General features: G+C 69.3%; 52 protein-coding genes and 1 pseudogene (1 of these 53 cut by a window edge). 16 read left to right on the top strand and 37 right to left on the bottom strand.

Translation table 11 applies throughout. The annotated features are described in order from the left end of the window. The 9 genes from MFF55_RS11635 to MFF55_RS11595 form a co-directional block, all read right to left on the bottom strand. Positions 1-179 carry the start of a GlcG/HbpS family heme-binding protein gene (locus tag MFF55_RS11635; protein WP_238244255.1) on the bottom strand. It extends 256 nt beyond the left edge of the window, so 179 of the gene's 435 nt are visible here — the first part of the coding sequence; its start codon is at positions 177-179; its stop codon lies off the left edge, out of view. Between the two features lie 185 nt (positions 180-364). Continuing rightward, positions 365-1,339 (bottom strand): HpcH/HpaI aldolase/citrate lyase family protein, encoded by a 975-nt coding sequence (locus MFF55_RS11630; protein ID WP_238244254.1) that lies wholly within the window; start codon positions 1,337-1,339, stop codon positions 365-367. 63 nt (positions 1,340-1,402) lie between these two features. Then, positions 1,403-4,162, bottom strand: coding sequence for a phosphoenolpyruvate carboxylase (locus MFF55_RS11625; RefSeq protein ID WP_238244253.1), 2,760 nt, complete (start codon positions 4,160-4,162; stop codon positions 1,403-1,405). A 150-nt stretch (positions 4,163-4,312) separates the two neighbouring features. Next, positions 4,313-5,206 carry a succinate--CoA ligase subunit alpha gene (gene sucD / locus MFF55_RS11620; protein ID WP_238244252.1) on the bottom strand — a complete coding sequence of 298 codons (894 nt, stop codon included), beginning with the start codon at positions 5,204-5,206 and terminating at the stop codon, positions 4,313-4,315. A gap of 15 nt (positions 5,207-5,221) precedes the next feature. Then, positions 5,222-6,400: a malate--CoA ligase subunit beta gene (locus MFF55_RS11615; protein ID WP_238244251.1), complete on the bottom strand. Its 1,179-nt coding sequence runs from the start codon at positions 6,398-6,400 to the stop codon at positions 5,222-5,224. Positions 6,401-6,545: 145 nt separating this feature from the next. After that, positions 6,546-7,172, bottom strand: coding sequence for a methenyltetrahydrofolate cyclohydrolase (gene fchA / locus MFF55_RS11610; protein ID WP_238244250.1), 627 nt, complete (start codon positions 7,170-7,172; stop codon positions 6,546-6,548). A 2-nt stretch (positions 7,173-7,174) separates the two neighbouring features. Beyond that, positions 7,175-8,038: an NADP-dependent methylenetetrahydromethanopterin/methylenetetrahydrofolate dehydrogenase gene (locus tag MFF55_RS11605; RefSeq protein ID WP_238244249.1), complete on the bottom strand. Its 864-nt coding sequence runs from the start codon at positions 8,036-8,038 to the stop codon at positions 7,175-7,177. 219 nt (positions 8,039-8,257) lie between these two features. Next, positions 8,258-9,202, bottom strand: a complete 945-nt coding sequence (locus tag MFF55_RS11600) for a D-2-hydroxyacid dehydrogenase (protein WP_238244248.1) — start codon at positions 9,200-9,202, stop codon at positions 8,258-8,260. A 102-nt stretch (positions 9,203-9,304) separates the two neighbouring features. Beyond that, positions 9,305-10,513 (bottom strand): aminotransferase class V-fold PLP-dependent enzyme, encoded by a 1,209-nt coding sequence (locus tag MFF55_RS11595; RefSeq protein ID WP_238244247.1) that lies wholly within the window; start codon positions 10,511-10,513, stop codon positions 9,305-9,307. Between the two features lie 613 nt (positions 10,514-11,126). On the opposite strand from MFF55_RS11595, the gene MFF55_RS11590 reads away from it, so the two are divergent. Next, positions 11,127-11,900: a UDP-2,3-diacylglucosamine diphosphatase gene (locus tag MFF55_RS11590; RefSeq protein ID WP_373874794.1), complete on the top strand. Its 774-nt coding sequence runs from the start codon at positions 11,127-11,129 to the stop codon at positions 11,898-11,900. Continuing rightward, entirely contained in the window at positions 11,897-12,970 is a 1,074-nt protein-coding gene (locus tag MFF55_RS11585; RefSeq protein WP_238244245.1) for a glycosyltransferase family 4 protein, read from the top strand. The genes MFF55_RS11590 and MFF55_RS11585 overlap by 4 nt, the downstream gene beginning before the upstream one ends. Before the next feature lie 29 nt (positions 12,971-12,999). Here the strand turns inward: MFF55_RS11585 and MFF55_RS11580 are convergent, their stop codons facing one another. After that, positions 13,000-14,340: a TAXI family TRAP transporter solute-binding subunit gene (locus MFF55_RS11580; protein WP_238244244.1), complete on the bottom strand. Its 1,341-nt coding sequence runs from the start codon at positions 14,338-14,340 to the stop codon at positions 13,000-13,002. 91 nt (positions 14,341-14,431) lie between these two features. On the opposite strand from MFF55_RS11580, the gene MFF55_RS11575 reads away from it, so the two are divergent. From MFF55_RS11575 to MFF55_RS11565, 3 genes are all read left to right on the top strand, one after another. Further along, entirely contained in the window at positions 14,432-15,496 is a 1,065-nt protein-coding gene (locus MFF55_RS11575) for an SDR family oxidoreductase (protein WP_238244243.1), read from the top strand. A 457-nt stretch (positions 15,497-15,953) separates the two neighbouring features. Beyond that, complete coding sequence (locus tag MFF55_RS11570; RefSeq protein WP_238244242.1) at positions 15,954-16,586, top strand: hypothetical protein; 633 nt, start codon at positions 15,954-15,956, stop codon at positions 16,584-16,586. 122 nt (positions 16,587-16,708) lie between these two features. Next, positions 16,709-17,569 carry a DMT family transporter gene (locus MFF55_RS11565; RefSeq protein ID WP_238244241.1) on the top strand — a complete coding sequence of 287 codons (861 nt, stop codon included), beginning with the start codon at positions 16,709-16,711 and terminating at the stop codon, positions 17,567-17,569. Between the two features lie 105 nt (positions 17,570-17,674). Here MFF55_RS11565 and MFF55_RS11560 read toward each other — a convergent pair whose 3' ends face one another. Beyond that, complete coding sequence (locus tag MFF55_RS11560) at positions 17,675-18,079, bottom strand: hypothetical protein (protein ID WP_238244240.1); 405 nt, start codon at positions 18,077-18,079, stop codon at positions 17,675-17,677. A gap of 267 nt (positions 18,080-18,346) precedes the next feature. On the opposite strand from MFF55_RS11560, the gene MFF55_RS11555 reads away from it, so the two are divergent. Then, positions 18,347-19,090, top strand: coding sequence for an SDR family oxidoreductase (locus MFF55_RS11555; RefSeq protein WP_238244239.1), 744 nt, complete (start codon positions 18,347-18,349; stop codon positions 19,088-19,090). A gap of 6 nt (positions 19,091-19,096) precedes the next feature. Then, on the top strand, positions 19,097-19,750 hold the full coding sequence (gene rnhB / locus MFF55_RS11550) for a ribonuclease HII (protein ID WP_238244238.1): 654 nt from the start codon (positions 19,097-19,099) through the stop codon (positions 19,748-19,750). Here the strand turns inward: rnhB and MFF55_RS11545 are convergent. Then, entirely contained in the window at positions 19,730-20,854 is a 1,125-nt protein-coding gene (locus MFF55_RS11545) for a PA0069 family radical SAM protein (RefSeq protein WP_238244237.1), read from the bottom strand. The two genes, rnhB and MFF55_RS11545, sit on opposite strands and share 21 nt — an antisense overlap. Before the next feature lie 164 nt (positions 20,855-21,018). Here MFF55_RS11545 and MFF55_RS11540 point away from each other — a divergent pair, with 164 nt between their 5' ends. Next, entirely contained in the window at positions 21,019-21,540 is a 522-nt protein-coding gene (locus MFF55_RS11540; protein ID WP_238244236.1) for a hypothetical protein, read from the top strand. On the opposite strand, the gene moaB is transcribed toward MFF55_RS11540, so the two are convergent. Continuing rightward, complete coding sequence (gene moaB / locus MFF55_RS11535; RefSeq protein WP_238244235.1) at positions 21,541-22,092, bottom strand: molybdenum cofactor biosynthesis protein B; 552 nt, start codon at positions 22,090-22,092, stop codon at positions 21,541-21,543. 365 nt (positions 22,093-22,457) lie between these two features. Here moaB and MFF55_RS27140 point away from each other — a divergent pair, with 365 nt between their 5' ends. Continuing rightward, the gene (locus MFF55_RS27140; protein WP_238244234.1) at positions 22,458-22,742 is read left to right on the top strand and encodes a cellulose biosynthesis protein BcsS; all 285 of its coding nucleotides are present in this window, start codon (positions 22,458-22,460) and stop codon (positions 22,740-22,742) included. A gap of 3 nt (positions 22,743-22,745) precedes the next feature. Continuing rightward, positions 22,746-23,147 (top strand): cellulose biosynthesis protein BcsS, encoded by a 402-nt coding sequence (gene bcsS, locus MFF55_RS27135; protein WP_238244233.1) that lies wholly within the window; start codon positions 22,746-22,748, stop codon positions 23,145-23,147. A gap of 158 nt (positions 23,148-23,305) precedes the next feature. Here bcsS and MFF55_RS11520 read toward each other — a convergent pair whose 3' ends face one another. Beyond that, entirely contained in the window at positions 23,306-24,892 is a 1,587-nt protein-coding gene (locus MFF55_RS11520) for a cryptochrome/photolyase family protein (protein WP_238244232.1), read from the bottom strand. Further along, complete coding sequence (locus MFF55_RS11515) at positions 24,889-25,623, bottom strand: SDR family NAD(P)-dependent oxidoreductase (RefSeq protein ID WP_238244231.1); 735 nt, start codon at positions 25,621-25,623, stop codon at positions 24,889-24,891. Before MFF55_RS11515 ends, MFF55_RS11520 begins: the two co-directional genes overlap by 4 nt. 137 nt (positions 25,624-25,760) lie before the next feature. On the opposite strand from MFF55_RS11515, the gene MFF55_RS11510 reads away from it, so the two are divergent. Then, entirely contained in the window at positions 25,761-26,624 is an 864-nt protein-coding gene (locus MFF55_RS11510) for a formyltransferase family protein (protein WP_238244230.1), read from the top strand. 12 nt (positions 26,625-26,636) lie between these two features. Here MFF55_RS11510 and MFF55_RS11505 read toward each other — a convergent pair whose 3' ends face one another. Then, positions 26,637-26,939, bottom strand: coding sequence for a type II toxin-antitoxin system RelE/ParE family toxin (locus tag MFF55_RS11505; RefSeq protein WP_238244229.1), 303 nt, complete (start codon positions 26,937-26,939; stop codon positions 26,637-26,639). Continuing rightward, positions 26,920-27,186, bottom strand: a complete 267-nt coding sequence (locus tag MFF55_RS11500) for a type II toxin-antitoxin system ParD family antitoxin (protein ID WP_238244228.1) — start codon at positions 27,184-27,186, stop codon at positions 26,920-26,922. Before MFF55_RS11500 ends, MFF55_RS11505 begins: the two co-directional genes overlap by 20 nt. Positions 27,187-27,272: 86 nt before the next feature. Here MFF55_RS11500 and MFF55_RS11495 point away from each other — a divergent pair, with 86 nt between their 5' ends. After that, a complete protein-coding gene (locus MFF55_RS11495; protein ID WP_238244227.1) occupies positions 27,273-27,443 on the top strand; it encodes a DUF2256 domain-containing protein in 171 nt (56 codons plus the stop codon). Positions 27,444-27,452: 9 nt separating this feature from the next. Here the strand turns inward: MFF55_RS11495 and MFF55_RS11490 are convergent, their stop codons facing one another. The 4 genes from MFF55_RS11490 to MFF55_RS11475 are packed head-to-tail and all read right to left on the bottom strand — an operon-like array spanning position 27,453 to position 30,077. Then, the gene (locus tag MFF55_RS11490; protein ID WP_238244226.1) at positions 27,453-28,046 is read right to left on the bottom strand and encodes a nucleotidyltransferase family protein; all 594 of its coding nucleotides are present in this window, start codon (positions 28,044-28,046) and stop codon (positions 27,453-27,455) included. Further along, on the bottom strand, positions 28,039-29,058 hold the full coding sequence (locus MFF55_RS11485; RefSeq protein ID WP_238244225.1) for a molybdopterin-binding protein: 1,020 nt from the start codon (positions 29,056-29,058) through the stop codon (positions 28,039-28,041). The genes MFF55_RS11490 and MFF55_RS11485 overlap by 8 nt, the downstream gene beginning before the upstream one ends. Further along, positions 29,055-29,750 carry an XdhC family protein gene (locus tag MFF55_RS11480; protein ID WP_238244224.1) on the bottom strand — a complete coding sequence of 232 codons (696 nt, stop codon included), beginning with the start codon at positions 29,748-29,750 and terminating at the stop codon, positions 29,055-29,057. The genes MFF55_RS11485 and MFF55_RS11480 overlap by 4 nt, the downstream gene beginning before the upstream one ends. Positions 29,751-29,753: 3 nt before the next feature. Next, entirely contained in the window at positions 29,754-30,077 is a 324-nt protein-coding gene (locus tag MFF55_RS11475) for an XdhC family protein (RefSeq protein WP_238244354.1), read from the bottom strand. A gap of 178 nt (positions 30,078-30,255) precedes the next feature. Between MFF55_RS11475 and MFF55_RS11470 the strand changes: the two genes are divergently transcribed. Next, positions 30,256-31,365, top strand: a complete 1,110-nt coding sequence (locus MFF55_RS11470) for a branched-chain amino acid ABC transporter substrate-binding protein (protein WP_238244223.1) — start codon at positions 30,256-30,258, stop codon at positions 31,363-31,365. A 341-nt stretch (positions 31,366-31,706) separates the two neighbouring features. After that, positions 31,707-31,979 (top strand): translation initiation factor IF-1, encoded by a 273-nt coding sequence (gene infA, locus MFF55_RS11465; protein WP_055879197.1) that lies wholly within the window; start codon positions 31,707-31,709, stop codon positions 31,977-31,979. 182 nt (positions 31,980-32,161) lie between these two features. Here the strand turns inward: infA and parC are convergent, their stop codons facing one another. Together parC and recO are read right to left on the bottom strand one after the other, a co-directional pair. Then, positions 32,162-34,411: a DNA topoisomerase IV subunit A gene (gene parC, locus MFF55_RS11460; protein ID WP_238244222.1), complete on the bottom strand. Its 2,250-nt coding sequence runs from the start codon at positions 34,409-34,411 to the stop codon at positions 32,162-32,164. 60 nt (positions 34,412-34,471) lie between these two features. Then, on the bottom strand, positions 34,472-35,197 hold the full coding sequence (gene recO, locus MFF55_RS11455; protein ID WP_238244221.1) for a DNA repair protein RecO: 726 nt from the start codon (positions 35,195-35,197) through the stop codon (positions 34,472-34,474). Between the two features lie 259 nt (positions 35,198-35,456). On the opposite strand from recO, the gene MFF55_RS11450 reads away from it, so the two are divergent. Together MFF55_RS11450 and MFF55_RS11445 are read left to right on the top strand one after the other, a co-directional pair. Next, entirely contained in the window at positions 35,457-35,873 is a 417-nt protein-coding gene (locus MFF55_RS11450) for a hypothetical protein (RefSeq protein WP_238244220.1), read from the top strand. A 56-nt stretch (positions 35,874-35,929) separates the two neighbouring features. Then, entirely contained in the window at positions 35,930-36,625 is a 696-nt protein-coding gene (locus MFF55_RS11445) for a gamma-glutamylcyclotransferase (RefSeq protein ID WP_238244219.1), read from the top strand. 53 nt (positions 36,626-36,678) lie between these two features. Here MFF55_RS11445 and dnaE read toward each other — a convergent pair whose 3' ends face one another. The 14 genes and pseudogenes from dnaE to MFF55_RS11375 form a co-directional block, all read right to left on the bottom strand. Next, on the bottom strand, positions 36,679-40,191 hold the full coding sequence (dnaE, locus tag MFF55_RS11440; protein ID WP_238244218.1) for a DNA polymerase III subunit alpha: 3,513 nt from the start codon (positions 40,189-40,191) through the stop codon (positions 36,679-36,681). 517 nt (positions 40,192-40,708) lie between these two features. After that, positions 40,709-41,422 (bottom strand): ABC transporter ATP-binding protein, encoded by a 714-nt coding sequence (locus MFF55_RS11435; RefSeq protein ID WP_238244217.1) that lies wholly within the window; start codon positions 41,420-41,422, stop codon positions 40,709-40,711. 21 nt (positions 41,423-41,443) lie between these two features. Continuing rightward, on the bottom strand, positions 41,444-42,748 hold the full coding sequence (locus MFF55_RS11430; RefSeq protein ID WP_238244216.1) for a lipoprotein-releasing ABC transporter permease subunit: 1,305 nt from the start codon (positions 42,746-42,748) through the stop codon (positions 41,444-41,446). A gap of 7 nt (positions 42,749-42,755) precedes the next feature. Further along, positions 42,756-44,081: a proline--tRNA ligase gene (gene proS / locus MFF55_RS11425; RefSeq protein WP_238244215.1), complete on the bottom strand. Its 1,326-nt coding sequence runs from the start codon at positions 44,079-44,081 to the stop codon at positions 42,756-42,758. Between the two features lie 412 nt (positions 44,082-44,493). After that, the gene (locus MFF55_RS11420) at positions 44,494-45,825 is read right to left on the bottom strand and encodes a sugar MFS transporter (RefSeq protein ID WP_238244214.1); all 1,332 of its coding nucleotides are present in this window, start codon (positions 45,823-45,825) and stop codon (positions 44,494-44,496) included. Between the two features lie 126 nt (positions 45,826-45,951). Next, positions 45,952-46,287 (bottom strand): DUF1467 family protein, encoded by a 336-nt coding sequence (locus MFF55_RS11415; protein ID WP_373874791.1) that lies wholly within the window; start codon positions 46,285-46,287, stop codon positions 45,952-45,954. Between the two features lies 1 nt (position 46,288). Then, positions 46,289-46,693, bottom strand: a complete 405-nt coding sequence (mce, locus tag MFF55_RS11410; RefSeq protein WP_238244213.1) for a methylmalonyl-CoA epimerase — start codon at positions 46,691-46,693, stop codon at positions 46,289-46,291. A 210-nt stretch (positions 46,694-46,903) separates the two neighbouring features. Then, on the bottom strand, positions 46,904-48,577 hold the full coding sequence (locus tag MFF55_RS11405) for a ribonuclease J (protein ID WP_238244212.1): 1,674 nt from the start codon (positions 48,575-48,577) through the stop codon (positions 46,904-46,906). Between the two features lie 12 nt (positions 48,578-48,589). Further along, positions 48,590-49,564: a biotin--[acetyl-CoA-carboxylase] ligase gene (locus MFF55_RS11400; RefSeq protein WP_238244211.1), complete on the bottom strand. Its 975-nt coding sequence runs from the start codon at positions 49,562-49,564 to the stop codon at positions 48,590-48,592. Between the two features lie 7 nt (positions 49,565-49,571). After that, positions 49,572-51,014, bottom strand: coding sequence for an NADH-quinone oxidoreductase subunit NuoN (gene nuoN / locus MFF55_RS11395; protein WP_238244210.1), 1,443 nt, complete (start codon positions 51,012-51,014; stop codon positions 49,572-49,574). A 13-nt stretch (positions 51,015-51,027) separates the two neighbouring features. After that, positions 51,028-52,548 (bottom strand): NADH-quinone oxidoreductase subunit M, encoded by a 1,521-nt coding sequence (locus MFF55_RS11390; protein WP_238244209.1) that lies wholly within the window; start codon positions 52,546-52,548, stop codon positions 51,028-51,030. 32 nt (positions 52,549-52,580) lie between these two features. Then, positions 52,581-54,704: an NADH-quinone oxidoreductase subunit L gene (gene nuoL, locus MFF55_RS11385; RefSeq protein WP_238244208.1), complete on the bottom strand. Its 2,124-nt coding sequence runs from the start codon at positions 54,702-54,704 to the stop codon at positions 52,581-52,583. A 62-nt stretch (positions 54,705-54,766) separates the two neighbouring features. Then, a complete protein-coding gene (gene nuoK, locus MFF55_RS11380; protein ID WP_238244352.1) occupies positions 54,767-55,075 on the bottom strand; it encodes an NADH-quinone oxidoreductase subunit NuoK in 309 nt (102 codons plus the stop codon). Then, positions 55,072-55,288 (bottom strand): annotated as a pseudogene (locus MFF55_RS11375) (NADH-quinone oxidoreductase subunit J); the annotation flags it as partial. The pseudogene MFF55_RS11375 and the gene nuoK, both read right to left, overlap by 4 nt.

The following is a 55,288-nucleotide window of genomic DNA, read 5'->3' as shown; positions in this document are numbered from 1 at the left end:
GTCTTCGCCTTCTTCTGCGCGATGTCGATGGAGCCGACCCAGGCGTCGTCCATCCGGTCGAAAGCCTTCAGGTTCGCGCCCGAGTCCACGATGGCGATGCACATCTGCGTGCCGAGTTCCTTCGCCTTGGCGCGTGCCGCCGCGATGGCCTTGTGCGCGTCCTCGATCGTCACGTGCATGGATGTTTTCCCTCTTCAGCCAGAGCCATGCCAGACGGCACGACATCGGCCCTCTTCAACGACCGAGAGTCGCTCGCGTGCCCGCGGGCGACGGATGTCCGCATGCGCGTGTCCGGATCGAGGGCTGCCCGATCCGGACCAGCGGGGCGTGACCGGCGACGGAGCGCCGGCCGACGGCGCCCGGCTTACTTCGCCGCCATGGCGTTGGCCTTCTCGATCAGCGCCTCGGCCATGCGGATCGAGGCGATGTCGATGAGGCGGCCGTCGAGGGAGACGGCGCCCTTGCCGGCCTTGGCGGCCTCTTCCATGGCCTCAAGGATGCGGCGGGCCTTCTTCACCTCGGCCTCGGAGGGCGTGAAGACCTCGTTGGCGAGCTCGATCTGCGAGGGGTGGATCGCCCACTTGCCCTCGAAGCCGAGCGCGGCGCAGCGCCGGGCCGCCGAGCGGTAGCCGTCCGGATCGGAGAAATCGCCGAAGGGGCCGTCGATGGGCCGGAGGCCGTAGGCGCGGCAGGCCACCAGCATGCGGTTCTGGGCGAACAGCCAGGGATCCTGCCAATGGGTCTGGCGGTTGCCGGCCTCGTCCTTGTCGGTGAGCACGCTGAAATCGACGTTGACGCCGCCGATGACCGTGGAGCGGGCCCGGGTCGAGGCCGCGTAATCGGCCACGCCGAAGGACATCGCCTCGAGACGCGGCGAGGAGGTCGCGATCGCCTCCACATTGGCCATGCCGAGCGCCGTCTCGATCAGCACCTCGAAGCCGATCTTCTTCTCCCGCTTCTTGGCCTGCTCGATCTGCGTGACGAGCACGTCGATGGCGTAGACGTCGGCCGGCACGCCGACCTTGGGGATCAGGATCATGTCGAGGCGCGGGCAAGCCTCAACGATGTCGACGACGTCGCGGTACATGTAGTGGGTGTCGAGACCGTTGATGCGGATCATCATGGTCTTCGAGCCCCAGTCGATCTCGTTGAGCGCCTGGATGATGTTGGTGCGGGCCTTCTCCTTGTCGTCGGGCGCCACCGCATCCTCGAGGTCGAGGAAGATGACGTCGGCGGCGGAGGCGGCCGACTTCTCCATGAAGGTCGGGTTGGAGCCGGGAACAGCGAGTTCCGAGCGGTGCAGGCGCGGGGTGGCCTGCTGGATCAGGGTGAAGCTCATGGGTGTTTCCTTCCTTGCTTGAAGATCACGGCCGCGCGCCCCGCGCACCGCGTAAGGCGATGGTCAGCCCGTAGCGCCGAAACCGACGGCGATGCAATTGATCGACAGGAGCAGGGCGGATTTCACCGCCTCGCGCTTGTCCTCGTCCTCCTCGCTGCGGAAGCGTCGCAGCAATTCCACCTGCTCGCGGCTGACCTGGTTGATGGTCGGCAGGCGCCCGTTGAGGCGGTCGCGGAACAGGGGGAAGCGCTCGGCGAGCTCGCTGCCGCCGCTGACGCGCAGCGCCATCTCGCGGGTCAGCGCGTATTCCTGCTCGATCATCGGGAAGATCGTCGCGCGGGCGCCCTCGTCCGGCACGAGGCCGGCATAGTCGCGCGCGATCTCGAGATCGACCATCAGCAGCGTCTTCTCGACCTCGTCGAGGATCAGCCGAAACAGGCGGGATTCCGAGAAGAGTCGCCTGAGCTGCGCCTCACCCTGCGACCCGCGCACGTCGAGGAAGCTCTTCAGCCCTGAGCCGACGCCGTACCAGCCGGTGATGACGTGCCGGTTCTGGGACCAGGCGAAGACCCAGGGTATGGCGCGCAGGTCGCTCAGGGAGCGCGCGCCGAAGCGCCGGGCCGGCCGCGAGCCGATGTTGAGGAGCGCGATTTCGTCGAGCGGACTGGCCGACTGGAAATAGGTGACGAGATCCGGGTGCTGGATCAGGTTGACATAGGCCGCCCGCGAGGCGCCCGAGAGCGCCTCCATAGCATCGTCGAACTCGTTGCGAGGGAGCCGGGCCGCCTCACGCTCCGAGTTCAGCGCATGCGCGAACACACTGGAGGCCAGCAATTCCATTTGATAGGCGGCGGTGCCGCGATTGGCGTATTTGAACGAGACGACCTCGCCCTGTTCCGTGGTGCGGAAGCGCCCGTTGATCGAGCCCGGAGGCTGCGCCGCGATGGCCCGCGCGGTCGGCGCGCCGCCCCGGCTCACGGAGCCGCCGCGGCCGTGGAAGAAGGCGATGGGCACGCCCGAGGCCTTGCCGAGCTCGGTCAGCTTCGATTGCGCCTTGTAGAGCTCCCAGTTCGAGGAGACGAAGCCGCCGTCCTTGTTCGAATCCGAGTAGCCGATCATCACCTCCTGGACCCCGCCCTGCCAGCGGGTGGAGCGGCGCACCACGGGGATGGCGAGCAGCTCCTTCATGATGGTCGGGGCGGCGCGCAGGTCGTCGATGGTCTCGAACAGCGGCACGATGGGCAGGGGGCAGATCTCGGTGCCGGCAGCGTCGAGGAAGATCCCCGCCTCCTTCGCAAGCAGGTAGGCGCCGAGGATGTCGGGCACCGAGCGGGTCATCGACAGCACGAAGGCACCGAAGGCCTCGCGATCGAGCTGCTCGCGCATCTCGCCGACCAGCGCGAAGGTCTCCAGCGTCTCGCGGGCGTCGTCGGGCAGGGTCTCGAAGCTGCGGTCGCCCTGGCGTGGCCTGGCGAGCTCGGCCAGCAGCCACTTCTTCCATTCCGGCGAGTCGAGCTCCGGCGGCGTCCTGTTGGCGCCGTTGGCCTGCTGCCAGAGGGCGTGCAGGGTCTTGGTCGTGCGCGTCGTGTTCTCGCGCAGGTCCAGGCGGACGGTGGAGAAGCGGAAGATCTCGACCATGCGCCGGACCGGACGGACGAGGTCGGTGGCGAGCGAGGGGCACTTCGCGTCGGCGAGGCCCTGTTCCAGCACGCGCAGGTCGTTGATGAGCCCGTCGGCGCTCGGATAGTCGGGCCCCGTCGAGCGCGCGCCCTCGTTGCGGGCGATGGTCGCCTCGATCTTGCGCAACACGCAGGTGAGGAACTGGCGATAGGCCTCGCCGGGGTTGCGGCTGGCGATGGCGCGGCCGTCGCCGCTCTCGTAGAGCTGGTGGCTCAGCTCCTTCTTGAAGCTCGCCGGGACGGGCAGGGAGCGCTCGGTCAGCGACAGGGTCCGGCCGAGCGCGATGACGCCGTCGCGGTAGCGGCGGAGCGAGGCCAGGGCGTTGCGCTGCAGGGTCGTGCGCGTCACCGAGGCGGTGACGTAGGGGTTGCCGTCGCGGTCGCCGCCGATCCAGGAGCCGAACTGGAAGAAGGCCGGCACCTCGAACTTCTCGTCCGGGTAGTAGGCGGCCAGCGATTCCTCCAGCGAGTACAGGACCTCCGGCAGCATCTCGAACAGCGTCTCGTCGAAGAAGTGCAGGCCCCAGGCCACCTCCCGCTCGACGGTCGCCTTCTCCAGGTGCAGCTCGCCGGTCATCCACACGAGCTCGATCTGGTCGCGCAGCTCGTTCATCAGGCCGTTGCGCTCGCGCTCGGTCCAGCGCGGCAGTTCGAGCTCGCGCAGCACGAGGTAGATGCGGCGGAACTTCTCCAGCACCGTGACGCGCTTGCCCTCGGTCGGATGCGCCGTGATGGTCGGCCGGATGCGCAGGTCCTTGAGAAGGGCGTGGATCTCGCGGGCCTTGATCCCGGTCTTGACCGCCTCGGCCAGCACCGCACTGAAGCTGCCGCCGAGCTCGGCCCGGCCCTTCGTGCGCTCCACCTGCCGTCGCCGACGCATCGCCGCGTTCTGCTCGGCGATGGAAAGGAGCTGGAACCAGATGCCCTGGACCTGGAGGGCGCGGGCGAGCATCTCGGGCGTGAAGCGCGAGATATCGGCACGGCCGTGCAGCACGTCCTCGAGCTCGGGCTCGTGCCGGCGCGCGACTTCGAGGAGGGCATGGAACAGGATGTCGAGCGCCTCCTTCGAGGAGGTGCCCGTGATCACCGGGGGCGCGAAGGTGTGGTCGATGGCGCCGACCGGGGCGTGGAGAGTGTCTGTCATGGCCGAGCTTGCCTCACGCGCGACGGCAGCTCTCCTCCCCCTTGTGGGGAGGAGTTGGAGGTGGGGGTGGTTCCGCTTGGTGAGCGGCAGGGTCACTTAGCCACCCCCACCCCTACCCCTCCCCACAAGGGGGAGGGGGAAATGCACCGGTCAGGCCGCCCGCTTGGCCATCACCTGCGCCACGGTGGAGCCGAACTCGCCGGGGCTTGGCGCGACCGTGAGCCCGTAGCTCCTCATGATCTCCGCCTTCTCGGCGGCGCTGTCGCCGGTGGCGGAGATGATCGCCCCGGCGTGGCCCATGCGGCGGCCCTTCGGGGCCGTGAGGCCGGCGACGAAGCCGATCACAGGCTTCGTCATGTTCTCCTTGATCCAGGCCGAGGCCTCGGCCTCCTGCGGGCCGCCGATCTCGCCGATCATGAGGACCGCGTGCGTCTCGGGGTCCTGCTCGAACAGGGCGAGGTGATCGAGGAAGGAGGAACCGTTGATCGGGTCGCCGCCGATGCCCACCGAGGTCGAGATGCCGATGCCCTCGGCCTTCATCTGCGCGGCCGCCTCGTAGCCCAGGGTGCCGGAGCGCGAGATCACGCCGACATTGCCCTTGAGGTAGATGTGGCCGGGCATGATGCCGAGCATCGACTTGCCCGGCGAGATGATGCCCGCGCAGTTCGGCCCGACGACCATCGAGCGCTTCTCCTTGGGGTAGCGGCGCAGGTAGCGCTTCACCCGCATCATGTCCTGGGCCGGGATGCCGTCGGTGATCGAGCAGATCAGCGCGAGGCCGGCATCGGCCGCCTCCATGATCGCGTCGGCCGCGAAGGGCGGCGCCACGAAGGTGATGGAGGTGGTGGCCCCGGTCTGGCGCACCGCGTCCTTGACGGTGTTGAAGACGGGCAGGCCGAGATGGGTCTTGCCGCCCTTGCCCGGCGTGACGCCGCCGACGACGTTGGAGCCGTAATCCATCATCTCCTTGGCGTGGAAGGTGCCCTTATCGCCCGTGATGCCCTGGACGATGATCGGGGTCTTCTCGTCGATCAGAATGCTCATGCTGGTCTCCCGAACTTAATGCTTACGCTTGGCGGCGTCGCAGGCCTCGACGGCCTTGCGCGCCGCGTCCGAGAGGCTGTCGGCGGTGATGAGGTCGAGGCCGCTCTCGGCCAGGATCTTCTGGCCGGCCTCGACATTCGTGCCGGCCAGCCGCACCACGAGCGGCACGTCGATCTTCACCTCGCGCGCCGCCTGGATCACGCCCTGCGCGACCCAATCGCAGCGGTTGATGCCGGCGAAGATGTTGACGAGGATCGCCTTGACGTTGCGGTCCGAGAGGACGAGCCGGAAGGCGGTCGCGACGCGGTCCGGCGAGGCGCCGCCGCCCACGTCCAGGAAGTTCGCCGGCTCGCCGCCCGCGTGCTTGATCATGTCCATGGTCGCCATGGCGAGGCCGGCGCCGTTGACGATGCAGCCGATCTCGCCCTCGAGCCCGATATAGCTGAGATTGTGCTCGGCCGCCTGCGCCTCGCGCGGGTCGCCCTGCGAGGGATCGTGCATGTCGGCGATGTTGCCCCGGCGGAACATCGCGTTGTCGTCGAAGGACATCTTGGCGTCGAGCGCCAGCACGCGGTCGTCCTTGGTCACGACCAGCGGGTTGATCTCCAGCATGGTGCCGTCGCAGTCGCGGAACGCCCGGTAGGCGTTCATGATCGTCCTCACCGCGGCCGAGACCTGCTTGATGTTGAGCCCCAGCTGGAAGGCGATCTCGCGGGCCTGGAACTGCTGCAGGCCGACCGCCGGCTCGACCACCACCTGGATCAGCGCCTCCGGCTCCTTGGCCGCGATCTCCTCGATGTCCATGCCGCCGCGCTGCGAGGCGATGACGCGGACCCGCTCCGCCTTTCGGTCGAGCACGTAGCCGAGGTAGAGCTCGCGCTCGAAGGGATCGGCGGTCTCGACGTAGACGCGCTGGACGGGCTTGCCCTCTGGGCCGGTCTGCAGGGTGACGAGGCGCTTGCCGAGCAGATCCTTGGCCGCGTCGCGGACCTCGTTGTAGGTCCGGCAGAGCTTGATTCCGCCGGCCTTGCCGCGGGCGCCGGCATGGATCTGCGCCTTCACGACCCAGAACGAGCCGCCGAGTTCGGTCGCGGCATAGACGGCCTGGTCCGGGCTGAAGGCGACGGCCCCCTTGGGAACCGCGACGCCGAAGCTCGCGAGCAGCTCCTTCGCCTGATACTCGTGCACGTCCATGTCGAGACCTCCTGACGCTTCCTCGCGCGGACCATCCCGTAAAGTTCAATTCACGGGAAGCCCTGCGTCCTTAATAATTTTTTGCATTCTCTTTCAAGTCTGCCTTGAGGGGCAGTGGAATGCTTATTGAATTCAGTGAACCGGCTCAGTTCACCTTGGTCTTGACGATCTCATAGATGCGTTCGTTGAGCGGGCCTGCATCGCCGAGCAGTCCTTCGAGCTCCGACAGGCGCGCCTCGGCGAAGGCGCGGTCGTCGAGGCCCTTGGCGTTGACGTAGACGTTGAGCGCGGCGCTGCGCAGGCCCGCATGGGCGGAGAGCACGGCCACGCCCGCATCCGAGATGACGTTGAGATTGCCCTTCTCGGCCACGACCTGCGCGAGGTCGATCACCTGCCGGCAGACCCGGCAGCAGGCGAGCGGAACGTCGGTGGCGACCTTGAGCGCCTCCTGGATTTTTTCCGCCCGCGCGGCCTTCTCGTCGTCGGTTCCTTTCGGCAGCCCGTAGGCGGCCATGACGGCGTCAAAGGCCTCGACGTCGTCGGCGATCATGCCGGTGAGCTCGGCGCGCAGGGCCTCGGACTTCGCCAGGACCTCCCGAAGCTCGGCCTCGACCTCGACGTACTTCTTCTTGCCGATGGTTAGGTTGCACACCATGCTGAGCAGCGCGGCGCCCATGGCGCCGTGGATGGCGGCGGCACCGCCGCCGCCGGGCGTCGGGGCCGAGCTCGCCAGCCCGTCGAGGAAGCCCTGGATCGTCTCGTTGCCCGCCATGATCAGGCCATCGACTTGGCGAGGGCGTAGATCTCCTCGGCGTCGAACACCGTCTCGGTGTTCTCGAAGAGTTTGCCGACGCAGGCGCGGTGGAGCTTGAGCTTGAGGCCGCCGATGCCGAGGGCCCCGAAGACGTGCTTGCCGTGGCGTTCCTTGCCCTTGTCCATCGCCTCGATGCCGCCGAAGCCGAGCGGGGGCTGGGCGTTGTAATCGGCGATGAACGCGATGCTCGCCTCGTCCTTCCAGTCGGATTCGGCGAGCAGCTCGATGCCGATGGCGCCGGCCGCGAAGACGAGGTTGGCGCCCTTGACGACCTGGGCGCGCGACGCGGCATCCGGCGTCGCGGCGGCCGTGATGTTCACCTTGAAGCGCTTGTTGATCGCGTCGGCGGCCTCCTGGGCGCGAGCCTCCTGGCGGGCAGTCAGCACGACCTCGGCGCCCTCCCGGGCGAGCAGGGCCGCCGAGCGCATGCCCACGGGACCGGTCCCGGCCAGCACCACCGCCTTCTTGCCCTGGACGGAGCCCGCGGCCTTGACCACCAGCGCGACGCCGGCGGCGGCCGTGGTGTTGGAGCCGTTGGAATCGAGCATGCAGGAGACGCGGAAGGGCCCGAAGAAGCGCTTCTTCACCGCCTCAAACACCGCTTCGCCGGCCGCCATGTTGCCGCCGCCGACGAAGATGGCGGTGCCCTTCTTCTCGGAACCGCCGCGGGTGTAGATCGTGCCGTCGACCAGCGCTCCGACATTCTCCGTCGTGACGTTGCCGTAGCCGGTGATGTGGTCGGCGCCGCCATCGTAGCCGACCACCGTGTCGAACACGCTCGGGACCGGGTCGGTATCGAACTGGAACAGCAGTTTCTTGGTCATTTCGTTTCCTCTGCCCGCGTCACGGCGCGGTCGCTCTTTCTCAGTTGATTCAGCGTACTCGACGTAGCCGCCTTAGAGCCCTCGCCATTCCAGTGCGCCGCAGGCGAGCCCGGAACCCGGAACCGCCGGCGGTTCTCAGCCTGCCGCGTCAGCGGCTCTGGGTTCTGCTTCGCAGCCCTGGAATGACAAAGGGGGCGGTCTGTGACCCAGCCGCCTCCCTTAGGCCTCCACCACGTTCTGCGGCTTGCCCGCGACGAAGGCCTCGATGTTGTCCACGAGCTGGTCGGAAAGGATCTGCATCGCCTCCTTGCTCGCCCAGGCGACGTGGGGCGTCACGATGAGGTTGGGCAGGTCGAGGTCGCAGAGCACGTTGCCGGCCTTGGGCGGTTCGTTCACGACGACGTCGAAGCCCGCGCCGCCGATCGTGCCGGCCTTCAGCGCCTCGGCCAGTGCCTCCTCGTCGACGAGGCCGCCGCGCGCCGTGTTGATGAGGATGGCGTGCCGCTTCATCTTCGCGAGCTGCTCGCGGCCGATCATGTTCTTGGTCTCGGGTGTCAACGGCGCGTGCAGCGTGATGACGTCGGACTCGGTCAGGATCGTCTCGAAATCGACGAGGCCGTCCTGCGGGAAGACGTCGTAGGCGATGACCTTCATGCCGAGCGCCTCGGCCCGCTTGGCGATGGACTTGCCTAGCGCCCCGTAGCCGACGATGCCCAGCGTCGAGCCGGCGATGTCGTGGATCGGGTAGTCGAAGTAGCAGAACTGGGTCGACTTCGCCCAATCGCCCCGACGGACCGAGTTGGCGTAGGGCACGATGGCGCGGCGCAGCGCGAAGATGAGCGCGATGACGTGCTCGGGAACGGTGTTGAAGGCGTAGTTGCGGATGTTGACGACGGTGATGCCCCGCGCCTTGGCGGCGGCCTTGTCGACGACGTCCGTGCCGGTGGCGGCCACCGCGATCAGCTTGAGGTCGGGGAGCTGCGCCAGGGCCGCCTCGCGCATCGGCACCTTGTTGATGATCGCGATGGAGGCGCCCTGAAGGCGCGCGACGACGTCCTCCGGCGTCCAGGTCGACTCGTGCTCGATGTATTCGTGAGGAAAGCTGAAGGGCTTGACCTTCGCGTCGAGGGATTCACGGTCGAGAAAGACGATCTTGTGCGCCATTTGCACCCTCGGTCACGGTCCGCGCCCATCGGGGCGGACTTACATACGCATGGTCGGGTGAGAACCGGGGCCGGCGCGAGTGGCCGGCCCCGGTCATCGGGCTCAGGACTTCGAGAGCGGGTTCTCGCGCAGGTAGCTCGACGCGGCGGCGACGCCGGAGCCGGGCTGCACCTTCACGCCGTTGTCGAGCATCGACATCTCGGCGCCGGCGATGGCGCCGAGTAGCGAGAGCTCGTTCAGGTCGCCGACATGCCCGATGCGGAAGACCTTGCCCGCGACCTGGCTGAGGCCTGCGCCGAGCGCCAAGTTGTAGCGGGTGTAGGCGTGCTTGATGATCGCGGCGGCGTCGACGCCCTCGGGCGCCAGGATCGCGGTGACCGTGTCGGAGTTCCACTTGGGCTCCTTGGCGCAGGTCTTGAGACCCCAGGCCGCCACGGCCTGACGGGTCGCCTCACCGAGCACGTGGTGCCGGTGGTAGACGTTCTCGAGGCCTTCCTCCTTGAGGCAGGCGAGCGCCTCGCGCAGGCCGTAGAGCAGCGGCAGCGAGGGCGTGTAGGGGAAGTAGCCGCCCGGGTTCTGCTTCAGGTGGTCGGCCCAGGCGAAGTAGACGTGACCCAGGCGGTCGTTGCGGCCGGCCGAGCCCTCGGCGGTCTTGAGCGCCTTGGGGCTGACGCAGATCACGCCGAGGCCGGCGGGCAGCATCAGGCCCTTCTGCGAGCCGGCGATGGCGCAATCGACCCGCCAATCGTCCATGTAGAAGGGCAGCGACCCGATCGAGGACACGCCGTCGACGAACAGCAGGGCCGGGTGGCCGGCCGCGTCGATGGCCTTGCGCACGGCGCCGATGTCGCTGGTGACGCCCGTGGCGGTCTCGTTGTGGACGACCATGACGGCCTTGATCTCGTGGCCCTTGTCGGCGCGCAGGGCCTCTTCGATCTTCTCGGGGTGGGCGCCGGTGCCCCATTCCTCGTCCTGCACGATGACGTCGAGGCCCAGCCGCTGGGCCATGTCGATCCAGAGATGGCTGAACTGGCCGTAGCGGGCGGTAAGAACCTTGTCGCCGCGGGCCAGGGTGTTCGTCAGCGCGGACTCCCAGATGCCCGTGCCGGAGGCCGGGAACAGGATGATCGTGCCGTCGGTGGAGCCGAACACCATCTTGGTGTCCGTGAACAGGGGCTTGGTCAGGGCCGGGAAATCGACCGAGCGATGGTCCTCGGAGGGAACCAGCATCGCCCGCTGCACGCGGTCCGGGATGTTCGTCGGACCCGGCACGAACAGGTGATTGCGTCCAGGCCGTCTCGTTGCCGCCATGATGTCTCTCCGGTTTCCTTAACGTGTCGAGCCGAACGCCTGTGCGATGCTCGAAGGGATGAATGTCCGGCAACGATGCCGACGGGCCGACCGCGCACGCTCCTGCCTCGAAGCGACCCGGGCTGCGACCAAGATCATGGGAAAACCAGCGAAGGCAACGGCGATCACGGCATGCGACAGCGCTCGTGCGTCCTGAGCCTGCATCCCTGGGCCGGGTCGCGCGGTTACGCGCGCTCCGATTGCCATAGGCACCGTCCTTCCTGTCTCCGGTGATCGTTCCGGCCGCCTTGCCGGACTCCGGGCATGCGCTTTCGCGCAGTGCCCGGCGGGTCACCTTGGGCCGGACTATGCCGGGGTTCCCGCAGGAAGGAAAACGGAAAAAACTTGTCCGGACGACTCAAAAAATTGTGGGTGCGGCAACCCTCCGACGTTTCGGCGTCTCAGAGCTGGATGACTCTCGCCTTGGATAGCAGGACCAAGCCCTCCCGCACTGCGTCATCAAAGTGATACGGAAATCCGATTTGGCTCGGCGCGAGCTTCGAGAAGCCCGGAGGTGTTCGTGGCCGAAGACGCTGAGACGACGACGCGGGTGCGGACACTCTTCCTGTCCGACATGCATCTCGGCACCAAGGGCTGCCAGGCCGGGCTCCTCCTTGATTTCCTGCGCGACTACGACGCCGACGAGATCTACCTCGTGGGCGACATCGTCGACGGATGGCAGCTCAAGTCCGGCTGGTATTGGCCGCAGGCCCACAACGACGTGGTGCAGAAGCTCCTGCGCAAGGTCCGCAAGGGCTCGACCCTGGTCTACGTGCCGGGCAACCACGACGAGTTCCTGCGCGACTACATTGGCATGACCTTCGGCGGCATCGAGGTCGCCGACCACCGCCTGCACGAGGCGGCCGACGGCAAGCGCTACCTCGTGATCCACGGCGACCAGTTCGACATGGTGGTGCGCCACGCCAAGTGGCTCGCCTTCCTGGGCGACGGCGCCTACACCTTCGCGCTGTTCGTGAACACCTACGTGAACACCGTGCGCCGCCGCCTCGGCCTCGCCTATTGGTCGCTCTCGGCCTGGGCCAAGCTGAAGGTCAAGAACGCCGTCAACTTCATCGGCAAGTTCGAGGAGCTGCTCGCGGCCGAGGCCAAGCGCGTCGGCGCCGACGGGGTCATCTGCGGGCACATCCACCACGCGGCCAACCGCCAGATCGGCGGCCTGACCTACCTGAACACCGGCGACTGGGTGGAGTCCTGCACCGCCATCGTCGAGCATTACGACGGCCGCATGGAGGTCCTGCACTATCCGAGCCTGCTGCGGGCGCGCGCGGTCGATGCGGGAATCGTGGCGGCCGACGCCCCCCTCGAAGGGCGCCGGGCCGTCGCGTGAGGCTTCTCATCGCCACCGACGCCTGGCATCCGCAGGTGAACGGCGTCGTGCGCTCCCTGGAGCACATGGCGGCGGCAGGCCGCCAGCTCGGCTTCGAGACCGTGTTCCTGACGCACCAGGACTTCGCCTCGGTGCCGCTGCCGGGCTATCCGGAAATCCGCCTCTCCTACGCGACGAAGGCCAAGGTCGCGCGGCGCTGGGCGGGCCTCAACCCCACCCACGTCCATATCGCCACGGAGGGGACGGTCGGCTACGCCACCCGCCGCTACTGCCTCGCGCATGGCCGACCCTTCACGACGAGCTACCATACCCGCTTTCCCGAATACCTCGCCGCCCGCGCGCCCGTGCCGGAATCCTGGAGCTACGCCTGGCTGCGCCGGTTCCACGGGGCATCGAGCGGCACCATGGTCTCGACGCCCTCCCTCGAGCGGGATCTCTCCGCCCGCGGCTTCACCAATCTCCTGCGCTGGACGCGCGGGGTCGACACGGAGCTCTTCCGTCCGCAGGCCTCGGACGCGCTCGCCGGGCTGCCGCGGCCGATCTTCCTGTTCGTCGGGCGGCTCGCCGTCGAGAAGAACCTCGGCGCCTTCCTCGATCTCTCGCTGCCCGGGACCAAGGTCGTCGTTGGCGACGGGCCGGACCGGGCGCGTCTCGCCGGGATCGACCCGAACGCCCGCTTCCTCGGCACCCAGACCGGGGCTGAGCTCGCCGCGATCTACGCGGCCGCCGACGTCTTCGTCTTCCCGAGCCTCACGGACACCTTCGGCATCGTGCTCCTCGAGGCCCTGGCCTCGGGCCTGCCGGTCGCGGCCTACCCCGTTACCGGCCCCCTCGACGTCGTCGGCGGGACGGGTGCGGGGGTGCTCGACGCCGACCTGCGCGCCGCGGCGCTCGCCGCCCTCGAGATCCCGCGCGAGCGCTGCCGGGAGGAGGCCCTGCGCTACACCTGGGCCGAGAGCGCCCGCCAGTTCTACCGCAACATCGAAGTCGCCCATGCCAGCGGCCCGCCGCGCCAGCGCCGCGATCCTCGAGTGGCGACGGGCACCGTGGAGCCTGTCCGGCCTGCCTGAGGCGGGGCTGCGGGCCAGACCCGACGCTCTTACGCCCACTCTCCCGATGCTCGTCTCACGGTTGAGCGCGCCGTGTCGACGGCTATCGCGGCGGCCTCGATCGTGCGCAGCTCCGTCGGCCGCTCGACCGCGTGGCGGACGATCTCGGCAGCCAGATCGTCGATCTCGCTGGCGAGCGCCTCGCGTCTTGTCTGATCCACCCCGCTTCGCGCCTCGGACTGGATGTCGAGCAGGCGCTCGGTGGCCACCTCGATGCGCTCGCGCCTGAGCCGGAACACCCGCTGCCGGAGCCAGGCCAGGGCCGAGCCCACGCCGCCGCCGAGGAAGGCGACGAGGTAGATCCAGGTCTCGTAGCGCTCGATGAAGCTCTGCTGCTCGCGCTCGTAATAGTCGATGGCGCCGGGATGGATCGGCAGCCTGGCGCTGGTGGCCGCCGCCGTCGTGTCGTAGCTCGGCGCCAGGACGTAGTTGGCGGCCGGCACCTCGGTGGCCAGGCCGCTGCGCATCTCGAACAGGTGCTGGGTCACGGAGGCCGCCACGCTGCGCGAGAGGGTGGAGCGGGCCATCAGGCGGTAGGACGCGCCGAGCGTCGACAGGTCGCTCTCGGGCGTGCGCGGATCGCCGCCGAAAAGCCCCGCCGCCACCGTGACGGCCTGCAGCCGGGGAAAGCGCTCGATCAGCGCGGGACCGTCGGCGACGCCGAAGAGGTTGATCTTCCCGTCCGGGCCCGCCGCCCCGACGCTGCCGACGATCCGCTGAGCGGCCGGCGTCGTGGGCGTGGTCAGTAGGGCGACGGCGTCGATCTGCTTGTCCGCGAGCGCCTGGGCGAGCTTGTCCTCCTCGACCGGAACGAGGGCGACGCTCTTCTCCCCCGGCGCCTCGGTTGCGGGCTCCGGCAGGAGGCTCAGGCCGTAATGCTCCATGACCGTCTTGATCAGCATCTGATCGGCGCCGCGCCGCGCGATGGTCCCGAGACGCTTGCCGGCGAGGCCGGGAACGGCGTCGATCCCCGAGGCGGAGGGGGCGGCGATGATCAGGGCCTGATCGCGGAGGATCGCCAGGGTCAGGCCATTCTGAGGCAGGAACACGTCGGGTCGCACCACGGCGAGGTCGGCCTTGCCGGCCTGGAGGGCCTCGGCACTCTCGCGCACGCCGTCGAAGGGCAGGATCTTGAGGCGAACGCTCTTGCCGCGCCGCGTCAGCGCCTCCGCGTACGCCTTGATCAGCGCCGGCTCGGTGCCGCCGCTGGGCGCCACCGCGACCGTCAGGGTCGTTGCCTGTGACAGGTAGACGGCGCCCGCCGCCGCCAGCACCAGGAGGATGGTGATGGCGAGAAGAAGGAACTCCCGTCTCCGCGGATGCTTTGACATCGTCACTCACACCCTTTCGCCCAGGCCGGTCGGTGCGCAAACCCCGTCCGCGCCGCGGCTTCGGCCCGTCAACAAGCCAGCGGAGACGACGATGAACGGAGCGGCCTTGGTAGCCGGGGTGAGCGGGATTGTCGGCAACAACTTGGCCCGGCACCTCGTACAGGCCGGATGGTCGGTGGATGGGCTCGCGCGGCGCCCTCCCGCAGACATCGCGGGGGTCCGGCCGGTCGCGGCCGACCTCACGGACCCGGCCGGCCTGGCGAGTGCGGTTGGACAGCTTCGCCCGAGTCACGTCTTCATCACGACCTGGCTGCGCCAGCCGACGGAGGCGGAGAACATCCGCGTCAACGCAGCGATGGTGCGCAACCTGCTCGATGCCCTGCGCCCCGGCGGAAGCGTGACCCATGTCGGTCTCGTGACCGGGCTCAAACACTATCTCGGCCCCTTCGAGGCCTACGGACAGGGCGCCCTGCCGGCGACCCCGTTCCGGGAGGAACAGCCACGGCTCGACGTCGAGAACTTCTACTACGCGCAGGAGGACGAGGTCTTCGCCGCGGCCGAACGGGACGGCTTCGGCTGGAGCGTGCACCGGCCGCACACAATCATCGGCTACGCGCTGGGCAACGCCATGAACATGGGCGTGACCCTGGCGACCTACGCCACCCTCTGCCGGGAGACCGGCCAGCCGTTCCGCTATCCCGGCTCGGCCGCCCAGTGGAACGGCCTGACCGACATGACGGATGCGCGGCTGCTCGCCCGCCACCTCGCCTGGGCCGCCGCCACGCCGGCGGCGCGCAACCAGGCCTTCAACGTCGTGAACGGCGACGTCTTCCGCTGGAGCTGGATGTGGGTCCGCATCGCGGAGTGGTTCGGTCTGGAACCGGTTCCCTTCGACGGGACGGTCCGTCCGTTGGAGGCGCAGATGAAGGGCGATGCACCTCTCTGGGCGGATCTCGCGGCCCGGCACGGCCTCGCCGAGCCAGATCTCGGGCGTCTCGCCTCGGCTTGGCACACGGATGCGGATCTCGGCCGCCCGATCGAGGTCGTGACCGACATGAGCAAGAGTCGCCGGTTCGGCTTCCTCGATTATCAGCCCACCGACGACGCCTTCCTCGACCTGTTCGCGCGGCTGCGAGCCACGCGCATCATCCCGTAGGTCGGCGGACCCCTCTCGGTCGCGTCCCGGACCGACCCGTCGCGTTTCGCCGCCGAGCCTCGCGGGCGGGCGGAAGGGCCCGTGACGGGCTGACGAAGCACGGCATCTTGGCGGCGCTGCTCAAGTCAGGCTTCCGGCGCAAGGCCACTGCGACGCCGTAAAGGACCGCTAGGGGAAAGCCCGGTCGAAAGCCGCCGCTCGCACGACGTCACGCCGCGGGTCGCGCGATGACGAGGAGGCGAAGCTGGCATCCAGACGCGAACTCTACGGCGCGACGGCCTTCTTCGCGCTGTCGGGGCTGGCCATCGTCGCCTTATCGCGGCCACTCGACCTGACGGATTGGATCTGCCTCGCGCTCTGCGCCGGCTTCGTCGGGCTCGGCTGCGCAGCCTTGCGGAAGAGCCCGACGACGCAAGGGCCAGGAAGACCGAGCGTCGTCCGGCGAAGCGGTGGCGAGGTGGCGGCCGTCCTCCCCGTACCGCGCAGCGCCGACGATGATTTCGGCGAGCCGACATCCGAGGAACGGCACGCTCTCGCGACGACGATCGCAGCGCTCGAGAGTGCCGGGGCGCTGACCCCGGGCGAGGTGGATGCCGGGACGATGTGGGACGCCGCGCAGCACTATTTTCCTGGGGAGCCCGTCGGCTTCCTCGAGGCGCTCGCCTCGCTGGCCGCCCTTCACGACCATGGCTTCGAGCCGCGTCGTATCACTTTCATTCCCGTCCACGTGGAATACGACGGCGAGCTTCTTGCCGCGATCACCGCGTCGATCCTGACGTCGCTCGGTCACGAGGTGGGCGAGCCCGACGTCCTCGTCACCCTGCCGCGCGATGATTGGGAGGGGGAGGCCGTCGTCACGTTCCCGATCGAAGATCGCCGCGAGAGCGTGACGTGCCACTATCGCGTGAAATACCCGCCACCTGATCTCTGCACGGCGCTGGCAGCCTTCGCGCGGGCGGACGACCCGAGGGAACTCGTCTGCGCCGATCCCGGATACCAGATGCTGCTGGTGGCGGCGATCCGGCCCGACACACTCACCGAGCTGAACCGACGGTTTCCCGTCGGCTACGCGATGTTCGGTCCACCCTGACCGCGCCCTCGGCGTCCAAGTGTGCGGGCTCATCGAGCCGTACAGTTCGGTCGAACCGTGCGGCACCGTCCCTGCCCTGACCGACCCCTCCGGCCCTATCGTTCGGCGTCGAAGGGACAGCGATGCGGCGCACGACGGATGCCTGGGGCAGCGGCCTCCTCGGCGTGATCATCTTCAGCGGCTCGCTGCCGGCCACGCGCGTCGCGGTCGGCGGCTTCACGCCGGTCTTCCTGACGTCGTCCCGGGCGGTTATCGCCGCCCTGCTCGGGGCAGCGCTGCTGCTGGCGCTCAGGCAGAGACGCCCGGGCCGCGGCGACCTCGGCTCGCTCGCCATCGTGGCGCTGGGCGTCGTGATCGGCTTCCCGCTGCTGACGGCGCTGGCGCTCCAGCATATGACCTCGGCGCACTCGATCGTGTTCATCGGCCTGCTGCCGCTGGCGACCGCGCTCTTCGGCGTCCTGCGCGGCGGGGAGAGGCCGAGGCCGGCCTTCTGGCTGTTCTCCGTCGCCGGCGCCGCGCTGGTCGCGGGCTTCGCGCTCGCGCAGACCGGCAGCGCCTCGCTTGCCGGCGATCTCCTGATGGTGGCGGCGGTCCTGCTCTGCGGCCTGGGCTATGCGGAGGGCGCGACGCTGTCCCGCCGGCTCGGTGGCTGGCAGGTCATCTCCTGGGCCCTGATGCTGGCATTGCCCGTGACGGCGGTCGTCGCGCTGGCGAGCCTGCCGGAGGTGTGGGCCGGGATCACGCTGCCGGCCTGGGCCGGGCTCGCCTATGTCTCGGTGTTCAGCATGCTGGTGGGCTTCGTGTTCTGGTACCGCGGGCTGGCGCTCGGCGGCATCGCCGGCGTCGGCCAGCTCCAGTTGCTCCAGCCCTTCTTCGGACTGTCGCTCGCGGGGCTGCTCCTGGGTGAGCCGATCGCTTGGACGATGGTTTTCGTGACGGCCTTGGTGGTGCTGTGCGTGGCCGGCGCGAAACGGTTCGCGTGACCCTGCTCGGCGCTAGGCGGGACCACCCCATCCCGAACTCCTCCTCGCAAGGGAGGGCACGCGCTGACGAGTTCATCAGAGGGAGGGCCTACCAAGCGTCGGACCCTATGCCGAAGACAGGTCCCAGCGCGGCACGAAGGCGATTTCGTACCATCCGCGCAGCCCGCCGCCATCGTGCTGGTAGCGGAAATCGAGGATCAGGCCGTTCTCCTCGCCCCAGGCATCGTAATCCCTGAAGATGTGGTGGTAGGGGTGCTTCGGGTTGCTGGGGAGCTTCTCCGAAATCACGAAGGGCGGCGCATCGTCCATGGTGACCCGCTTGACCGTCCGGTTGCGGCTGACGGCATAGGTCACGGAGCTCTTGGCCCTCTCGAACAGGGCGGCGAGCTTCGCCTCGTTCTCCGTGTAGGCTTCCGGCGTCAGCGCTTCGCGCGCCCACACCGCCTCCTGGCCGGTCCGCTGGCGCTCCGCATCCTGCTCCCGCAGGCGATGACCCAGGTTCTTCGACATGTCCCGACGCGCTCCACGTTGGAGCCGGTCCCAGTAGCCAGGATCGGATGCATTGGACATCACACCAGCATCGGTTCCGGTTCCGGCCGCGTGACTGGGGACGTGACGTTGTCCACCGTGTTCGCTCGATCGTAACACTTGCGAGGTCTGTCCTCACGTCATCCTTTGGGATGAGGGTGACGCCGTCGTGAGGCGGACCGCATCATCGCCGGGGAACGGCGGATCACCGGCCTTTGCCGCTACGCGAGCGGAGGGTAGAGATCCTGCATGACGGCGATCCTCATCACCGGCGGCGCCCGGGGCATCGGGCGCGCGACCGCCATCCTGGCCGGGGCGCGCGGGTGGTCGGTCGCGATCAACTACGTCGGCAATGAGGCCGCTGCGCAGGAGACGTTGGAAGCGGTGCGCGCGGCTGGCGGGCAGGCCTTGGCCCTGCGCGGGGACGTTTCGGTCGAGCTCGACGTCCTCGCCCTGTTCGATGCCGTGCAGGCCGCCTTCGGCGGGCTCGACGGCGTCGTGGTCAATGCCGGCATCGTCGCCCCGTCCATGCCTCTGGCCGAGATGGAACTGGACCGGCTCAGGCGCATGTTCGAGGTCAACGTGCTCGGCGCCTATCTCTGCGCGCGGCAGGCGGCGCGGGTTCTGTCCCGGGATCGTGGCGGACGGGGCGGGTCGATCGTGCTCGTCTCCTCCGCTGCGGCCCGCCTTGGCTCGCCCTTCGAGTTCGTCGACTACGCCGGCTCGAAGGCGGCGCTGGACACCCTCGCGATCGGCCTGTCGAAGGAGCTCGCCGGCGGGGGCGTGCGGGTCAACGCGGTGCGGCCGGGCCTCATCGAGACCGAGCTTCACGCGAGCGGCGGCGAGCCCAGGCGCGCCCAGAGGCTTGGCGCCGGTACCCCAATGCGGCGCCCGGGTCGGCCGGAGGAGGTGGCCGAGGCCATTGTCTGGCTCCTGAGCGAGGCCGCCTCCTATACCACGGGCGCCATCCTCGATGTCGCCGGCGGGCGCTGAGCCGGCATGGACAGCGCCGTCCTCCGCCGGACCAAGGCGAGGCCGCCGCCGGCCTTCGATCCCGAGGCCGAGTATCCCGCCGTCATCGGCTGCGACGAGGTCGGACGCGGGGCGCTGTGCGGGCCGGTGATGGTCGCGGCCGTGTGGTTCGATCCGGCTCGCTTCCCCGGGGCGCTGCTCGCCCGCCTCGACGACAGCAAGCGCCTCGACCCGGCCGAGCGCGAGGCCCTGACGCCGCTGATCCGGGCCCATGCCCGCCTCGCCCTGGCGGCGGGGTCGCGGGCGCTGGTCGACCGGATCAATGTCCGGGCCGCGACGCTCGACGCGATGCGGCGCGCGGTTCTCAGGCTCGGTCTCGACGCCCCCGTGCTCGTCGACGGCCGCGACGGCGTGCCCGGCCTCGACCAGACCTGCCGCGCCATCGTCGGTGGCGACCGGCTGGTCCCGCAGATCGCCGCGGCCTCGATCGTGGCCAAGACCGTGCGCGATGCCCTGATGCACCGGCTCGCCGCCCGACACCCCGCCTATGGCTGGGAGCGCAATGCCGGCTACGGCACCCGCCTGCACCTCGACGGCCTCGCGCGCCTCGGCCGTTCGCCGCACCACCGGGTGAGCTTCACCGGCCGATACGAGGGCGTTTCAGAACAAGGCGAGCTGTGAGCTCGGGGCGAGGAACTGCGAGTCGTCCAGGGTCACGCGCGTCTCGGTGAAGCCCAGCCGGCGCTTGGCGAGGCGGAACCGCGCCGCGATCAGCTCGGCGTAGCGGCCCGCGCCGGTCATGCGCCGGCCCCACTCGGCATCGTAGGCCTTGCCGCCCCGCGCCTGCCGCACCAGCGAGAGGACGTGGCGCTGCCGCCCGGGATAGTGCTCGCCGAGCCAGTCCGAGACGAGGTCGTCGAGCTCGAGCGGTAGGCGCAGCAGCACGTAGTTCGCCTCGCCCGCGCCGGCCTCGCGGACCCGGGCCAGGAGCGCCTCAATCTCGTGATCGTTCAGCGAGGGGATGATCGGGGCCATGATCGCCATGACCGGGATGCCCGCCGCGCTCAAGGCCCGGATCGCCGCCAGGCGCTTCTCGGGATGGGGCGCCCGCGGCTCCATCCCCCGGGCCAGCACCGGGTCGAGGGTGGTCACCGAGATCGCGACCTTGACGAGGTTGCGCGCCGCCATCTCCGCCAGGATGTCGACGTCGCGCACGACGAGGTTCGACTTCGTGACGATCCCCACCGGATGACGGAAGCGCGACAGGACCTTGAGCACGCCCCGCGTGATCCGGTGCTCGCGCTCGATCGGCTGGTAGGGATCGGTGGCCGTCCCCAGCGCGATCGTGCGCGGCCGGTAGCCCCGCGCCGACAACTCCGCTTCGAGGCATTCGGCGGCGTTGAGCTTAGCGAAGAGCCGCGTCTCGAAATCGAGGCCCGGCGACAGGCCGACATAGGCGTGGTTCGGCCGGGCGAAGCAGTAGACGCAGCCGTGCTCGCAGCCTCGATACGGGTTGATCGATCGGTCGAAGGGGATGTCGGGCGAGCTGTTGCGGGTGAGGATCGTCCGCGCCTGCTCGCGCGCCACCTCCGTCCGCAGACGCGCCGGCGCCTCCTCGCGGTCCCAGCCGTCGTCGAAGGCTTCGGTCTGCGCCCGCTCGTAGCGCGCGCCCGGGTTGGCGGTGGCGCCCCGCCCGCGGCGTTCCTCCGCAGGGCGCGTCGTGCCTGCGAGGCGTCGGTCGGGGCCGTTCCCGGGCGCGAGGCGATCCGGCTGGCGGTCTGGCATCGCGGGAGAATCTCCGTGCGCGCGGGTGGCACGGAGAGAACACATAAGGAACATTCCGGAGCGCGAGTGCTCAAATTTCAGGCTTTCCGCTTTTGAGGCCGTCTGCCGGCCCGACGCGGCGGCACGTCGGGTTTTCAGGGCCGGAAAATGCGGTATGCGCGCGCATGATCTCCGCCTTGATCCACGTGGCGAAACCGGGCGATCCCGCCGCGGTCGATGCCCTCGCCGACACCCTCGCGACCCTCGTCGCCGGCGTCGCGGCCGGCGTCGTGGGCGATGCGGTCATCGTCGCGCCGGCGCAGAGCACCGCGCTGGATACCGTCGCCGAGGCGACGGGCGCCAAGTTCGTCATCCACGGTCGCGGCGCCACGGCCTGGGCAGCGGCGGCCCGGGAGGCGCGGCGGGACTGGGTGCTCTGCCTCGAGGCCGGCGACATCCTCGCCGAGGGTTGGATTCGCGTCCTCGACCGTTTCATCGGAACGGCCCGGCCGGAGGTGGTGCTCGGCCGCCTGCGCCGACCCCATGCCGGCCTGCCGAGCCGGATCGCGGCCCGTGGCGAGACGGTCATCGGCACCCGCTCGCCTCGCGTCGGCGACCTCGTCAGGCGGGAGCGCCTCCTCGCCGGGCCGGTCTTCACGCCCCGCCTGCGGCCCCGCCTTGTCCCGGCGCGGATCGACCGGGCCTGATCAGCCCGAGGCGCCGCGGCGCAGGTGCTCGTCGAGGCGCGGCATGATCTCGACGAAGTTGCAGGGGCGATGGCGGTAATCGAGCTGCGCGGCGAGGATGCCGTCCCAGGCGTCGCGGCAGGCGCCCGGCGAGCCCGGCAGCACGAAGACGTAGGTCGCGTGGATGAGGCCGGCGGTGGCCCGCGATTGCAGGGTCGAGGTCCCGATCTTGTCGAAGGAGATTCGGTGGAACACCGCCGAGAAGCCGTCCATGCGCTTCTCGAAGAGCGGCTCGATCGCCTCCGGCGTCACGTCGCGCCCGGTGAATCCCGTGCCGCCCGTGGTGATCACGACGTCGATCGCGGGATCGCGCGTCCAGGCCTCCACCTGGCCGCGGATGGCCTCGACCTCGTCCGCGACGATGGTGCGGGCGGCGAGCCGATGCCCACCATCGGTGAGGCGCTGGGCCAGGGTGTCGCCGGAGCGATCCTCTTCGAGCGTCCGCGTGTCGGACACCGTCAGCACGGCGATGGCCAGGGGGACGAAGGCGCGGGTCTTGTCGGCGGCAACCATCGGACGATGCCTCGTGGAACGGGAACGCGCCTGGCTTAGAGCAAGCGCCGGCGAAGGGGAATCGGGCGGCGGGGGCGGCGCGTGAAATCGCGGCCGAGCCTGGGACACAAGACCATGACGCCGATCGTACTTGCACCTCAGGTTAATTTATTGAACTTGAAGTATAGAAATGGTCCGTTTGGCAGGAGTCCGCGTGCCATGATGCAGTTTCGGTTGAAATTTAGCGCAGGAGAACCGTTCCAACCGTCTTCTACAATCTCCGGTTTCATCTTCTTCTTGGTGAACGTTGTCTTAACGCCGTTCGCCTCATGCCGTTCGTCTGCAACCTCGGGTGCGCTCCACGCCTTCGCGACGCCTTGGCGGGCATGGCCCTTCTTCTCTCCAGCACCGCGACCTGCCTTTCCTCGGAGAACCCTGTATCGGCGCTGATCTTCGGGAGCCTCGATGCGAGCCCCGCGGTCTTCGCGACGGCCGGAGTGAAGCTCGCCCCGGGCGGCGTCGACCGCGAGGGCTTTGCAATCCTCGCGAGCGGCGGCGCCGGCGCCCGCTCGGAGCGTGGCCCTGTCGCGGCGAACGGCGTGCCGACCACGGCGATGCGGATCACGGGGCTCGGCGCCGCGCTCGTCGGCTACCAGTGGTTTCACGATTGAGGCGTGGTCGCCGCCTATGCGGGCCCCGAAGGCTCCGTCGAGGCGCTCTCCTGCGGCTGCGGCACGCGCGCCCTTCCGGCTCGCTTCGGTCTCCGGCTGCACGGGGAGGTCTGGGCGCGGCCGAGCGAAACGACGCTCCTCAACGCGACGCTGATCCTCGGCTCCGCCCGCGGCGACGTCTGGGGCCGGCTCGCCTACGGCGACCGGATCGAGGGCATCTATCTCGGTCCCGAGATCGCCCTCTACGCCGACGGCACGGGTTACCGGAAGCTCAGCTTCGGGCTTCACGCCACCGACATCGCCTGGGGGGACGTCCGCTTCAGGATCTCGGGCGGGTACCTCATTGAGACGCAGACGGCGCGGGGCAGTCCCTACGTGGCGGTGTCGGCCTGGATGCCCTGGTGAAGGCGGTTTCAACCCACCGGATCGGTCCGGCAGCCCCTTGTCATTCCAGGCCCTGCTTCGCAGTCCCGGAATGACAAGCGTGGGTGGGAGAACGACTTTCTCGAAGAGGTCACGCCAAGAGGTCACCCTCTGACGCGCCATTGCAGCAGCGGCCGACGCTAGGCCGGCACTTCGAGCGCGAGCCGACCCTGCTCCCGTCCGTTCTCCGGCTCAGCGCTCAAGCTATCGAGAAACCGCGAGGCGTCGGCGATGATGCCGGCCCTCCGCTTCGGGTCCATGCCGGCGAGCGTCCGATAGGGCATCGCCATGCGCGGGTTGCCGCTCAGGCGCTCCTCGTTCTCGATCAGGAAGTTCCAGTAGAGATAGTTGAACGGGCAGGCCTTCGGACCGGTCTTCGCCTTCACGTCGTAGCTGCAGCCGGAGCAGTAATCGGACATCCGGTCGATATAGGCGCCCGAGGCCGCGTAGGGCTTCGAGCCCATCACGCCACCATCGGCCCAGAGCACCATGCCGTGGACGTTGGGCAACTCCACCCATTCGTAGGCGTCGGCGTAGACGACGAGGTACCATTCCTCGACCTGGGCCGGATCGATGCCGGCGAGCAGCGCGAAGTTGCCCGTCACCATCAGGCGCTGGATGTGGTGCGCGTAGGCATGGGCCCGCGTGTCGCGCACGCAATGGGCCAGGCAGTTCATCGGGGTCTCGGCGGACCAGTAGAACCAGGGCAGGTCGCGGCCGGCGCCGAGCGCGTTGGTTCGCGCATAGTCCGGCATCCGGGCCCAGTAGAGGCCGCGAACGTATTCGCGCCAGCCCAGGATCTGGCGGATGAAGCCCTCGACGCAGTGGAGGGGCGCCGTGCCTTCCTTGTAGGCCCGCTCGGCGGCGGCGCAGACCTCCTCGGCCGTCAGCAGGCCGGCATTCAGCGCCGGCGCGATGAGCGCGTGGTAGAGGAAGGGCTCTCCCTCCTTCATCGCGTCCTGGTAATCGCCGAAGGACGGAAGGCAATCCTGAAGGAAATGGCCGAGCGCGGTCAGCGCGTTCGCCCTCGTGACCGGCCAGGCGAAGCCGTCGAGATCGCCGAAATGGTCCGCGAAGCGCGCGGCCACCAGTGCCAGCACCTCCCGCGTGACCGCGTCCGGCGCGAAGCCGCGCCGCTCGGGCGGGCGATGGCCCTTGGGCAGGCGCTTGCGGTTGTCGTGATCGAAGTTCCAGCGGCCGCCGATCGGCTCCGAGCCTTCCATCAGGAGCCCGGTGCGCCGGCGCATGCCGCGGTAGAAGGTCTCCATGCGCAGGGCATGGCGCCCCTCGGCCCAGCGGACGAAGTCGCCGCGGGGGCAGAGGAAGCGGTTGTCCTCGCGGATCTCGACCGGCACGGGGAGCTCCTCGCGCCAGGCCTGCATCATCTCCCAGACCCGCCACTCGCCGGGCTCCGTCACGACGACCCGGGCGGGGCGGTGGCGGGCGACCGCCCGCTCGAGCTCCCCGGTGAAGGAGCCGGTATTGCCCGCCGCGTCGAGGCGCACGTAGTCGACCGCGATCCCCTCCGTCTCGAGCTCGGCCGCGAAGTGGCGCATCGCCGAGAACAGGAAGGCGATCTTCTGCTTGTGGTGGCGGACGTAGGTCGCCTCGGCCTGGACCTCGACGATGAGGACGACGTCGCGCTCCGGGTCGAGATCGACCAGCGACGAGACCCGCCGCGTGAGCTGGTCGCCGAGGACGAAGCGCAAGGCGCGTGGCGCGGTCATCCCTTGGTGCGCAGCATCGAGCGGCCGCCGTCGACGCCGATCACCTGCCCGGTGATCCAGCCGGCCTCCTCCGAGACCAGGAAGGCGGCGAGCCCAGCGATGTCCTCCGGCGTGCCGAGGCGCTGGAGCGCGTGCATGGCGGCGATCCCCGAGCTCAGCCCCTCGTTGGCGGTAATCGCAGCTGCGAGCGGCGTCCGCGTCAGCGAGGGCGCCACGACGTTGATCCGGACCTGCGGCGCGAGCTCGGCCGCCAGCGACACGGCGAGGCCTTCGACCGCCCCCTTGGCCATGGCGATGGAGGCGTGAGCGGGAAACCCCTGCGCGGCCGCCACCGTCGAGAACAGCACGATTCCGGCCCCCGCCTCGCCCGCGCCCGCCCTCAGGGCCCTCGCGCTCGCCTGGATGGCGAGGAAGGCGCCGAGCGCGTTGATCCGGAAGTCCGAGGTCAGGTCGTCGGCCGTCAGCTTGCCGAGCGGCCGCAGGTTGATGGTCCCGACCGCGTAGACGAGCCCAGCCAGGGAATCGCCCGCGGCCTCGGCCACCTCGGCGAAGAACCCGGGATCCGTCACGTCGCCGGCGCTCGTGGTGGTCTCGCCGAGCGAGGCGGCAGCCTCTTGGAGCTTGGCCCCATCGCGGGCCGCCAGGTGCAAGGCGAAGCCCCGGTTCCGCAGGGCGCGGGCCGTCGCGAGGCCGATGCCGCCGGTCCCGCCATAGATCACCACCCGCTTCATGGACGCTCCCATTACCCGCTCGCATCGGGCCTCGGATCGGATAGGTAAGGCAGGCGGAGCCACCGTGGAGCGGTCACGGCGGGGACATCCACGTCCCTGGCGTCGCACGCGACCATCCGCCCGAAGAGGCCAGCGTCATGAAGTTCGCCTTCGCCGGCATCGATTTCCTCGGCGGCGTGTTCGACGCCCTGGTCGAGGCGGGCTGGACGCCGATCAAGCTGTTCACGCGGCCCTGCGACGGCATCTACGACTTCAACGAGGCGGTGGTCGGCCAGGCCCGCCGGCACCGCGTGCCGATCCAGCTCTCCCGGATGAAGCCGGCTGACATCGACGCCCTGGCGGGCGACCACGGCCGCGACTGGAGCCTCGTCGTCGCCGGCTATCCCTGGCTCGTGACGGGCTGGCGCGGGCGGGCCGCGCACGCCCTCAACATCCATCCCTCGCCCCTGCCGATCGGGCGCGGCCCCTATCCCCTATTCCAGGCGATCGCCGACGGGCACGAGAGCTGGGGGGTGAGCGCCCATGTCCTCGCGGAGGGGTTCGACACGGGCGACGTCCTGGCTCGCGACCTCTTCCCGATCACCGGACACGAGACGCACGAGACCCTGCTCGCCAAGTGCCAGATGGCGGCCCGCCGGCTCGCCTCCGGCCCGATCGCGCGCGAACTGCCCGCCCGCTGGGGCAGGGCCGAGCCGCAGGGGGAGGGGTCCTATTGGCGCCGCGTCAGCGACGCCGACCGCACCCTGGATTTCCGCACCGGCGTCGAGGCCGTGCTGCGCCGGGTGCGCGCCTTCGGGGCGGTCGAGACCATCGCCAAGCTGGGGGACAGCCGGGTCTACGTCGCGGAAGCCGGCGGCTGGACCGAGGTACACCGCCACGCGCCCGGCACGGTGGTCCACCGCTACCGCCGCAACCTCCTGGTCGCGGCCCGGGACGGCTACGTGCAGATCACCCGCTGGAGCCCGGTCGCGCTGGCGGAGGCGGGGCATCTCGGGCGGTAGAAAGCGCGACCGTCACACGGTCAAGCCACGCAGGCTCCGACCGTAGAGCACGGCGACGATCAGGATGCCGTCGGCGTCCTGTTCATAGAGTACCACGTGGCTTCCGTGTTCGTGGCGACGAAGCGCCGGGGCGATCGCATGAGCGGAGCGCCCGAGGAGAGGATTCTCGGCGAGCATCCGGAAGCACTCCTCGAAGCCGGCTTGGTAGCGCTGCGCCTGCACATCGCCGAACTGCTCGAGACCGAAGAGAAAGATGTCGAGCAGATCGTTCTCCGCCCGACGTGTCAGTCGATACCTAGCCACGTGGAACGCCACGCGAGCGGATGATCGCCTTGGCCCGATCGAAGATGGCTCCGACCGACTCGTCGCTTTCGCCGCTCGCCCGGGCATCGGCAACGAGCTGCCTCAGCTCATCGAGGGTCATCGCTTGGTCGCGGCGCTCACGATCGCGTCGGATCAGGTCGCGAACGTAGTCGCTGGAGCTCGCATAGGCGCCGGTCTCGATCTGCTGCTCGACCCAATCCTTCATCGGGCCAGGAAGGGACACCGTCATCGTCGCCATGTCGTACCTCGCTTCCTGAGCGTCGACACGATAAGCGAATTTCACAAATTTTCCTATGCCGAAGCTGTGCGGACGAAAGGGCGCTGATGGCACGGATGCGCAAGAAGGGCGATCTGCCGACAAAGCTCTGCGCGCAGTGCGGGAAGCCCTTTGCCTGGCGCAAGAAGTGGGAGCGCGTCTGGGAGGAGGTCCGCTACTGCTCGGATCGATGCCGGGCCGAGGCGAAGCGCGGCGGCGAGCCTCGCGAGAACGGTTGAGCGACGACGTCAGGGTTTCGGAGCGAGCGCCGCCAGGGCTTCGAGCGTATCGACGTCCCGGGCCACCGCCTCGTCCATCTCCAGCTCGCGGATGTCGTCGCGACCCGCGAGCAGCGGCCCGGCACCGCGATCGCCCGACAGGAATGCCAGGGCCGGAGCGAGCGTCGCCCGGTTCAGGAGGACAGGGTTGCCGCGCCGCCCGCCTGCCACTGGAACGACGGCGGCGTGGTGCGGCTCGGCCCGGAACGCGTCCGCCAGCCGGTCGAGGTGGTCGGCCCGGATCAGCGGCATGTCGCCGAGCAGCACGACGGCGCCGGCGCAGCGCTCAGGCAGATGGCCGAGGCCGAGGCGCAGGGAGGTGGAGAGACCCTCCGCGTAGGCGGAATTCTCGACGAAGCCGAGGTCGAGGCCGGCGAGCGCGCCGCGAACCGCTCCGCCATGGGCGCCGAGCACCACGACGATGGGGCGCAGGCGCGAGGCGAGCGCCGCCTCCGCGGCGTGGCGCACCAGGGGCTTGCCGTCGAGCCGGACCAGCAGCTTCGGCTCGGGACCGAAGCGCGTGCCGCGTCCGGCCGCGAGCAGGACGATGCCGATATCAGGCATCCTCGTCCGCCGGGTCTCCGCCGGAGCGCGGCTGCGGCCGGGAGACGATCTCCATGAGGAGCCCCCCGACGCCGAGCGCCGTGACGTCGGATCGCGTCACGGCGAGGCCGGCGAGCAGGCGGTGGAGCACCCAATCGAACCCGTTCTCCTTGGGCGAACGGGCGCAGCCCGGCGCGCCGATCACGGGCACGTCGCCGAGCCGGCCTAGGAGGAGGAGGTTGCCCGGGTCCACCGGCATGCCGAGATGGTCGACCTGCCCGCCGGCCGCCTCGATGCCCATCGGGATCACGTCGCGCCGGTCGGCGATGGCCGAGGCGCCGAAGATCACGACGAGGTCGCAGGCGGCGCGGGCCTCCTGGAGGGCCTCCGCGACCGACGCCGCGTCATGGGCGGTCCGGAAGTCGGCGGCGATCGCGGCGCCGGTCGGCTCGAGGCGCTGCGCCAGCACCCGCAGCGTCTTGGCGACGGTGGCCTCCTTGAGGCCCGGCAGCATCGTCGAGATCACGCCGACGCGACGTCGGCGATAGGGGGCGATGGAAAGCGCCGGGTCCGGCGCGACGGACGAGGCCCGCGCCAGGCTCTCCCTCGGGACGGCGTAGGGGATGATCTTGACCGTCGCGACCATCTCGCCCGGAACGACCGGCTTGAAGGGCGGGAGCGTGGCCAGCGTGATCGCTTCGTCGACGCCGTTGATCGCATCGACGGCGCCGCGCTCCACCAGGAGCACGCCGGCCACCCCGCTATGGATGTTGCAGCGGCCCGTGAAGGGCGGTGCGCAGCGCAGGTTCGCTCCGGCGATACGCTCGGCGAGATCCGCGGCGGCCTCGTCCTCGCCGACATCGCCGGGCTCCAGCGTCGCGGCGACGAGGGCATGATGGCCGGCTTGGTCGAGGCGCAGGGCGTCCGCCGCTTCGATGCGCTGTCCCTTGCGCAGGGTGACGCCGTCCGTGCGGACGCCATGGGCGGCGATCCGGCCCGCGGCCTCGCGCGTCGCGACGCGGCCGAACTTCACCGCGCCGCGTCCCCGGAACGCCGCCGCGCGACGATCTGGGCCAGGATCGAGACCGCGATCTCGGCCGGGCTCACCGCGCCGATGTCGAGGCCGATGGGCGCGGCGATGCGCCCGATGGCGTCCGCGGAGAGCCCCGCCCCCGACAGGCGCTCCACACGAGCGGCATGGGTCTTCCGGGAGCCCAGGGCGCCGACATAGAAGCACTCCGCCCGCAGGGCCGCGACGAGCCCGGGATCGTCGATCTTCGGATCGTGGGTGAGGGCGACGAGCGCGCAGTAGCGGTCGAGCGGCGGCAGCGGGCCCGAAAAGGCCTCGTCCGGCCACGCGGCGACGAGGTCGATGCCGGGGAAGCGCTCCGGCGTCGCGAAGGCGGTCCGCGGGTCGATCACGCTCACGCCGAGGTCGAGCGCCGCCGCCATCGGGCAAAGGGCCTGGCTGATATGCACCGCCCCGATGACGACGAGGCGCACGGGCGGCACCTGCACGGTGAGGAAGACGGGACGGCCGTCGGCCTCGACGAGGCCGCTCTTGCCCGAGCGGAGCGCGCGCGCCAGGTGCTCGGCCAGGGGATCGCCGACGATCTCCGCCTCGCGCACCACGCGCCGGCCCTCGCCGCCGAGTTCGGTGACGAGGATCGCGGCGCGGCGGGCACTCCGCTCTTCGTTGAGGAGGCGCAGGTCTTCGAGCCGCATCGCTCAGTCGATCCGCTCGACGAGAACCCGGATGCGGCCGCCGCAGGAGAGGCCGACCCGCCAGGCCGTCTCGTCGGCGACGCCGAACTCGACGACGCGGGAACGCCCGTCCGCGATGGCCTCGAGCCCCTCGGTGATCACCGCGCCCTCGACGCAGCCTCCGGAGACAGAGCCGAGGAAATTGCCCTCGCCGTCGACGACGAGGTGACTGCCCACGGGCCGCGGCGCCGAGCCCCAGGTCTCGACAACGGTGGCGAGCGCGACGGGGCGGCCGCCCCGGCGCCAGGCCTCCGCGGCGGTGAGGATGTCGTCGTCGCTCGAGAGCATCGGGACCTCCGCGGCTGCCATGCGCATCATCGGCCGGGACCGCCGATTGCTTATCGCGCAGGTAGGTGCCGGGTCGGGCTGGGCAATGCGGCGGCCCGGCTTTCCGTTGCGCCGTGTGACTTCCCGCACCGGACGGGGAGGGGTATTCAGGGCGGCGTCCCGATCCGATGGAACCCGCATGAGACTGATCCTCGCGGCCGCCCTGGCGCTCGCAGCCTCCGTTGCCGAGGCGCAGGTGAAGATCGGCCTGTCGGCGCCGCTCACGGGGCCGGACGCCGCCTTCGGGCAGGGCATGCGCGCGGCCGCCGAGCAGGCGGTGGCGGACCTTAATCGCGGCGGCGGCGCGAACGGTCAGCGTCTCGTCCTCGTGGTCGCCGACGATGCCGGCGAGGGCAAGCAGAGCGTCGCGGTGGCGAGGAAATTCGCCGCCGAGCGCGTCACCCTCGTCGTCGGGCCGCTGGGCTCGGCGGCCGCGGCGCTGGCCTTTCCGGTCTACGAGGAGGCGGGCATCGTCGCGGTCACGCCCGGCGCGACCTGGGCGCCGCTGACCGGCCGCGGCCTCTGGAACGTGTTCCGCACCTGCGGCAGCGACGCCGAGCAGGGGACGATCGCGGGACGCCACCTGGCGGACCGCTACCGCGACCGCCGGATCGCACTGGTTCACGACAAGTCTGCCTTCGGGCGCGGCCTCGCCGACGGGGTGGCGCGCGTCCTGAAGGCCGCCGGTACCCCCGAGATCGCCTTCGAGCCCCTCGATCGCGGCGAGCGGGACTACGCGGCGCTTGCCGCCAAGCTGCGGCAGGCCCGGATCGAAATCGTCTATTTCGGCGGCTTCGCTCCGGAGGCCGGCCTGCTCGTCCGCGCGATGCGGGAGGCGGGCCTCGACGCGCCGCTCGTCGGCAGCGACGGCCTCCTCGACAAGGAATTCCCCCGCATCGCGGGATCGGGCGCCGAGGGCACCGCCATGACCCTGGCGCCCGAGCCGCGGCGCCTACCAGAGCCGAAGGGTGCACCCGCCAGGGCGCCGCGCCCGCCGGAGGCGGAGGCCTTCGCCGCGCAGACCTACGCCGCCGTGGAGGTGCTGGCCCGAGGCGTCGCCGGAGCCCGGTCGGCGGAGGGCCGCAAGGTCGCCGCCTTCCTCCGCGGCGGCGCGCCGGTCGCCACCGCGATCGGCGAGGTCGCCTACGACGCGAACGGCGACATGCTTCGGTCGGGCTATGCCCTCCATGTCTGGAAGCGGACCCCCGACGGCCGGATCGATTATGCCGGCAACCTCCTCCCGCCCTGACGCCGATCCGTCGGGCTCGCGGAAGGGCGAAGCGGCGACCGTCACGCATCAGGCGGCAGGACCCGCGAATATCAGCGCAAGCCTTCCTGGAACATCGGGCGACTCCGACACTCGCCGAATCCTGGCGGATCGATCGTCTCGCCCCCTGTCGTAGTCGAAGAGTCTGGATGAAAGGCGGGAAAAGCTTGCGCCGATACGTGGCGAACATTATGTCCACGGCACGCTCGCCGGCGATGCGCATCCGATCGGATCGGACCCGCACCCCCTCAGCGTTTTGCGACAACGGGCCGATTGCGGTGTCCCGGAACGCCTCGTTCAGGCGGTCCGGCTGGAGATGGTGAATGGCGAAAGAAGAGTTGATGCAGTTCGACGGTCTCGTGATCGAGATCCTGCCCGATGCGCGCTACCGCGTGCAGCTGGATCAGGGCCACGAGATCGTGGCCTACACGGCCGGCAAGATGAAGAAGAACCGCATCAAGACCTTGGCCGGCGACCGCGTCACCGTCGAGATGTCGCCCTACGACCTGGAGAAGGGCCGCCTCGTGTTCCGCCACAAGGACGAGCGCTCCGCCGGTCCCCGCCCGCCGATCCGCGGCCAGTTCCGCCGGCGCTGAGCGCGGCGTTTATTTTCGTCCGCTCACCTTTGTCATTCCGGGGCGCCGAAGGCGAGCCCGGAACCCAGAGTCGCCGACAGCGCTTAAGCTTGCCGCGCCAGCGGCTCTGGGTTCCGGGCTCTGCTCCGCAGCCCCGGAATGACAAGCCTAGCTGACACGACGAGCGCAGCGGTCCGGATGTCTCACCTCCCGAACCGCTCGAACTTCGGAAAGCTCCGGGTCATCAGCGTGCCGGCCTCGGCCCGGTGGCCCATCCACTTCTCAAGGAGCGCCGCGTTCGCCAGCCGGGACTGCCCGCCGCTGTCCCGCCACGGCAGACCTTCCGCGAGATTGAACACGTAAGCGTCCGCCAGCGTGCTCTGGCGGCAGCGCTGGAGCCGCACGCCCTTGCCGCGCACAAGTTCGGGCAGTTCCGAGACGGGGAAGACGAGGAGCAGCCGGTCGGCGCTGCACACGGCGACGTGGTCGCCCGTGCCCGGGACCAGCAGGATCGCCTGCGCGGGGGCGTCGAGGCCGATGATGCCCTTGCCCTTGCGGGTGTTGGCCACGAGCGCGTCGGCCGGCGCCAGGAAGCCGCGCCCGTCGGAACCCGCGATCAGAAGCTTGGCGCCCGGCTGATAGGGGAGGGCGGCCACGATCTCGGTGCCGTCGTCGAAATCGACCATGAGCCGGATCGGGTCGCCGAAGCCGCGCCCGCCGGGAAGCTTCGAGGCGTCGAGGGTGAAGACCTTGCCGTTCGAGGCGAGCACCAGGACCTTCGCCGTCGTCTCGCTCGGGAAACCGAGCTTGAGGCCGTCGTCGCCCTTGAAGGTGACGGTGGAGAGGTCGGCAACGTGGCCCTTGAGCGCCCGGACCCAGCCCTTGTTCGAGACGATCACCGTGATCGGCTCGCGCTCCACCATCGCGGCGGTAAAGTCGATGCCCGCGGTGTCGGGCGGGTTCTCCAGGGTGGTGCGGCGGCGGCCGAGCTTGGTCTCGGGCCCGAAGGTCTTCTTCACCGCCCGGATCTGCCCGGTGATCGACTTCCACTGCGCGGGCTCCGAGCCGAGCAGCTCCTCGATGCCCTCCTTCTCCTTGGTCAGGGCGTCGAGTTCGCGCTTCAGCTCCATCTCCTCGAGCTTGCGCAGGGAGCGCAGGCGGGTGTCGAGGATGGCGTTGGCCTGAAGCTCGGTCAGTTCGAACCGCGCCATGAGGGCGGATTTCGGCTCGTCCTCCTCGCGGATGATCCGGATGACCTCGTCGAGATCGAGATAGACGATGAGCAGCCCGCCCAGGATCTCGAGCCGCCGCTCGATCTGGCCCAGGCGGTGGCGCGAGCGGCGCTGAAGCACGACGCGACGGTGGTCGAGCCATTCACGGAGCGCTTCGGCCAGCCCGATCACGCGGGGTACCAGCCCGCCGACCAGCACGTTCATGTTGAGCGGGATGCGCGCCTCGAGCTCGGTGAGCCGGAAGAGCGACTCCATCAGGATGACCGGATCGACGCTGCGCGAGCGCGGCTCCAGCACCACGCGCACGTCCTCGGCCGATTCATCGCGGATGTCGGCCAGGAGCGGCAGCTTGCGCTCCTGGAGAAGCTCGGCGAGCTTCTCGATGAGGCGGGCCTTGGGCACACCGTAGGGGATCTCCGTGACGACGATGTTCCAGGTGCCCCGGCCCAGATCCTCCTTGGCCCAGCGGGCGCGCACGCGGAAGGCGCCGCGCCCCGTGCGGTAGGCCTCCGCGATCGCATCCGCGCCGTCGATCAGGATACCGCCGGTCGGGAAGTCGGGACCCTGCACGCAGAGCTTGCAGAGCTGTTCGGAGGTCGCGGCCGGATGGCTGATCAGGTAGAGGGCGGCGTCGCAGAGCTCGGCCGCGTTGTGCGGCGGGATCGAGGTCGCCATGCCGACCGCGATGCCCTGCGAGCCGTTGGCGAGCAGGTTCGGGAAGGCCGCCGGCAGGACGATCGGCTCCTCCTCCTGGCCGTCGTAGTTCGGCCGGAAGTCCACGGAATCGTCGTCGAGCCCCTCCAGCAGGAGGCGGGCGACCTCCGTCATCCGCGCTTCGGTGTAGCGCTGGGCGGCCGGGTTATCGCCGTCGATGTTGCCGAAATTGCCCTGGCCGTCGACGAGCGGATAGCGCTGCGAGAAGTCCTGGGCCATGCGCACCAGGGCGTCGTAGGCCGCCGTATCGCCGTGGGGATGGTACTTGCCGATCACGTCGCCGACGATGCGCGCGCATTTCTTGAAGGCCGAGGCTGGGTCGAGCTTCAGGAGCCGCATGGCGAACAGGATGCGCCGATGCACCGGCTTGAGGCCGTCCCGGGCGTCGGGAAGCGCCCGATGCATGATCGTCGAGAGGGCGTAGGCGAGATAGCGCTCTTCCAGCGCGGCCTTCAGCTCGACGCTCTCGATGTCGCCGCCATCGGGCGGATCGAAGGCTTGGCCCATCAGGACCTCCGGTGCGGGTGTTTCCGAGTGGAATGTTTCACGTGAAACATAACATGAACATCAGGGCTCCGCCGCCGAACCGAGTGCGACGAATCGTGTCCGCTCCTCGGGCGGCGCCAGCGCGCGCGGACCCCAGATGTGCTGGTCGAGGAAATACCCCGTCAAGGTAAATCCCTTCGCCACGTCGCCGGGCTCCGGGCCCCGGCCCGGTTCCCTGAGGAAGGCCGGGAGCGGCAGGAGCCGGTCGCGATAGGGTTCGCCGGCTGACGCGCTGACCGCGCGCCCGCTGCGCGGCGAAACGTAGATCAGCGAGTCGTTGGCGCCCGTGGCCGCGCAGGCGCCGAGATCGAGGCCGAAGCCGAGCTCGGACAGGATCGCCAGCTCGAACCGCACCATCAGGGCCGGTGCGATCGCCGCATCGTGCAGATGCTCCACGAGGACGCGCGCCGCCGCGTAGAGCCCGGGATGGGGGTCGCGCTCGGGCAGGAGACGCAGCAGGCCGCCCATATGCCCGATCCCGTAGAGGGCGAGCCCGGAGCCCATCAGCCGCGCGGAGACGAGGTCGAGGGGTTCGACGGCGAACGAGCCGAGACCCTCGTCGATGCGGGCCCGCCAGGTGGCGCGGACGCGGTTGCCGGGCTGGAGCATCGGCTGCATCCGGCGGGAGCGGCCGCCGTGGAGGAGGCCGAGATGCCGGCCATGGTCGGCCGTCATCAGCTCCAGGATGACCCCCGTCTCGCCGTGCCGCCGAAGGCCGAGGACCAGGCCGTCATCCGTCCATTGCATGGGGACAAGATAGCGACTCGTGGGTTGGATTTCAGCGGTGCGGGATGGGGTGCCTTGCGACTCCGTTTCGTCATTCCGGGGCTCCCCCCGGATCTGGTTTTCGGCCGGTCCGAGGACAGGCTCCGCTCACGCGGGCCCCGGAATGACGATCAAGGGCTGTCGACATTCCCTGTTGATCTGATGGCGAGGCCGACCCTCCGCCCTTCAACTGCGAGGGGCGCAACGACAGCGTGCAATCCCTACGGAGATTCGCGCGCCCATGCCTGTCCGCCGCCCGCCGATGCTGCTTCTCGGCGTTGCGCTGCTTACCCTTTCCGGCTGCATGCGGGCCGGCGTGCCGGCCACCGCGACCGCCACGCCGCCGACCACCTTCCGGGAGCGCATCGCCGCGCTCGCCCTCACGCAGGTGCAATTCGGATCGGTCTCGCTGCTGCCGGTGCGTTTCGAGCACAGCCGGATCACGCCCTTCTTCGAGGATGGCGGCCGCATCCTCTACTGCGTCACGAGCCGGATGAAGGGACGCTCGCTGTTCAAGCCGGAGCGGCCGAAGGTGGTGATCCGCGAGGAGAAGGGGACGGAGCGGCTCAGCATCGTCGCGAACGAGGACGAGGTCTGCGAAGGCCACCGCACCGAGCCGTTCCCGGAACTCAACGCATTGGGCAACCGCGCCGGCTGATGGGCCTGCCTGGGAGAGACTTGCCAGCGGCAGGCCTGCGATGATCCGATGCGGCCATGAAGTCCCACACTCTCGCGCTCAGCCTCGACCTTATCGCACGCGCCCATCCCACCCCCGTTCCCGATGATCCGACCGCCCTCGCGCTCCAACCGGATTACGTCCTGGAGCAGGGCCTCGACCGAATGCTCGCCGCGAGGGCGGAGCCTGCCCTGCCGCTCTGGGTCTTCGGCTACGGCTCGCTGATCTGGCAGCCGGAATTCGCGGTGGCCGAGCAGCGGGTCGCGACCCTGCGCGGCTACCATCGGCGGTTCTGCCTCCTGCAGCGGCGCTTCCGCGGCTCGCCCCGGCGGCCGGGCCTCGTGCTCGCTCTCGACCGCGGCGGCTCCTGCCGGGGCGTCGCCTTCCGCATCGAGGGGAGCGACGCGCGGTCCGTCCTGATGCCGGTCTGGCGCCGCGAGATGCGCGGGAGCGGCTACGAGGGCCGCTGGGTCCTGGTCTCGACGGCGGCCGGTCCGGTCCCGGCCCTGACCTTCGTCGCCAACCGGAGCAGCGACCGCTACACGGGGCGCCTGAGCGACGCCGCCACGGCGGAGATGATCGCCACCGGATGCGGGCATCTCGGGCCCAGCGCGAGCTACCTCTTCCACACCGTGGCGGCCTGCGCCGAACTCGGCATCCACGACCGCCACCTGTGGCGCCTGCAGGCGCTGGTGGCTGAATGCCTGCGCGAGGCGGCGAGCCCGCAGGGATGATCGCAACCTCCGCGAGCATCCCTCCCCCGCACAGGGGAGAGGGTTCGCGCCCCTCAGTTCACCTCGACCTGCACCACCCCCGGCACCGCCCGGATCGCGCCTGCGATCTGCGGGCTGGCCTGGTAGCGGCCCGGCAGCTTGACCTCGACCTCGCGGTCGCCGCCGTCGAGGATCAGGATCAGGGAGACCTCGCCCTCGCCGCGCACCTGCAGGCGCTGCTGCACCGAGCCGATCGGGCGCTCGTCGCGCAGGTAGACGCGCATGCCCTTCTGATGGCGGGCGACCGCCTCGTCGAGGGGTTCGGCGGTCTGGATGCGGGCCCGCACGTCCTCGCCCTCCAGGCTCGCCTGCAGCTGCAGCACGAGGGGACGGCCGGGTTCGAGGATGTCGCGGTACTGGCCGAGGCCCTCCTGGAAGATGATCGCCTCGAAGTGACCGGTCTGGTCGGAGAGGTTCACGATGCCGAGCTTGTTGCCGTTCTTGGTGCGGCGCTCGTAGCGGTCGAGCACCGAGGCCGCGACGCGACCGACCGAGGTCGTGCCGGCCCGCACCGCCCGGCAGAACTCCGACCAGGTCTGGACCCGGAGCTTGGCGAGCATGTCGCCGTACTCGTCGAGCGGATGGCCGGAGAGGAAGAAGCCGATGGCGTCGTATTCCTTGCGCAGGGTCTCGGCCATGGGCCAGGGCTCGTAGGGCGGCACTCGCAACGCGATGCCGGCCGCGACCACGCCGCCGAACATGTCGGCGATGCCGGTGCTCTCGGCCTCGGCCGCGCCTTGGGCGAGCTTCATCATGGGTTCGACCGCCGCACTCGCCCGCGCCCGGTCCGGCTCGATCGCGTCGAGGGCGCCCGCCGCGACGAGGTTCTCGAGCGTCCGCTTGTTGACCATGCGCGGGTTCAGGCGGCGGGCAAGGCAGGCGAGGTCGCCATAGGGCTTGTTCCCGCGCGCCTCGACGATCGACTCTACGGCCGCGCGACCGACACCCTTGATCGCGGCGAGCGCGTAGCCGATGCGGCCGTCATGCACCTCGAAGCTGACGCCGGAGGTGTTGATCGAGGGCGGCTCCACGGTGATCCCGAGGCGCTGGGCGTCCTGCCGGAACTCGGCGAGCTTGTCGGTGACGTCGATGTCGAGCGTCATCGCCGCGGCAAGGAACTCGACCGGATAGTTCGCCTTCAGGTAGGCGGTCTGGTAGGTCAGCAGCGCATAGGCCGCCGCGTGGCTCTTGTTGAAGCCGTAATCGGCGAACTTGGCGAGCAGGTCGAAGATCTCGTTGGCCTTGGCCTCCGACAGCTCGCGCTCGGTGCAGCCCTTCACGAAGCGGGCGCGCTGGGCGTCCATCTCGGCGCGGATCTTCTTGCCCATCGCGCGCCGGAGCATGTCGGCCTCGCCCAGCGAGTAGCCGGCGAGCAGCTTGGCGATCTCCATCACCTGCTCCTGGTAGACGATGATGCCGTAGGTCTCGGCGAGGATCAGCTCCAGCTTCGGGTGCGGGTACCAGGCGGCCTTGCCCTCCTCGTCGCGGCCGAGCTTGCGCTCGCAATAGACGGGGATGTTGGCCATCGGGCCCGGGCGGTAGAGGGCGACGAGCGCGATGATGTCCTCGAAGCGGTCGGCCTGCATCTCGACCAGCGCCTTGCGCATGCCCGCCGATTCCACCTGGAAGATGCCGACCGTCTCGCCGCGCTTCATCGGCTCGTAGGTCCTGGGATCGTCGAGAGGCAGGCTGGCGAGATCGACCTCGATGCCGCGCTGCTTGAGCAGGTCGGTGCAGCACCGGAGCATCGTGAGCGTCTTCAATCCCAAGAAATCGAACTTCACGAGGCCGGCCGCCTCGACCCACTTCATGTTGAACTGGGTCACCCGCATGCCCGTCTTCGGGTCGCGGTAGAGCGGCACCAGCTCCTCGATCGGGCGGTCGCCGATGACGACGCCGGCGGCATGGGTCGAGGCGTGGCGGTGCAGCCCCTCGAGCTTCTTGGCGATGTTCATCAGGCGGGCGACGATGGGCTCCTCGGCGATCGCGCTCTGGAGCTTCGGCTCGCCCTCGATGGCCTGGGTGAGCGAGACGGGGTTCGCCGGGTTCTGCGGCACCAGCTTGGTCAGCTTGTCGACCTGACCGTAGGGCATCTCCAGGACGCGGCCGACGTCGCGCAGCACGCCGCGGGCCTGGAGCGTGCCGAAGGTGATGATCTGCGCGACCTGCGCCTCGCCGTAGCGGCTCTGGACGTACTCGATCACGCGCTCGCGGCCCTCGACGCAGAAATCGATGTCGAAATCCGGCATCGAGACGCGCTCGGGGTTGAGGAAGCGCTCGAAGAGCAGGCCGAAGCGGAGCGGGTCGAGGTCGGTGATGAGCAGCGCGTAGGCGACGAGCGAGCCCGCGCCAGAGCCGCGGCCGGGGCCGACCGGGATGTCGTGGTCCTTGGCCCATTTGATGAAGTCGGAGACGATCAGGAAGTAGCCCGGGAACTTCATGCCGACGATGACGTCGAGCTCGAAAGCCAGGCGCTCGCGGTAGACCGCCTCCGTCATGCCCGGCGCCGGCCCGTGCTGGGCGAGCCGCAGTTCGAGCCCGGCCAGCGCCTGGCGGCGCAGCTCGCCCGGCTCGTCGGTGGCGATGGCTTCCACTACCGCGTTCGAGGCCTGGGCAATGTCGGTTGCCGCGTCGCGGGCGGCCACGACGCCGAAATTCGGCAGGATCGGCTTGCGGGTGCGCACCCGGTAGGCGCAGCGCATTGCGATCTCGACGCTGGCGCTGAGCGCGTCGGGCAGGTCGCGGAACAGGGCCGCCATCTCCGCCCGCGTCGCGAAGGCGTGGCGCGGGGTCAGCCGCCGCCGGCGCTCGTCCGAGACGAGACGGCCCTCCGCGATGGCGAGCAGCGCGTCATGGGCGTCGTAATCGCCCTTGGTCGCGAAGAACGGCTCGTTCGTCGCGACGACAGAGAGGCCGTGCCCGGCGGCCAGGCGCAGCAGCTCGGCCTCGATGACGCGCTCGTCCTCCAGGGCGTGGCGCATCACCTCGATATAGAGGTTGTTCTCGCCGAAGGCTGCCTTCAACCGCTTCAGCCGGGCGAGGGCGAGTTCGGGCCGGCCGGCCCGGAAGGCGGCGTCGAGGGGGCCCGTGGTGCCCCCCGTGAGTGCGATCAGCCCCTCGGCGGATTCCGCCAGGGCTTCCACCGTCAGGCGCGGCGGCTCCCCAAGGGGGACGTCGAAATAGGCCCGGCTCGCCAGCCGCAGCAAGTTCCGGTAGCCGGCCTCGTCCTGCGCCAGGACCACCACGTTCGCGGTTCCGACCTGCGCCGTGCGCGCCATCGGCTCCGGCGTCTCGAAGGCGACGGAGAGCTGGATGCCCGCGATCGGCTGGATGCCGAGCCCCGCGGCCTTCTCGGAGAACTCCAGCGCCCCGAACAGGTTGTTGGTGTCGGTCAGCGCCAGGGCCGGCTGTCGGTCCGCGGCGGCCGCCTCGGCGATCGCCTTGATCGTGAGGGCACCCTCCAGGAGCGAGTAGGAGGAGTGGACGTGGAGGTGGACGAAGCCGGGGTCTTTGAGGATGCGCGCCATCCCCGCAGGATCGCGAGTCGGCCTTGCCCGTCCATTAAGAAGACCTCCACAGGAACGATTGGCTGTGGAGAGTGTCCTTCACGCGACGCTAACGAAGCGGGGCTAGAGCCACCGCCCAGAGCGCGAAGGCGCTGGCGAGAATCCCGAAGGCCGTGAGTTCAACCATGCCGGTGAGAAGGACCTGCTTGAACATCCTGTGCGCCTCCTGTTGATGGAGGCAGTGTTGTTCTTGTTTTGTTCTGAGTAAAGCGGGTACGTCTCGCGGTCTTCGACCGTGGTTAAGGATCCGTAAGGGTGCGCCAATGCCAGGACTGGCGCTCGTCGGTCTCTGACCCTCCTTTGTCATCCCGGGGCTGCGTAGCAGAGCCCGGAATCCAGAGCCGCTGACGCCGCAAGCTGGAAGGCTGCCAGCGGTTATGGATTCCGGGTTCGCCTACGGCGCCCCGGAATGACAACGGTGGTTAACGATCCCGTCAGGCTTGCGAGCCTTGTCGGGTGAGCGTCCTTCAAGCGCACCTCACGCCAGCTGCTCGATCAACCCGTCCCGGATCGTCACCCGGCGATCCATCCGGCCCGCCAGCTCCATGTTGTGGGTGGCGACGAGCGCCGCGAGGCCGGAGGCGCGCACCAGCGAGAGCAGGATGCCGAAGACGTGGCCGGCCGTGTGCGGGTCAAGGTTGCCGGTGGGCTCGTCGGCCAGCAGCAGGCGCGGGCCGTTGGCGACGGCACGCGCGATGGCGACCCGCTGCTGCTCGCCGCCTGAGAGCTCGGCCGGCCGGTGGATCAGCCGATCCTTGAGGCCGAGGAAGCTCAGGAGCTCGGTCGCGCGGGACTTCGCCTCCTTGGCTCCGAGGCCGCGGATGAGCTGGGGCATCACCACGTTCTCGAGCGCCGAGAACTCCGGCAACAGGTGATGGAACTGGTAGACGAAGCCCATCTCCTCGCGGCGCAGGCGGGTGCGCTCGGAATCGGCCATCGTCGCGGTCGGCGTGCCGCCGATATAGACCTCGCCGCCGTCCGGCCGCTCAAGCAATCCGGCGAGGTGGAGGAGCGTGGACTTGCCCGCGCCCGAGGGCGCGACGAGGGCAACGAGCTCGCCAGGCCAGATCGCCAGCTCGGCGCCGCGCAGGATCTCCAGCGCGCCCGATCCTTGCGGATAGCGGCGCTCGACCTTCGAGAAGAATAGGGCCGGGACCGGCTGCGTGCCGGCCGCCTCGGCTGTCGTGCTCATGGAACTGAACCTTCCGTCCGCTCAGCCGTAGCGCAGGGCCTGCACCGGATCGAGCCGGGCGGCGCGCCAGGAGGGATAGAGCGTCGCGATGAGCGACAGGGCGAAGGAGGTCAGCACGACGACGGTGATCTCGCCCGTGTTCATCTCCGCCGGGATCTCGGCGAGGAAGCGCACGGTCGGGTCCCAGGCCGAGGGAAACAGCACCCGCTGGATGCCCTTGATGTTGAGCGTGATGACGATGCCGAGCAACAGCCCGGCGAGCGTGCCGACGAAGCCGATCAGCGCGCCGTTGATCAGGAAGACCCGCATCACCGTGCCCGGCGTGGCGCCCATGGTGCGCAGGATCGCGATGTCGCTCGACTTGTCGCGCACGAGCAGGATCAGGCCCGAGACGATGTTGAGGGTCGCCACCACCACGATCAGGCTGAGGATCAGGAACATGACGTTGCGCTCGACCTCGAGCGCCCCGAAGAAGGTCCGGTTGCGCTGGCGCCAGTCGGTGAGCAGCACCGGACGCTCGGCGGCCATCTCCAGATCGGGCCGCAACTCGGCGACCCCGTCGGCCTTGTCGAGGTAGATCTCGATGAGGCTCACGTCGCCGTCGCGGTTGAAATAGGCCTGGGACTCGGCAAGCGGCATGAAGACGAAGGTGGCGTCGAACTCGGTCATGCCGATCTCGAAGATCGCCTTGATCGTGTAGGCCTTGGTCCGGGGCGCCGTGCCGAAGGGCGTGGTCGCGCCCTTGGGCGTCGAGAGGGTGATGTTGTCGCCAGCCTGGAGGCCGAGGGCTTCCGCCAGCCGGCGGCCGACCGCGACGCCGGTGCCGTCGTCGAACCCCTCCAGCGTGCCGGCACGGATGTTCTTGGCGATGGCGCCGATCTTCTCGATATCCATGGCCCGGACGCCGCGCACCAGCACGCCGCTGCCGCCATAGGGCGAGGAGGCGAAGGCCTGACCCTCGACCAGCGGGATCGCCGCGCGGACGCCGGCAACCTTCGCGAGGCGCTCGGAGAGGTCCTCGTAATCCGTGAAGAGCTTGTCGATCGGCGTGACGAAGACGTGGCCGTTGATGCCGATGATCTTCGACAGGAGCTCGGACCGGAACCCGTTCATCACCGAAAGGACGATGATCAGCGTCGCGACGCCGAGCGCGATCCCGAGCACCGAGAAGAAGGCGACCACCGAGACGCCGCCGCCGCGGCGCCGCGCCCGCAGGTAGCGCCCTGCCAGGATCCACTCGAAGCCCGCGAAGGGCGGCGTGCCGGCGCGCAGGAACCGGGATTTCAGGTCCTTCGCCTTGTCCGCGGCCGTCGCGATACCCGCCATGCCCGCCTCAGACGCGCTTCAGGCGGGCGAGAAGGTCGATGGGATCGACGTTCTCGCGCTCGCCGCCGGCACGGCGCTTCACCTCGACCTTGCCTTCCGCGAGGCCGCGCGGACCGACGATGACCTGCCAGGGCAGGCCGATCAGGTCGGCGGTGGCGAACTTGGCGCCCGGCCGCTCGTCGCGGTCGTCGTAGAGCACTTCGAGGCCGCCTGCCTCGAGCGTCGCCTGGATCTCGGCGCAGGCGGCGTCGGTGGCGGCGTCGCCGACCTTGAGGTTGATCAGCGCCACGTCGAAGGGCGCGACCGCATCCGGCCAGATGATGCCGGCCTCGTCGTGCGAGGCCTCGATGATGGCCGCGACGAGCCGGCTCGGGCCGATGCCGTAGGAGCCCATATGGACGGGCCGCTCCACGCCGTCCGGTCCCGTCACCCGCGCGCCCATCGGCTCGGAGTACTTGGTGCCGAAGTAGAAGATGTGCCCGACCTCGATGCCGCGGGCGGCCATCTGCCGGTCGACGGGCACCTCCGCGAAGGCGTCCGCCTCGTGCATCTCGCTAGTGGCCGCGTAGAGGGAGGTCCAGCGGTCCACGGTGCCCTGCAGCCCGGCGACGTCCTCGAAATCGGTCGTGACCGGCGGGATCTCGAAATCGAGGTAGGAGCGATCGCAGAATACCTCGCTCTCGCCGGTCTGGGCCAGGATGATGAACTCGTGGCTGAGATCGCCGCCGATCGGACCCGTGTCGGCCCGCATCGGGATCGCCTTGAGGCCGAGCCCCGCGAAGGTGCGCAGATAGGCCACGAACATCCGGTTGTAGGCGTGGCGCGCGCCGGCCTGGTCGAGGTCGAAGGAATAGGCGTCCTTCATCAGGAACTCGCGCGAGCGCATGGTGCCGAAGCGCGGCCGGACCTCGTCGCGGAACTTCCAGGAGATCTGGTAGAGGTTCTTCGGCAGGTCCTTGTAGGAGCGCACGCTGGCCCGGAAGATCTCGGTGACGACCTCCTCGGCAGTGGGGCCGTAGAGCATCTCGCGTTCATGGCGATCCGAGATGCGCAGCATCTCTTTCCCATAAGCCTCGTAGCGACCGGATTCCCGCCAGAGCTCGGCGGACTGGATCGTCGGCATCAGGAGCTCGATCGCTCCGGCGCGATCCTGCTCGCGACGGATGACGGCGCAGACCTTGTTGAGCACGCGCAGGCCCAGCGGCAGCCAGGCGTAGATGCCGGCCGATTCCTGCCGCACGAGGCCGGCTCGCAGCATCAGGCGATGCGAGACGATCTCGGCTTCCTTGGGCGTCTCGCGCAGGGTCGGCAGGAAGTAGCGGGACAGACGCATGAGGAACCTTGGAGGGCAGGGGTCCTGCTCCAGGACCCGGCGCGGCGCGCCCGGGGCACACAACACATTGCCCCGCGAAAACACAAGCGCGTGGACGCTACACCCGCCGTTTGCAGCATCTCACCCGCGCAACGCAGCGGAACGTCCGCGCCGGGACAGTTCGACGCGCTTCAGGCAGAAAAACGCAAGGAACGACCTCCCGGGAGGTGACAATGGGAATTCCTCTTCCTATAAGCGGCGCCGTGATGGTCGCGCGGCCGTCCAGAGGCTGCGCGCGGTCCGAGTCTCGGGAGGAACATTCAGCCGCCGCGCCAGCAAGGCGTGAGAGAACCTAGGCTGTCACGAGCAACAATCTTGGAAAGCAAGGCTTCGTGCCTTGCTTTTTTATTTGGGCCGTCGCCGACCACCGAGATCACGCCGCCAAGGCTTCGAGAGACGCGGGATCGCTCGCCCGCGCCTGACGCAGATGGGCGAAGGCATAGGCGGCGATGCTGAGGTAGCACACCACCGGAGCCGCCAAGGCGAGGCCGAGCCCGACATGGTCGGCGAGGAAGCCCGTCACCACCGGCACGACGGCGCCGCCGACGATCGCCATGCAGACGATCCCGGCGCCCTGCGCCGCGCGCGTGCCGAGCCCGTCGATCGCCATGGCGAAGATCGTCGGGAACATAGTCGAATTGGCGAGACCCACCGCGATGAGCGTGACGGCGGCCAGCATGCCGCTCGACAGCCCGGAGACCGTCGCGAGCAGACCGGCGGTCACGGCACAGGCGCCGAGCACGAGGCCGGCGCGTGCGTAGCGCAGCACGAAGCTGCCGATGATGCGGCCCACCAAGGCGCCGCCCCAGTACAGGCTGAGGAGATGGCCGGCATATGCGGGGCTGGGGCCCAGCACGCGCGGCTGCTCCAGGTAGCTGACCATCAGCGTGCCGATCGCGACCTCCGCACCGACATAGAGGAAGATCGCCAGCGCCCCCAGCGCCAGCTTGGGCTGCCTCAGCAGGTCGAGCCCGAGGCCGCGGGACTCGGTCCGCGTCTCCTCGCGAGCCGCCTCCTTCACCCAGGATCGCACGGACCAGAAGAAGAGCGCGAGCACGCCGAGGCCCGCCGCGATGATCAGGAACGGCCATTGCAGCACCGCGCCCTCGGCCTGCCGCGCGGCGGCCAGCGCCTCCGGCGCCATCGAGGTTGGGTCCTTGATCTCGGAGACGTGCGAGAGGATGGCCCAGGCGCCCACCGCCGGGCCGACCGTCGTGCCGAGTGCGTTGAAGGTCTGCGCGAGCGTCAGGCGGCTCGGAGCCTGCGAGGCGGGGCCGAGCTTGGTCACCAGGGGATTGGCCGCGACCTGCAGGATCGCGATGCCCGAGGCCATCACGAACAGCGCCAGCAGGAAGACCGGGAACAAGCCCATCCGCGCGGCGGGCGCGAAGGTGAGGCAGCCGCAGGCCATGACGAGCAGCCCGACCACGAGGCCGCGCATGTAGCCGATCCGCCCGACGAGCGCGCCGGCCGGCGCCGAGATCACCGCATAGGCGAAGAAGAAGCAGAACTGCGTGAGCGTCGCCTCGGTGTAGCTGAGGTCGAACAAGCTCTTGAGCTTGGGCGTGACGATGTCGACGAGGACGGTAGCGAAGCCCCAGATGAAGAACAGCGCCAGCATGCAGGGTAGGAGGTAGCGGCGGCCGGGGCCCTCGACGGCGTGTTCGTCGGCCTGCGTGCCCGCGGCGCCCTGTACCGTGGCCATGACACTCTCCCTCAGCGCGGTCGCATTCTCCCGCGCGAGGGGGTGCAACCGTTGAGCGAAACTGTCGAAGCCGCGGCGGCTCCTGTCAATTGCCGGCCGAACACGACGGCGTGGGATCGGATGCGGCTACAGGCCGGCCAGCGGGAAGGCCGCGATCGCGATCAGGAAGGCGGCGCCGGCGAACAGCGTCGTCCAGATCGCCTTCTCGCGAAGCCGCGGTACGGCCGGCGCGCCGGGGTCCTGGCCCGGCACGAGCCGGGCGGGATCGGTCTCCGCCTGGTTGCGCAGGGGCAGGATCGCGAAGAGCAGCGTCCACCACAGCACGAAGTACAGCGCCACGGCCCCGAAGATCGTGAGCTTGAACACGTTCACGGCCACGGCGACGATCGCGGCGGTGAACAGCACCACGACGCCGAGCGTGCGCAGCGTCGAGGCCGCGAGGACTTGGAGGACGCTCCCCACCTCAGACCTGTTCCAGCTCGACGAGGGTGCCGAGGAAGTCCTTCGGGTGCAGGAACAGCACCGGCTTGCCGTGGGCGCCGATCTTCGGCTCGCCGGTGCCGAGCACCCGCGCACCCTGTGCCTTCAGCCTGTCGCGGGCGGCGAGGATGTCATCGACCTCGTAGCAGACGTGGTGCACGCCGCCCTGCGGATTGCGCTCGACGAAGGCCTCGATCGGCGAGCCCTCGCCCAGCGGCGACATCAGCTCGACCTTGCTGTTGGGCAGCTCGACGAAGACCACGGTGACGCCGTGCTCGGGCTGGGGCAGCGGCTCGGTGACCTTGGCGCCGAGGGTGTCGCGATAGATCGCGATGGCGGCGTCGAGGTCGCGCACCGCGATGGCCACGTGGTTGATGCGCCCGATCATGTGTTGCTCCTCCGTTCTGTGAACCAGCGCCTCTTCTCCCCCAAGGATATCGGGCCTGCCCGATATCCGCACCCCAGGTGCCCAAGTCGGGCAGGCCCGACTTAGGTGTGGGGAGGAGTTGGAGGTGGGGGTGGTTCCGCTTGCCTGAGCCCGGGGTCACCCAGCCACCCCCACCCTCGATCCCTCCCCACAAGGGGGAGGGAAGGCGTACTACACCTCCACCACCTGCACGTGGCAGGCGGGCTTCTTGCCCCAGGATTCGTTGACGGCCGAGCGGATGGCCCGGTCGACGGCGTTCTCCACCGCCTCGGCGTCCTTGCGCTTGGCCTTCGAGAGATTGGCCAGCGTCCGCGAGACGGTGTCGACCACGACGTCGAGCATCGAGGCGCCGGTCCGGCCGCGATTGGGCAACCCGATGATGTCGATGGCCGGCTCGCCCAGGACTTCGCCCTGCACGTCGATGGCGATGGCGACCGAGACGAGGCCCGCCTGGGCGAGCTTGCGCCGCTCCGGGATCGCGCGGTCCTTGGCGTCGATGAGGACGTTGCCGTCCTTGAAGAGGCGACCCGCCTTGACGTGGTCCACGATCTCCGGCGTGCCCGGCGCCAGCCGCACCACGCTGCCGTTGCGGGCCTTCACCACGTTCTCGACGCCGTGGGCGCGGGCGAAGCGCGCGTGCTCGTCGAGGTGCAGCGCCTCGCCGTGAACGGGAATCGCGGTCCCAGGCCGGGTCCAGGCATACATCTCCGCCATCTCGTCGCGGCGGGGATGGCCCGAGACGTGGACGAGCTTCGTCCGGTCGGTCACGACCTCGATGCCGGCATTGATCAGGTCGTTGATGATGGCGCCCACCGCCCGCTCGTTGCCGGGGATGGCGCGCGAGGAGAAGATCACGCGGTCGCCCGCCGACAGGGTGATGTCCGGATGATCGTCGCGCGAGACCCGGGCCAGCGCCGCCCGATCCTCGCCCTGCGAGCCCGTCAGCAGCGCCACGACCTTGTCGCGCGGCAGGTAGCCGTAGGCGCTGGAGGGCCGGAACTCGCGCAACCCGTCGAGGAAGCCGCATTCGCGCGCCACGGCGATCACCCGGTCCATGGCGCGGCCGACGGCCACGACCTCGCGGCCGCAGGCCTCCGCCGCGAGCGCCACCGCCCGCATCCGGGCGACGTTCGAGGCGAAGGTGGTGACCGCGACCCGGTGCGGCGCGTCCGCGATCAGCTCCTTCAGGGTGGCGGCGACCTCCGCCTCGCTCGGAGAGCGCCCCTCGCGCACGACGTTCGTCGAGTCGCCGATCATCGCGAGGATGCCCTCGTCGCCGAGCGCCCGGAACGCCGCCTCCGAGGTGACGTCGCCGAGGATCGGGGTCGGGTCGAGCTTCCAGTCGCCCGTATGCAGGACGAGGCCGTGGGCCGTGCGGATGGCGACGGCGTTCGATTCCGGAATGGAGTGCGAGACCGGCACGTACTCGATCTCGAACGGCCCGACGCTCACGCGGCGGCCGGCCACGATCTCGCGCAGCACCACCTTCGGCGCGCCGGGCTCGCTGAGCTTACGGGCCTCCAGCAGGTTCTTGGCGAAGCGCGTGGCGTAGACGGGCGCCTTGAGCTTGCCCCAGAGCTCGCTGATCGCGCCGATATGGTCCTCGTGCGCGTGGGTGATGAAGATCGCGAGGAGATCGTCCCGACGCTCCTCGATGAAGCTCAGGTCGGGGAACATCAGGTCGATGCCGGGGAAGCCTTCCTCCCCGGCGAAGCCCATGCCGCAATCGACCATGATCCACTTGCGGCGCTTTTCCGGCCCGAAGCCGTAGAGCGCCGCGTTCATGCCGATCTCGCCCACGCCGCCGAGCGGCACGAAGACGAGCTCGTCTTGCCCTGTCGTCATCAGAATCCAACCTCAAGCCGCCGTCGCGGCCGTCCCAAAGTGCACCTCGCCCGCCGTCACGGTCCGTCGCATTCCGTCGTCCGATCGGACCACGAGGCGCCCGGCCTCGTCGATCGTCTCGAAAATCCCTTGCACGCTCTCGCGGCCGGTCCGCACCGACAGCGGCGCCCCGAGCCCCGCGGCCCGCGCCAGCCAGAGCGCGCGGATCGCCGCGAAGCCGCGGCCCCGGTCCCAGAGCGTGATCGTCTCCGCCAGCCGGTCCGAGAGGAGTTCGAACACAGACTCGGCGGAGGCACCGTGCCCGCTCTGCCTGAGGCAGGTTGCCGGATAAGGCAATCCCTCCGGCACCGCCGCGACGTTGACGCCGATGCCGATCACGACGCAGCGCCGCCCTTCCGCGATGTTCTCGGCCTCCAGGAGGATGCCGGCGAGCTTGGCGCCGTCGATCAGGACGTCGTTCGGCCATTTGAGCGAGGGCTGCGCGCATCCCCTCTCCCCGCCAGGCGGGGAGAGGGCCGCGACGACCTCGTCGTCGGCGCGGCGAGGCGGCAGCCGGAGGTGAGGGGGTGTTTCCGGAGGAGCCACTTCCGGCGACGCCCCCTCACCCTCGCTCCGCTCGCTGCCTGCACGACAAGGTGCAGGCAGCCCTCTCCCCGCGAGCGGGGAGAGGGGGATGTCCACCGCCACCGCTTGATGGATGGCATCCACGAGGGCCACGCCCGCCACGAAGCCCAGCGTAGCGATCTGTGTCGGATCGACCTCGTCCACCGATAGGAGCAGGCTCGCGGCGAGATTCCCGGGCGGCGAAGCCCAGGCGTTTCCGCGCCGCCCGCGCCCCGCCTCCTGACGGCGCGTCACGATCCAGACGGGACCCGCCTCGCCGGCGTGCGCCCGCTCCAGCGCTTCCGTGTTGGTCGAGCCGAGGCTCTCGAAAACCGCCAGGCGGTGACCCGCCGCGAGCGATGCGGCGCCGAGCCGATATGCCATCCGGCCGCTAGAACAGCGAGCGGGCGGCCGCGCCGGCCGCGCCCACGAGCGGGGCCGGCAGCAGCCAGAACAGGATCACGACCACGCTCGACAGGGCGAGCACGATGCGCAGGCCCGGCGCCATCCGCTCGTAGGGCGCGACCGGCTCGTCGAAATACATCACCTTGACGATGCGCAGGTAGTAATAGGCCCCGATCACGCTGGTCACGACGCCGATCACGGCGAGCGTCACGAGGCCCGCCTTGATGGCGGCGGCGAAGACGTAGAACTTCGCGAAGAACCCGGCGAGCGGCGGGATGCCGGCCAGCGAGAACATCATCGCGGCGAGGCAGAAGGCCATGACCGGATGGGTGCGCGACAGCCCGGAGAGGTCGTCCACCGTCTCGAACATCTCGCCGCCGCGGCGCATCGCGAGGATGACCGCGAAGGCACCGAGCGTCATCGCCAGATAGATGATCATGTAGATGACGACGCCGCGGATGCCTTCCTCCGAGGCCGCCGCAAGACCGATCAGGGCGTAGCCGACATTGCCGATGGACGAGTAGGCCATCAGCCGCTTGATCGAGCGCTGGCCGATCGCCGCGAAGGAGCCGAGCGTCATCGAGGCGATGGCGACGAAGACGAAGATCTGCTGCCAGATCGCGGTCACGTCGGGCAGGGCGCCCATGAAGACGCGCACCGTCATGGCGACCGCGGCGATCTTCGGCGCGGCGGCGAAGAAGGCGGTGACCGGCGTCGGCGAGCCCTCGTAGACGTCGGGCGTCCACATGTGGAAGGGCACCGCCGACATCTTGAAGGCGACGCCGGCCGCCACGAACACGATACCGAGCACGATCCCGAAGCCCGCGCCGGCGTTGAGCGCCGAGAGGATGCCCGGGAAGGACACCGTGCCCGTGAAGCCGTAGATGAGCGAGGCGCCGTAGAGCAGCATGCCCGACGAGAGCGCGCCGAGCACGAAGTACTTGAGCCCGGCTTCCGTCGACCGGAGGTTGTCGCGGTGGAAGGCCGCGATGACGTAGCTCGACAGGCTCAGGAGCTCGAGGCCGAGATAGAGCGCGATCAGGTCGTTGGCCGAGACCATCACCATCATGCCGATGGTGGAGAGCACGATGAGGATCGGGAACTCGAACCGGTCGATCCGCTCGCGCTGGAAATAGTCGCGCGACAGCAGGATGGCGGCGGCCGAGCCGATCAGCACGAGCGCCTTCATCACCCGCGAGAAGCCGTCCACGATGAAGGCGCCGTTCAGCGTCGTCACCTTCAGCCCCGTCTGCGAGACGACGGTGAAGAGCGCCAGGATCAGCAGGATGAGGGCGCCGACATTGACGCCCTCCACCGAGCGCTCGCCCTTGAACGATCCGTAGAGGATCAGGACCATCACGCCGACCGCGAGGATGATCTCGGGCAGGGCGGGCCAGAGGGCGGGCAGGACGACCTGGGCGGCGTTCATGGGTGCGGGGCTTTCAGCGCGCGACCGGCGGCAGGGCCGCGGCGGTCTGCGTGGTCGAGAGCGCGGCCTTCATGCTCTGCATGAGGGCTTCCGTCGACGGAGCGAAGGTGTCGAGGATCGGGGCCGGGTGGACCCCGTAATAGATCGTCAGCGCGACGAGGGGCGCGATGATGATCTTTTCGCGAAGGTCGAGGTCGAGGATGCCCTGGAGGTTCGGCTTCTCGAGCTTGCCGTAGATCACGCGGGCGAAGAGCCAGAGCGCGTAGCCGGCCGAGAGGATGATGCCGAAGACCGAGAAGAAGGCGACCGTCGGATTCGCCTTGAAGGCACCCATCATCGCCAGGAACTCGCCGACGAAGCCGGAGGTGCCGGGCAGGCCGACATTGGCCATGGTGAAGACCATCATCGCCGCCGCATAGAGCGGCATGCGCTTCACGAGCCCGCCATAGGCCGCGATCTCTCGGGTGTGCATGCGATCGTAGACGACCCCGACGCAGAGGAAGAGCGCGCCGGACACGATGCCGTGGGAGATCATCAGGAACAGGGCGCCCTGGATGCCCTGCTCGTTCAGGGTGAACAGCCCCAGCGTCACGAAGCCCATATGGGCGACCGAGGAATAGGCGATCAACTTCTTGATGTCGGTCTGCATCATCGCGATCAAGGAGGTGAAGATGATCGCGATGACCGAGAGGGCGAAGACCAGCGGCGCGAAGTAGAGCGACGCGTCCGGGAACATCGGCAGCGAGATCCGGATGAAGCCGTAGCCGCCCATCTTCAGGAGGATGCCGGCCAGGATCACCGAGCCCGCGGTCGGCGCCTCCACGTGGGCGTCCGGCAGCCAGGTATGGACCGGCCACATCGGCATCTTCACCGCGAAGGAGGCGAAGAAAGCCAGCCACAGCCAGGTCTGCATTCCCACGGGGAAGCGGGTGGTGAGAAGGGTCGGGATGTCGGTGGTGCCGGCCTGCCAGTACATCGCCATGATGGCGAGCAGCATCAGCACCGAGCCGAGCAGGGTGTAGAGGAAGAACTTGAAGCTCGCGTAGATGCGCCGCTTGCCGCCCCAGATGCCGATGATGAGGAACATCGGGATCAGGCCGGCCTCGAAGAACAGGTAGAACAGGACGAGGTCGAGCGCGCAGAACACGCCGATCATCGTCGTCTCGAGGATCAGGAAGGCGACGAAGTACTCCTTCACCCGGGTCTCGATGGAGTTCCACGAGGCCGCGATGCAGAAGGGCATCAGGAAGGTGGTGAGCAGGATCAGCGGCATCGAGAAGCCGTCGACCCCGAGCTTGAAGCGGATCGTCTCCGTCAGCCAGGCATGGTTCTCGACGAGCTGGAAGCTCGACGTCGTCGCGTCGAAGCGGCCCCAGGCCACCAGCGAGAGCAGGAAGGTGATGACGGTCGTGGCGAGCGCGGCCCAGCGGGCGTTGCGGCGCACGGCCTCGGTCTCCTCGCCCAGGGTGAGGATGAAGGCCGCGCCGCAGAGCGGCACGATCAGCAGGCCTGAGAGGATGCCGAGGCCGAACATCTAGCGGGGGCTCCGAAGGGTTCTGGCGGCCATCAGTTCCCCACCTTCGGCAGGCCGGTGACCATGTACCAGGAGATCAGCCCGGCGACGCCGACGAGCATCACGAAGGCGTAGTGATAGACGTAGCCGGTCTGGAAGCGGATGACGCCGCGGGTGACGTCGACCACGCGGGCGGCGATGCCGTCGGGACCCATGCCGTCGATGATCCGGCCGTCGCCCTCCTTCCAGAGGAACTTGCCGAAATCCTTGGCCGGGCGGACGAAGATGCGGTCGTAGAGCTCGTCGACGTACCACTTGTTGAGGAGGAAGCGGTACAGGATCGGCTGCTGCGCGGCGAGCCGGCCCGGCAGCTCGGGCCTGCGGATATACATCCAGAAGGCCAGCACGAAGCCGAGCACCAGCATCACGAAGGGCGAGGCGACGACCCAGCCCGGCGCGTTGTGGATGTCGTGCATGATGTGGTTGTCGGGGCCGTGCGCCAGCGCGTGGCCCCAGAACTTGTCCATGCCGTCGCCGATGAAGCGATCCTTGAAGATCAGGCCGGCGAAGAGCGCGCCGACGGCCAGGATCGCCAGCGGGATCGTCATCACGAGCGGGCTCTCGTGCGGCGTGTGCGGCGCGTGGTCGTGGTGCGAATCTTCGTGTTTGGTGTGCGCCGCGTGCGAGGCTGGCTCGACATCGTGACCCTTGTCGTCGTGGGCGACGCCCTCGTGATGGCCAGGCAGCCCGTCGGCCTGATGCGCGGTGACGGAATGCGCGACGGCCGGAGCGGCGTGATGATCGTCGTGGCCGTGCGCGCCGTGGTGCCCCCAGCGGGCAGGCCCCTCGAAGGTCAGGAAGAACAGGCGCCAGGAATAGAACGAGGTCATGAAGGCGGCGATCACAGTCGCCAGGAAGGCCAGCGTGTGGCCGGGCCTCGTCGACATGTAGGCCGCCTCGATGATCGCATCCTTCGAGTAGAAGCCGGCGGTGAAGGGGAAGCCGATCAGCGCGAGCGTGCCGACGGCCATCATCGCCGCCGTGAAGGGAATGTAGGGGCGCAGCGCCCCCATGTTCCGCATGTCCTGCTCATGGTGCATCGCGTGGATGACCGAACCGGCCCCGAGGAACAGCAGCGCCTTAAAGAAGGCGTGGGTGAAGAGGTGGAACACGCCGGCCGAGTAGGCGCCGACGCCGAGCGCGACGAACATGTAGCCGAGCTGCGAGCAGGTCGAGTAGGCGATCACCCGCTTAATGTCGTTCTGGACGAGGCCGACGGTGGCCGCGAAGAAGGCGGTGATGGCGCCGACGATCGTCACGACGATGAGCGCGTTCGGGGCGAGTTCGAAGAGCGGCGACAGCCGGGCCACCATGAAGACGCCGGCCGTCACCATGGTCGCGGCGTGGATCAGCGCGGAGACGGGTGTCGGGCCCTCCATCGCGTCCGGCAGCCAGGTGTGCAGCAGGAACTGCGCCGACTTGCCCATCGCGCCCATGAACAGGAGCAGGCAGGCGAGCGTCAGGGCGTTCCAGTCGTAGCCGAGGAAGTGGAAGGTCGCGTCCTTGACCTCGTTCACGCGCGGGAAGATTCCGTCGAAGGCGACGGAGCCGAACAGCACGAAGACGAGGAAGATGCCGAGCGAGAAGCCGAAATCGCCGACGCGGTTGACGATGAAGGCCTTCATCGCGGCGGCATTCGCGGAAGGCTTCTCGTACCAGAAGCCGATGAGCAGGTAGGAGGCGAGGCCGACACCCTCCCAGCCGAAGAACATCTGCACGAGGTTGTCGGCCGTCACCAGCATCAGCATGGCGAAGGTGAAGAGCGACAGGTAGGCGAAGAAGCGCGGCCGGTGCGGGTCCTCCTCCATGTAGCCGATGGAGTAGAGGTGCACGAGGGTCGAGACGGTCGTCACGACGACGAGCATCACGACGGTCAGCGTGTCGATGCGGAAGGCCCAGTCGACCACGAGGTCGCCCGCCGTGAACCAGGTTGCGACCTGCACCCGCGTGGCGTGCTCCGAGCCCGGCACGTCGAGGAAGGCGCCCCAGGAGAGCAGCGCGGAGAAGGCGAGCAGCCCGGTCGTGATGTACTCGCAGACGCGCGGGCCGAGCTGGCGGCCGAACAGGCCCGCCAGGATCGCGCCGATCAGCGGGAAGAAGACGATCGCGTGGTACATCGTGTCCTAGTCCGGCCTGGCGGGACGCGAGCGCCCGCTCGATGCGAGAATCGGCAAGCGCCTCAGCCCTTCATCATGCTCACGTCCTCGACCGCGATCGAGCCGCGATTGCGGAAGAACACGACGAGGATGGCGAGCCCGATGGCGGCCTCCGCCGCCGCCACCGTGAGGACGAACAGCGCGAAGACCTGGCCGGTGATGTCGTTGAGATGCGTCGAGAACGCGACGAGGTTGATGTTCACGGCGAGCAGGATCAGCTCCACCGACATCAAGATGACGATGACGTTCTTGCGGTTGATGAAGATCCCGAGCACGCCGAGCGTGAACAGGATCGCGGCGACCGTCAGGTAGTGGCTCAAGCCGATCATCAGACCTCCACGCCCTGGCGCGAAGGCACCTTGATCGTGTCCACCGCCATGCCTTGCGTGCGCGTGTTCTGCACCGAGATGTTCTGGCGCTTGACGCCCGGGCGGTCGCGAAGGGTGAGAACGATGGCGCCGATCATCGCGACGAGGAGGATCAGCCCGGCCAGCTGAAAGAAGAAGGCGTAGTCGGTGTAGAGCACGCAGGCGCTCGGCCGCGTG

Source organism: Methylobacterium iners (genome assembly GCF_022179305.1).
GTDB lineage: Bacteria > Pseudomonadota > Alphaproteobacteria > Rhizobiales > Beijerinckiaceae > Methylobacterium > Methylobacterium iners.
The sequence above is the reverse complement of the archived record's forward strand: the minus strand, read 5'-3'. Positions and strand labels throughout refer to the sequence as shown.

Excerpts from the sequence above, each read along its gene's own strand:
- recO (WP_238244221.1), bottom strand. The coding sequence starts at position 35,197 with ATGCAATGGACGGATGACGGCCTGGTCCTCGGCCTTCGGCGGCACGGC.
- nuoN (WP_238244210.1), bottom strand. The coding sequence starts at position 51,014 with ATGAACGCCGCCCAGGTCGTCCTGCCCGCCCTCTGGCCCGCCCTGCCC.
- MFF55_RS11510 (WP_238244230.1), top strand. The coding sequence starts at position 25,761 with ATGAAGTTCGCCTTCGCCGGCATCGATTTCCTCGGCGGCGTGTTCGAC.
- rnhB (WP_238244238.1), top strand. The coding sequence starts at position 19,097 with ATGGACAGCGCCGTCCTCCGCCGGACCAAGGCGAGGCCGCCGCCGGCC.
- MFF55_RS11615 (WP_238244251.1), bottom strand. The coding sequence starts at position 6,400 with ATGGACGTGCACGAGTATCAGGCGAAGGAGCTGCTCGCGAGCTTCGGC.
- MFF55_RS11600 (WP_238244248.1), bottom strand. The coding sequence starts at position 9,202 with ATGGCGCACAAGATCGTCTTTCTCGACCGTGAATCCCTCGACGCGAAG.
- MFF55_RS11405 (WP_238244212.1), bottom strand. The coding sequence starts at position 48,577 with ATGACGACAGGGCAAGACGAGCTCGTCTTCGTGCCGCTCGGCGGCGTG.
- MFF55_RS11495 (WP_238244227.1), top strand. The coding sequence starts at position 27,273 with ATGGCACGGATGCGCAAGAAGGGCGATCTGCCGACAAAGCTCTGCGCG.
- mce (WP_238244213.1), bottom strand. The coding sequence starts at position 46,693 with ATGATCGGGCGCATCAACCACGTGGCCATCGCGGTGCGCGACCTCGAC.
- MFF55_RS11470 (WP_238244223.1), top strand. The coding sequence starts at position 30,256 with ATGAGACTGATCCTCGCGGCCGCCCTGGCGCTCGCAGCCTCCGTTGCC.
- MFF55_RS11450 (WP_238244220.1), top strand. The coding sequence starts at position 35,457 with ATGCCTGTCCGCCGCCCGCCGATGCTGCTTCTCGGCGTTGCGCTGCTT.
- infA (WP_055879197.1), top strand. The coding sequence starts at position 31,707 with ATGGCGAAAGAAGAGTTGATGCAGTTCGACGGTCTCGTGATCGAGATC.
- MFF55_RS11630 (WP_238244254.1), bottom strand. The coding sequence starts at position 1,339 with ATGAGCTTCACCCTGATCCAGCAGGCCACCCCGCGCCTGCACCGCTCG.
- MFF55_RS11545 (WP_238244237.1), bottom strand. The coding sequence starts at position 20,854 with ATGCCAGACCGCCAGCCGGATCGCCTCGCGCCCGGGAACGGCCCCGAC.
- MFF55_RS11475 (WP_238244354.1), bottom strand. The coding sequence starts at position 30,077 with ATGCTCTCGAGCGACGACGACATCCTCACCGCCGCGGAGGCCTGGCGC.
- nuoL (WP_238244208.1), bottom strand. The coding sequence starts at position 54,704 with ATGTACCACGCGATCGTCTTCTTCCCGCTGATCGGCGCGATCCTGGCG.
- MFF55_RS11595 (WP_238244247.1), bottom strand. The coding sequence starts at position 10,513 with ATGGCGGCAACGAGACGGCCTGGACGCAATCACCTGTTCGTGCCGGGT.
- moaB (WP_238244235.1), bottom strand. The coding sequence starts at position 22,092 with ATGGTTGCCGCCGACAAGACCCGCGCCTTCGTCCCCCTGGCCATCGCC.
- MFF55_RS11555 (WP_238244239.1), top strand. The coding sequence starts at position 18,347 with ATGACGGCGATCCTCATCACCGGCGGCGCCCGGGGCATCGGGCGCGCG.
- MFF55_RS11625 (WP_238244253.1), bottom strand. The coding sequence starts at position 4,162 with ATGACAGACACTCTCCACGCCCCGGTCGGCGCCATCGACCACACCTTC.
- MFF55_RS11565 (WP_238244241.1), top strand. The coding sequence starts at position 16,709 with ATGCGGCGCACGACGGATGCCTGGGGCAGCGGCCTCCTCGGCGTGATC.
- MFF55_RS11445 (WP_238244219.1), top strand. The coding sequence starts at position 35,930 with ATGAAGTCCCACACTCTCGCGCTCAGCCTCGACCTTATCGCACGCGCC.
- MFF55_RS11605 (WP_238244249.1), bottom strand. The coding sequence starts at position 8,038 with ATGACCAAGAAACTGCTGTTCCAGTTCGATACCGACCCGGTCCCGAGC.
- parC (WP_238244222.1), bottom strand. The coding sequence starts at position 34,411 with ATGGGCCAAGCCTTCGATCCGCCCGATGGCGGCGACATCGAGAGCGTC.
- MFF55_RS11520 (WP_238244232.1), bottom strand. The coding sequence starts at position 24,892 with ATGACCGCGCCACGCGCCTTGCGCTTCGTCCTCGGCGACCAGCTCACG.
- MFF55_RS11580 (WP_238244244.1), bottom strand. The coding sequence starts at position 14,340 with ATGTCAAAGCATCCGCGGAGACGGGAGTTCCTTCTTCTCGCCATCACC.
- MFF55_RS11575 (WP_238244243.1), top strand. The coding sequence starts at position 14,432 with ATGAACGGAGCGGCCTTGGTAGCCGGGGTGAGCGGGATTGTCGGCAAC.
- MFF55_RS11515 (WP_238244231.1), bottom strand. The coding sequence starts at position 25,623 with ATGAAGCGGGTGGTGATCTATGGCGGGACCGGCGGCATCGGCCTCGCG.
- MFF55_RS11480 (WP_238244224.1), bottom strand. The coding sequence starts at position 29,750 with ATGCGGCTCGAAGACCTGCGCCTCCTCAACGAAGAGCGGAGTGCCCGC.
- MFF55_RS11390 (WP_238244209.1), bottom strand. The coding sequence starts at position 52,548 with ATGTTCGGCCTCGGCATCCTCTCAGGCCTGCTGATCGTGCCGCTCTGC.
- MFF55_RS11400 (WP_238244211.1), bottom strand. The coding sequence starts at position 49,564 with ATGGCATATCGGCTCGGCGCCGCATCGCTCGCGGCGGGTCACCGCCTG.
- MFF55_RS27140 (WP_238244234.1), top strand. The coding sequence starts at position 22,458 with ATGGCCCTTCTTCTCTCCAGCACCGCGACCTGCCTTTCCTCGGAGAAC.
- MFF55_RS11490 (WP_238244226.1), bottom strand. The coding sequence starts at position 28,046 with ATGCCTGATATCGGCATCGTCCTGCTCGCGGCCGGACGCGGCACGCGC.
- MFF55_RS11540 (WP_238244236.1), top strand. The coding sequence starts at position 21,019 with ATGATCTCCGCCTTGATCCACGTGGCGAAACCGGGCGATCCCGCCGCG.
- MFF55_RS11430 (WP_238244216.1), bottom strand. The coding sequence starts at position 42,748 with ATGGCGGGTATCGCGACGGCCGCGGACAAGGCGAAGGACCTGAAATCC.
- fchA (WP_238244250.1), bottom strand. The coding sequence starts at position 7,172 with ATGGCGGGCAACGAGACGATCCAGGGCTTCCTCGACGGGCTGGCGAGC.
- sucD (WP_238244252.1), bottom strand. The coding sequence starts at position 5,206 with ATGAGCATTCTGATCGACGAGAAGACCCCGATCATCGTCCAGGGCATC.
- MFF55_RS11435 (WP_238244217.1), bottom strand. The coding sequence starts at position 41,422 with ATGAGCACGACAGCCGAGGCGGCCGGCACGCAGCCGGTCCCGGCCCTA.
- MFF55_RS11420 (WP_238244214.1), bottom strand. The coding sequence starts at position 45,825 with ATGGCCACGGTACAGGGCGCCGCGGGCACGCAGGCCGACGAACACGCC.
- proS (WP_238244215.1), bottom strand. The coding sequence starts at position 44,081 with ATGCGTCTGTCCCGCTACTTCCTGCCGACCCTGCGCGAGACGCCCAAG.
- MFF55_RS11590 (WP_373874794.1), top strand. The coding sequence starts at position 11,127 with ATGCATCTCGGCACCAAGGGCTGCCAGGCCGGGCTCCTCCTTGATTTC.
- MFF55_RS11500 (WP_238244228.1), bottom strand. The coding sequence starts at position 27,186 with ATGGCGACGATGACGGTGTCCCTTCCTGGCCCGATGAAGGATTGGGTC.
- MFF55_RS11560 (WP_238244240.1), bottom strand. The coding sequence starts at position 18,079 with ATGTCGAAGAACCTGGGTCATCGCCTGCGGGAGCAGGATGCGGAGCGC.
- dnaE (WP_238244218.1), bottom strand. The coding sequence starts at position 40,191 with ATGGCGCGCATCCTCAAAGACCCCGGCTTCGTCCACCTCCACGTCCAC.